We start from the raw sequence: 52,756 nt of genomic DNA, 5'->3' as shown, positions 1-52,756 counted from the left end.
CCCTGAGCCGGGACGCCCTGAGCCGGGACGCCCTGAGCCGGGACGCCCTGAGCCGGGACGCCCTGAGCCGGGACGCCTTGAACCGGGACGCCCTGAGGCGGGACGCCTTGAACCGGGACGCCCTGAGGCGGTACCCCCTGCATCGGCGCGGCCCCCTGCCCGGGAACCCCCTGCCCCGGCGCGACCTGTTGCGCCGTACCCCCCTGATCCGGCCCGACACCCTGAGCCGTACCCCCCTCCCCAGGAACCGCCCCCCGGTCCGCCTCGGCCGGAGGCAGCGCGAACACCGCCCGCGGCCCCGCCTCCTGCGCGGCCGCCCGCTCCCCCGCAGCCGCCAGCGCCCGCCGCCGGCGCCCGGTCGGCTCCCCCTGCTCCCCGGCACCGCCGTCACCGGAGCCGGAAGGCAACGCCAGCGCACCCTGCTCAGCCGCCTGCACCCCACCCGGCGGCACCGGCACCCCGCCCGGAGGCACCGCGGCCCCCAGCCCGGCCCCCACCGCGGCCGTCCCCGCCGCATGCTCCGCGGCCGTCACGACCGCGCCCTCCGCCACGTCGTCGCCTCCGGCGGCAGGCCGCCCCCGACGCCGCCCCGACCCCTCGCCGCCGCTCTCGACGGGAACGCCCTCCTCCTCGGCGGCGGGCCCACGCCGACGCCGGCGCCCGGAGGGCGGAACGGCCCCCTCACCGTCGTCCCCCTCAAGGAACGCGTCCACAGAGCTGCGCCGCGCCCGCCGCTGCCCGGCCTCCTCGGCGACCGGCGCCTCGACGGGGGCGACCTCGACCGGGGCGGCCCCGGCGGGAACGACCCCCGCCCCACCCCCGAGCGGCACCTCAAGGACGTACGCGCTCCCGCTCATCCCCGGCACCTCGACGGTCTGGAGCACCCCGCCGTGCGCCCGCACGATCCCCCGCACGATCGGCTCGTGAACGGGGTCCCCACCGCCGTAGGGCCCCCGGACCTCGATCCGTACGACCTCCCCGCGCTGGGCGGCGGCGACCACGACCGTGTTGTCCATGTACCCGCCGGCGGAGACGGGCGCGTTGCCGGTCGCGTCGACGCCGGCGACGTCCGCGACGAGGTGCGCCAGCGCCGTAGCGAGGAGACGCGCGTCGACCTCGGCCTCGATCGGCGGCGCGTGGACGGCGAACTGCACGCGGCCGGGACCGATCAGCTCGACCGCGCCGTCGACGCCGGCCGCGACGACCGCGTCCAGCATCACCTTCGTACGGCTGACCTGCGCTTCCCCCGTGTCGAGGAGCTGGTAGCCGAGGACGTTGTCGATGAGGGTCGTGATGCGGGAGTACCCGGCGGAGAGGTGGTGCAGGACCTGGTTCGCCTCGGGCCACAGCTGTCCGGCGTCGTCGGCGGCCAGGGTCGCGAGTTCGCGGCGCAGCTCGTCGAGGGGGCCGCGCAGGGAGCGGCCGAGGAGGGTGAGGAGCTGGTCGTGCCGGCCCGCGAGGGCCTCGTACCGGTCCTTCTCGCGCTCGCCGAGCGCCGCGTACCGGTCCTCGCTCGCCGCGGTCTCCTCCGCGTGCTGCTCGGTGAGCTCCTCGATCTGCGCGACGTGCTGCTGGCGCAGGGCGGTCAGATCAGAGGCGTGCTCCTCCGCGAGCCGCTCCAGCTCCTCGGCGTGCGCCTCCTCGACGGCCTCCTTCTCCTTCGCGAGCGCGTCGTACGGCCGCCGGTCGGTGAACGTCATCACCGCGCCGACCAGCTGGTCGCCGTCCCGTACCGGCGCGGTCGTCAGGTCCACCGACACCTTGTCGCCGTTCTTCGCGAACAGCACCTGGCCGCGGACCCGGTGCTTGCGGCCCGAGCGCAGGGTGTCCGCGAGCGGCGACTCGTCGTACGGGAAGGGGGTGCCGTCCGGACGCGAGTGCAGGACGAGGCTGTGCAGCTCCTTGCCGCCCAGGTCGTTCGCGCGGTAGCCCAGTATCTGTGCGGCGGCCGGGTTGACCAGCACGATCCGCCCGTCCGTGTCCGTCCCCACGACGCCCTCCGACGCCGCCCGCAGGATCATCTCCGTCTGCCGCTGCGAGCGGGCCAGCTCCGCTTCCGTGTCGACGGTGCCGGACAGGTCGCGTACGACCAGCATCAGCAGTTCGTCCGGCGCGTAGCCGTATCCGTCGTACGCCTGCTGGCCGTTCTCCAGGTTCGCGCTCGTGACCTCGACCGGGAACTCGACGCCGTCCGTACGGCGGGCGATCATGCGCGCCGGCTTGGTCCGGCCCCGGGGATCGATGTGATCGGGCCTGCGCATCGACCCGGGGATCAGCTTGGAGTCGAACTCGGGCAGCAGATCGAGCAGCCCCCGCCCCACGAGCGCGGTCCCCGGTGACTCGAACGCCTCCAACGCGATCGTGTTCGCGTTGACGACCGTCCCGTTCGCGTTGACCAGCACCAACGCGTCCGGCAAGGCGTCCAGTATCGCCGCGAGGCGAGCAGCGCCTCGGGATGGCCTGCTGCTCACGAGACGCTTCCTCCCTGTCACCGCACCTTGCCTACCGCTCGGGCCATCTTGCCAACGGCTCCGCGGGGTGTCACGCGAGGGAGTCTAAAGGCAGGGGGTCCCCCTGCGACGCCGTATGAGAGGCACCTCGCATCTGGCGCGTGCCCTGGGGAACGGGGGTGCGAACGGGGTTCGCGGGAACTGCGCGGGACCTTTACGGGGGTGGGGGTTTTGTCGGGGCGGGGTGTTCGGCGTGTACGGGGGTGAGGTGCTCGGCGTGGATGGGGGCGACGGGGTCGTGGCGGACGTGCTCGGCGTTTGACGCGCGCGGCGTTGATGTGGCGGACGTGCTCGGCGTTGACGCGGAGGAGCGTCGCCATGCGCTCCCGGGGCCCTCCGCCTCCCCGCCGCCAACCCCTTTGCCCTGGCCCCCGGCCGCCTAGTACGGTGGACACCGATTGGTGACACAGCACTCACCTGTGTCATCATCTGCACGCACCACTCGCACCCACGCGGGCGGTTGTGCTGGAGGCGTCGCCTAGTCCGGTCTATGGCGCCGCACTGCTAATGCGGTTTGGGACTTAAATCCCATCGAGGGTTCAAATCCCTCCGCCTCCGCAGCACCCGAAGCCCCGGTCCCCGCGACCGGGGCTTCGTCGTTCCCTCTCCGGCGCGTTTCCCCAGCTCACAAGGGGTACGCCTATCGGATTTCACATGACGCCGCCGGTCATGTAATGTTCTTCCTGTCGCCGGGAGCGGCCGGAAGGCCAGGAACGGAAGACACGAGAAACAACAAAACAAGCACTCGTAGCTTAACGGATAGAGCATCTGACTACGGATCAGAAGGTTGCAGGTTCGAATCCTGCCGAGTGCACATGATCGAAGGGCCCCGGATTGTTCCGGGGCCCTTCGCTTTTAACTCAGCGCCTTGCCGGCCTCCTGGAGGGTGGGCCGGTCTTTCGGATCGTGGCTGAGCATGGCGTCGATCAGTTCGCCGAGTTCGCCGGGCGCCTTCACGGGGCGGCGGTTGCCGTTCGCTACGGCTTCTCTCTGTACGGGGCGTGGCGCGTCGTCCGGGTATTCGACCGCTCGCCAGCCGGTGGCGGAGATCAGCAGTGAGGCGCCGAGGGCGTAGACGTCTGCTTCCGGGGTGGCTTCGGCTTGGCCCGTGGTGAGGACGCTGCGGGAGATCTCCGGGGCTTCGTAGTGGACGAGGCAGCCGCGGTAGGGGAAGTCGTACTGCGCGGGGATGTTGCCGCCCTGGGCGAGGGCGAGGTCGATGAGGTGGACGCGGTCGGGGCCGGTGATGAAGTGGGCGGGTTGTACGTCGCCGTGGGCCCAGCCCTTCGCGTGGAGGTCGGCCAGGGCGTCGATGCAGCTCGGTGTGATGCTGATGTGGGGGTCGAGGGGCGGGGTGTGTCGGCGGCGGGGTTCCCACAGCACGTACAGGTCCGGTCCCGCCCGCCAGGGCTGGATGTTCCACGTCCCGTACTCCCATTCGCCGTACGTGACGTCGTCACGGCCGAGGCTGTGCAGTACGGCGCCTTCGCGGGCGGGAGCGAGCGCGGTCCAGGGTTGGGCGGGCCAGTCGGGGGTGGCCTCGATGGGGTGGCCGAGTTTCACGGCGTAGTGACCCCCGGGTGACTCCACTTCCCAGACTGTGGACCCCCGGCGATTGACGACCAGGCGCTGACTCGTGGGGGTGAGCGCGTCGAGTACCACGGTCGGCAGGTCGGTGGGTGGGCCGGGCAACGTGTCCTCTCCTCCTGGGTTTCCGGACGAGCGCGGGCGACCTTGAGGTGAGGTCAGCCACGCTCGCCGGTGTTCTGCTTCTATGCCTGACCGTACGGCCGGCCGCAATCCGAGTCACAGTTCGCCAGGCTCTCGCCGTTCATGGTCCACAGGTCGTCGAGGACCATGAACCCGGCCGCCTTCATGGCGTGCGCCGAGGCGGCGACGCGTTCGGGGTCGCGGGCTCCGCCGCCGGGCTTCGGGTTGTGGTGCAGGAAGCGGCCCGCGTACTCCTCGCAGAGGTCGGCGTACTCCTTGGTGTGCAGGATGAGCGCGTGCAGGCCGAGGTCCACGTCGTCGGACGGGACCGTGGGAACCGTGGCGGCGGCCGCCGTGACCGCGAAGGCCACCGCCTGGTCCGCGATCCGCTCGGCCCGCTCGGGCGACTGGCCGTTGTGGACAGCCACGAAGTGGGCGAGGCTCTCGAAGAGTTCCTCACCGGCTACCGCTCGTCCGGTCTTCTGGTCGTTCGTCGTTGCCGTCATGGGGAAACTCCTTGTGGGTGGCGGGACATGAACTGTTCGCCTGTGCCGGTCGCCGGGTCTTGAGGCGTGGGCGACGGGGCGCGGGGTTTGGAGGCCGCTCCGAACGGGGTTGGGGGACCAGGAGTTGGCACCTGTTCGGAGCGGCCGGTCCTGCGGGCCGACAAGGATCAGGACGTCCATGTGCCGGCCGATGGCGAGCGTCACAGAGCGCTTCGGCTGTTGCCGTTCCGGATGGCCAGGCGTGCGCTCAGTTCTTCCCGCGCGCTCAGTGCCACCACGTTGTCCGGCATCGCGTCCCATTCCGTGCCGCCGGTGAGCGGCCGTATCTGGACTCGGCCGCCGACCTTGTCCATGACGACGCCGATGCGCCCGCTGGCACTGTCCTTCGCCAGTTCGCCGATAGCCGGATTGGTCTGCTGGTTGCTCGCCATGCATAGGAGCATCCAGCGGTTCACCGGGACGTCGGAACTACCGGCAAACCCCACTTCGGGACGTCCCGCGTCGGATAGAACGTCCCTAGTGCCGTCCCCGAGTGTTGGGAGAGATTGGGATGCCGAACGAGAGGCTACGTGCTGCCATGGCGGCCGGCGGCTGGACGTGCAGCGCCCTTGCGAACAAGGTCGAAGTCGATCCCAAGTCCGTCGAACGTTGGGTCAACCTGGGGCGTACGCCGCGCCGGGCTACGGCCTTGGTGGCAGCGGAAACGCTAGGAGAAGACGTGCATGCTCTATGGCCTGCGCTCCGGCAGGCACGCCCTGCCCGCGCCGTCAGCCCCGAACTCGTGACCCTCTACGACCAGCGGGCGGACGTCCCCGTCTCCACGTTCGTGGACATGCTCACCCAAGCCCGCGAGCACATCGACGTGCTGGTGTACGCCGCTCTCTTCCTCCACGAGGCGTACCCGCGACTCAACGACCTGCTCCGCGAACGTGCCGCCGACGGATGCACCGTCCGCATCGCGATCGGCGACCCGGGCAGCGTGAACGTCCAACAACGCGGCACGGAAGAGAAGTTCGGCCACGGCATCGAGTCCCGCTGCCGACTTGCCCTCATGCACTACCGTCCCCTGGCCGACGTACCCGGCATCGAGGTCCGGACCCACACCACCACGCTCTACAACTCCATCTACCGCGCCGACGACCAGGCATTGATCAACGCTCACGTCTGGGGCGTCAACGCCTACGGCGCTCCTGTGTGGCATCTTCGCCGTAACGGGAAAGGCGGCCTGTTCGACACCTACGCCGGCAGCTTCGACGCGGTGTGGGGGACCGCCACGCCGACAACCGGAGGGTGACCATGGCACGGACCGAGTACTACGACGATCCCGCGGCCCCTGAGCCCAACAGCCTGGTGGTCGCCGCGTCCGCCGTGATCACCGACGACGAAGGCCGCATCCTCCTCCAGCGCCGCCGGGACAACGACCTCTGGGCCCTCCCGGGCGGCGGCATGGAAATGACCGACTCCCTCCCCGGAACGGCCGTCCGCGAGGTGAAGGAGGAAACGGGCCTGGACGTGGAGATCACCGGGCTCGTTGGCACGTACACCGACCCTCGCCACGTCATCGCCTACTCGGACGGCGAGGTACGCCGGCAGTTCAACGTCTGCTTCACCGCCCGCGTGGTCGGCGGGCGGCTCGCGATCTCGGACGAGTCCACGGAACTCCGGTTCGTCCCGTCAGAGGAGATCACCCACCTGCCGATGCACCACACACAACAACTCCGGCTCCACCACTTCCTGGAACACTGCGAGCGGCCCTATCTCGGCTGACCTCTATGAGTGCAAAGCGGCGACGGTGCTGCCGTGGGTCAGCGGATTGCTTCGTCCACGAGCAGGTAGAGGAACCCGACGAGAGAACCGGTGCTGACGGTACGGCCCTCCAGATCGGCTGGAATTTTGTCGAGTCTCAGATGAGGCCACAGCGTCAAGCATCAACCGAGACCGGACAATGCCTGGTGGGGCTCACCTGTTACAGGTTTCTCTACCTCATCAAGGCGGCTCGCTCCGCTCCCCGCGCGCGGCCCGGCCCCCGGCCGGGCCTGCGCTCCTGTCTCCGCCCCACTCCAGCCCGGCCGGCGCCCGTGCCGCGCGCACAGGAATCAGCCGCTTGTCGCCTGAGGGGGTACGTCGTAGCTAGGGCGGTCAGGCCGCAACACGCGATCGGGCACATGCCGTTGCGGCTACCTGTCATTATTGCTCCATGAGTGACAGGACGTCAGACTTGTGTCTCACCGTGACCCTCGGTCCGGGAGCTATCACCGACGAAACGGCCATCAGCAGCCTTCGCAACGAGCTTCTTGAAGTTCGCGGTCTTCTCAGGGTGCACCCCGCAAACGCCGCGGCTGAGCACTCCGGTCCGGGAACGCCAAAATCACCCATGACTCTCGGCCTTGTCGGCCTGACGCTCACCGCTGCCCCTTTCGCCCTTAGGCAGGTTACAACCGTCATCAAGGCGTGGCTGGAGAGGCAAAAATCAAGAACACTCATTCTCGAAGTCGACGGAGAACGTCTTGAAATGACCGCACTCACGAACAAGGATCAAGAGGCGGCTCTGGAGTTCTTCATTCAACGTCATAGCACCTCCGCCTCAAACTCCACGCAGGAAAGCAACCAGCCTGGAGCATAAATGAAGAAGAAGGCACTCCTCATATCATGCGGCACATACACTGATTCGAACCTTCACCCCCTCCCATCATCCATACCCGACAGCGCCAGATTTGCCGATCTCTTGGAAAGGCCGAACCTGGGCGGGTTTGACGTACGCATCGTCAATGATGGCACTCTAGTAACAGTACAACGAGAAATCCATGAACTCCTTCACCTAGCCGCAACTGATGACCTGATCCTAATCTATCTTTCAAGTCATGGCTTGAAGGACATGTTCGGCCGCTTCTATTTGGCCTTGCCGGATACCGACCTATCTGCCCTACCTGCAACCTCACTGTCTGGAAGATATATTCGAGAGCAGATCAACGATACGCAAGCAAGAAGACTCGTAATTATCCTAGACAGTTGCTTTTCTGGCGCCTTTGGCCGCGAACTCATGGCTAAGTCGATTTCCCTCTCCGAGGGTACTCCCGATGAGTTCACAGATGAGTTCCTTGAGGGTACCGGGCACGCCATACTGGCTGCGAGTTCGCCCATTCAATACGCTTTGGAGGATGGCAGCAATAACAGCCCTACTTCGGTTTTCACGCGCGCAATATGCGACGGCATCGCGACTGGCGCTGCAGACGTAGATGCAGACGGCTGGATTTCTCTCAGCGACCTATTTGAGTACTCGTCAAAAGAAGTAAGTGCGCGATATCCGCTACAAACGCCACAGATGAGCTGTTTCGGTATCGATCGAGACCTAAAGCTCATGCGCGCCCCCTCTCAACCGACAACATACGCGGATTTCGATGCAGACATCGAGGAAGCATCCAAGAGTATTCATCCGGAACTTCGGATTGCTGCCGCAACTGTCCTCGGAAAGATCACCCACAGTCAGAATCGGGAACGCGCCGCATCCGCCCTTAGGAAGTTGAGAAAACTTAGAAACGACTTCCATCCAGAAGTCAGAGAGGCAATTGAACTACATATTTCTGTTGCGCCGAAGAGGCCGAGGCGCAGGCTTCCAATACAAACGCCAGAGAACAAGCAAGTCCACAGCTCTGCATGGGTGGAGGTATCAGCTCAAGGTCTCTCAAAGGCATCACAGGTGGTTCCCTACTTCATCGACACATCTGACGTTCACCCGATACTCTCCAACGTTCATTTTCAATCAGGCGATCAATATTTGAGAATGTGGGCATCGGACCGGTACCGAGTAGACCTTTGGCGCCTTCCGATCGAATCTAAAGGAGAAAAATTCGACATATCCATCCTGGGCTCGGACGTTTACTCACTCAAAGCTTTCACCGGGGCCGGCAAGGTGCGAATGGAAGTTGGGGAAGTATTCTCAGAATTTGAGTGCCGAGAAAAAATGCTAGCAATGAATTCGACTAAGCCCAAGGAGCTGCCTGCCTACTTGAGTCTGATACCAATAGATTCCTCCGGCGTCGCCCACATCGCCCGCGCACCGCTCTTGGATGCAGTGGAAAAAGCCACTACCGCAACTAAGACACGAAATACTCCCGTGGTTTTGAACCTGGGGAAATCGTCTGCAGGAAGGGCCGAGATCAGCTTCTCCGGCGACGATGCAGTCTCGGAATCTGTCCCCATGGAAATGATTGGCGATCCGATCAGAATCGCCTTCACCCCGCGTTTTCTAATAGCCGCCCTTGGGTCATTTTCAACTAAGACAGTGAAAATGGCCGTGACGCACCCGAATAAGCCGGCGATTTTTACTGCGGATGATGAGCCGGAGCACATGCATCTACTAATGCCCGTGCGACTAGATAGAGGAACCGAGATTCATGGTGAAAGCGGCCCAGCCTGAGGAGGAGGCAACCGGGGCGTTTCACCTGCAGTGGCCCGGACAGCCCTCGAATAGTCGCAGCTTCCCAGGCTGAGGGCTCAGGCATGTCAGCACGTGCCAGCCGTCGTGGCTTGCTCTCGGTGACGGCACTTTCAACGTGTTGAAGGCCGGTGGGGGTGCAACGAGGCATACGCGCGCCTGGGCGGTCGACGCACCCGCCATCGTGGCTGACTGTCGTCGGCTAAGCCTCGTGCCACAACCGTGCCAGATGCAGGGGTCAGCCACGGTTAACACCGGTGCCACGCGGTCGAGTAGCCGCCCACTTCCTCGGCCAGCGAAGCCGCAGCTCAGCCCACAGATCACCCAGCCGCTCTCCTAAAGCGGTGGTCAGTGGCAGACCCGTGAGGTTCGACGTAGTGACCGGTGTGCGCCCGATCGCCTCATGCCATCGGCCATGCTCCCTGCTCTAGATCTTCGGAAAGGGCCGAGCTGACCGTGGCGATAACCGCAGGCGGGCGTCGGCGCGGCCCTGTACGGTCGCGACTATGAAGAAGTGGGTGGTCCCCGAGAACTCGAACAAGCGCGTCCAACGTGCGAGCCGGACGATCGGTAAGGGGACGGGCACGCTCGAGGAGATTCAGGAGGCGCGGGAAGTCCTGAGCAACTACCGTCTCGCCCACGCATTTCCTCTGAACGCGGTGACCGTCACCGTGCGGCAGCGAGCGCTCGAAGTGAACACGAACGCCGTCGTGGCCGAGCGCCGGAAGCGCCTGCCCACGATCCTGGACAAACTGAAGCGCCACCCCAGGATGAGCGTGACCACCATGCAGGACTTGGGGGGCTGCCGGGTGGTCTTCGACACCGTCGCCGAGGTGGACGAGTTGGTCAGCGTCCTACGGGACTTGCCACGGAGCAAGAACCGCGTCAAGAAGGTCTACGACTACCTACGTGATGACCCGGGGCCACGCGACTCTGGCTACCGGGGTGTTCACCTGGTGTACGAGTACGGAGCCTCGAAAAAGGAATACCAGGGCCTGCGGATCGAGCTGCAGGTGCGCACGCGGCTCCAGCACGCCTGGGCGACCGCCGTCGAGACCATGGATCTGTTCTCGGGCAGCGAGCTGAAGTACGGGAAGGGCGACCCGGACGTGCTCAGATTCTTCGTCCTAGTCGGCTCGCTCATGGCGTATGAGGAAGACACCACCCCGGTGCCCGGCGCCGAGGGGACGCGGGAGGAGTTGGCGGCCGAGTTGGCACGCCTGGAAGCGAACGTCGGCGTTCTGGAGCGGCTACAGGGCTACGCGGCGATCGTGGGCGAGCACTCCAAGACGGACCGCCGGAACACCTTGACCCTTGAGCTCTGGCGGACCGAGGGGCAGCTCACAGTGACGGTTCACGAGACGCTGGCCGCCGCAGAGGCCCGGATCACCGAGCTGGAAGCATTGGACGACGAGGACCTGGACGCGGTGCTCATCAACATCGCCCGGATCAGCCAGTTGCGCGACGCGTACCCGAACTACTTCGCAGACACCGGCCGTTTCACCGATTTCGTCGTGGCGTGCCTAAGAGAAGTGGGCGAGCAAGCGCCGCAAGAAGTGAGCCGGAGTCGTGGGATGAGTGTCTAACTGCGTGACAACGCCGACGCACAACGGCGGATGAGTGCGAACGTCAGCGGACCATCAGCACAGGTGAGAGCCGCACCAGCCCAAGGCCGGACGCCCACCCAAGTTGCTTCGGGACGAAGAGGTCATCGCTCAAGGTCTCCCTATCACGCTTCTATCGACATAACTTGCTCTGGTCGACGACATGGCAGCGGGGCGGAGGCCGGTAAGGGTGTAGCGAGGCACACGCGTGCGTGATCGGCCAACGTGCCCGTCGCTGTGGCTGACTTTCGTTGGCTGAGGTTCAGACGGCTACATCGGTGGTGTCTGTCATCTGTTATGTACTGCTCAATGCTGCATGCTGGCAGACGGGCAGCCGTGTTGCGGTACAGCAGCCAAGTACAGCAACCACAGCAACCGACTATGGCCAACAGCCACCCTGACGGACCGAACAGCAACCCGTATGACCCTCATTGACCGATCTCTGTAGAGCTACGGATCAGAAGGTTGCAGGTTCGAATCTTGCCGAATGCACACAAGCAAGGGGCCCGGATGAAGATCCGCGGACGGGCGGGCGACTTTTCCACCGGCGTGGACTACGTGTTGACCGTTTCCGCCTCGTCGAACTAGTACGGCAACGCTGCTTGCCGTGACTGCTGACCGGGTCAGGGCTTGACCTCGGCTCTTTGTGCTACCAGCAGTCTTAACCGGCCATTCCCGTACCTATGATTTCGGCCATGAGCATCAAGGGCGGGGAATCCTCACACCAGGACTCGGAGCGCGGCACGGCCGTCGAGTTCGTGTACGAGCCGACGGTCGCGGACTTCGAGGAGGCGGTTCGCGGGCGGGCCCTCCGGTCACCGGCGGGCCGGGTCCAGGCGGTCATGCCGCTGCTGCTGGCGGTGGCCACCGTCGTCGTCTTCTCGGCCCTCCGCGATTCCCCGCTGCCGCTGTGGATCATCTCGTTGGTGCTTGTCGTGGCGATCTCGGTCTGGGGCACCCTGCGAGGGCTGCATACCACGGCCCGCCGGCTGTTCAGCATCGTCGGGCCGTACGGGCAGTGCCGCATGGTGGCGGACGACCGCGGAGCGGTCAGCACCGGCGAGCGTGTGTCCTTCACCGTCGAGTGGACCGTCTTCCGGGAGTACCTGGAGACACCCGGACTCTTCGTCCTCCTGGGCGGCGACCGCGCGGCCGGCGTCGCGGTACTGCCCAAGCGGGGCGCCCAGGATCCCGCGGACGTGGACCGGCTCCGGGGGATCCTGGACCGGAACCTGAAGCGGTTGTAGGTGACTGCTGCGACACCGGCCGGATCGTTGCCGCTACGGCTAATCTGCGGGCCATGGACACTTCCGGACCGCCCGACGGGCCCCTCTCCGACCACGAGATCGGCCAGTTCTTTGAGTTGATGCGGCGGTACTGCGTGTACGAACTCGACCAGTGGGAGAACCTGTTCACGGAGACGGACTACGGGCCCGTGTACGTCAGTCTCGCGCGGGCTCTCCCGCCGGGGGCGCCTCATGAGGCGTACCGGGAGTTCTGATCAGGCGTACGTCCAGCGCCATGCGTTCGAGCTGTATGTGCAGGTGATCCGCCTGCCGCTCGCGTTCGTCGTCGTCTCGCCGTGGTCGGCCTTGCGACAGAACTGGCCCGCCGAGTAGCAGTTGCCGGAGTTGGAGACGGTCGAGCAGGTGCCGGGGTCGTCCTGGGGGGTGTCGTCGGTGAGGCCCGCGGACTTGTCTTCGGCGGTCGTTGTTTCGGTGACCGTGACCGTGGGGGCCGGTTCCGGGGTGGCCGTTTCGGTGATGGTGGGGCCGGGTGCCGGGGTCGTCGTCACCGTCGCGGTGACCGTCGCCGCGGGCTTCGTCTTCGCCTCGACCGACTGCTTGGTGTCGTTCGCCGGGGCCGCTATCAGCGCGCCGGCGAGGAACAGGCCCGCGCCGCCGAGCCAGACGCGCTTGCGGCGGCGGAGGGGGCGGGTGTCCGGTGGGCGGGGTGCGGGTGGCATGGGTGTGGTGTACGGGCTGGTCATCTCGTCCCCCTTGGGTGGTTCAGGTGGGGTGACCGTAGTGCCCGAGATGAGGGTGTGTGGAGAATTCGTGAGAGAAGTGATGAGTCTGTGACTGTGGGGTAGTGTGCCGCACCTTGATGGCCTGTGCGGCGGGAGTGGACGTGGAGCTGGTGCGGTTCGAGGGTGCGGGGAGCAGTGTTGTGGTGCGGGTGACGGGGTGGGAGGGCGAGTGGTTCGACGGGGAGATCGTCGTGCGGAGTGGGTTTGTCGAGGGGCGGGTGCGGGTCGGGGGGAGTCGGGAGGATCTTGAGGAGTGGGGGGCTCTGCTCGATGTGCTGGAGGACGAGGAGGCGTACGAGGACGAGGACGGGGAGGTGTTTGTGGGGGACTGGCCTCGGGAAGGGCGTACCGCTTATGTGAGGGTCGCCGCCGAGGATCCGTTGGTGGTGGAGGTGCGGGACGCGCCGGGGACGGGGATCTGTGTACGCGTTCCGTTCGCGATGGAGGAGGGGTGGGTTGCCGAGGCGAGGGCACGGTGGGAGGCGTTGTCAGTGGGGGGATCTACGCTCGGGTGAATGGGGCAGACGTGGAAGTGCGCGGGGCTGAGGTGGAGCGCGGGGAGTGGGCCTGTGCTGCGGTGGGAGGGGGGTGCCGGGAGTGCGTTGGGGTGGGGGAAGGGCGTTGGGTTCGGGGTGGTTGAGGGGAGTGGGAGGGGGTGTCTGGGGGCTCGGGGGAACCCGTGTGCGGGGCGGCAGATGGTTGCCGCACGGAGTACCGGTGGGCGGTGCGAGGAGTGTGGGCGGCTGGATCGGGTGGGGTCCGTGGCCGCGGACGGGCGGGCCGATGATCCGCGGACCTATCGGGTGTATCTCGCCTGGTTCGGGGGTGGGTTGCTCAAGGTGGGGATCACTGGCGAGGGGCGGGGGTCGGATCGGCTGCTGGAGCAGGGGGCCGTTTGTTTCACGTGGCTCGGGGAAGGGCCGCTGATGGCCGCGCGGCGGGCCGAGGAGGTGTTGCGGGTCGCGCTCGGGGTGGGGGACCGGGTGTCGTACGGGCAGAAGCGGGCGGTACGGGGCGAGGCGGCGCGTTCTGTCGAGGCCGGCGTCGGTGAGCTGGGCGTACTGCACCGGCGTGCGCTTCGACTTCCCGGCTGGCCCGAGACGCTCGTGCCCCAGCCCTTCCAACCCGTCGATCACACCGAGGCGTTCGGTCTCGTGGACGCGCCTCCCGCCGTCGGCGAGGTCACCGAACTGGTCGCCGGTGGTGCCGTCGCCGGGGAGTTGGTGGCGGCGGCGGGGCCTGACCTGCACATCCGTACGGCCGCGCAGGGGATCGTCGTACTGGATACGAGGCTGATGACGGGGTGGGAGCTGACGTCGGCCGGCGCGGGCGCGGGGGAGTTCCCGGTACGCCCGTTCCCGAAGGAACCGGTGGAGGAGCAGGTGGGGCTGTTCTGAGCGTGCGTTCGGGGGTGGGGTGGGGTGGGGTGCCGCTTGGGCGAGGTCGTACCGAGCGCCCTCGCAACCCCCTCGTACCGAGCGCCCTCGCAACCCCCTCGTACCGAGCGCCCCCGCAACCCCCTCGTACCGAGCGCCTCTGCACACCCCCGTACCGGGCTCCCCCGCCCCACCCCCAACCCCCCAGTTCACCCCCTCACCCCCTACAGCCCCCGTAAAGCTTCCCCAAGGGATCTCGCCAGCGGAACCCATGACTCCGCCCATAAAATCACTCCCCAGATAGCAACAGAACCCCCCAATCCCCCCACCCCCATCCCACCCCCTGAGAACTCCCTGTGTGTTTCTCAGTCAATTCACAGGGAAGCGAAAGCCCCCTCTCAGAGGACCTCGACATGGTGGTCAGCATGACCACGACCTCGCCCCAGGGGCGTACCGAACTGCTGAGGCCGGACGGGAGCCCCGTTCGAGTGCTTGTGGTGGACGACGAGATGTCGATCACCGAGTTGTTGTCCATGGCGCTGCGCTATGAGGGCTGGCAGATCCGGAGTGCCGGGGACGGCACCGGCGCGATACAGACCGCGCGGGAGTTCCGCCCGGACGCGGTCGTGCTGGACATGATGCTGCCGGACATGGACGGGCTGACTGTCCTGGGGCGGCTGCGGAGGGAACTGCCGGACGTCCCGGTGCTGTTCCTCACCGCCAAGGACGCCGTAGAGGACCGCATCGCGGGCCTCACCGCGGGCGGCGACGACTACGTCACGAAGCCGTTCAGCCTGGAGGAGGTCGTGGCGCGGCTGCGCGGACTGATCCGGCGTTCGGGCGCGGCGGACCGCCGCTCGGACTCCGTACTGGTCGTCGGCGACCTCACCCTCGACGAGGACAGCCACGAAGTCTCAAGGGCCGGCGACAACATCCACCTCACGGCGACCGAGTTCGAGCTGCTCAGATTCCTGATGAGGAACCCCCGCCGCGTGCTCAGCAAGGCACAGATCCTGGACCGCGTGTGGTCGTACGACTTCGGCGGCCAGGCGAACGTGGTCGAGCTGTACATCTCGTACCTGCGCCGGAAGATCGACGCGGGCCGCGAGCCGATGATCCACACCCGGCGAGGCGCCGGTTACCTGATCAAGCCCGCCCAGTCATGAGCGGACGACGGCGGCCGCGTCCACAAAGGAGACGCACGCTGCGGGCCAGGCTCGTCGTCGCATCGGTCGCGCTGATCGCCGTGGTGTGCGCGGTGATCGGTACGGTGACGACGCTGGCGCTGCGCCAGCACCTGTACGACCAACTGGACCGGCAGTTGATGGAGGTCTCGGTGCGGGCGTCGGGAGGTCCCAACGGCCGTCCCCCCGGTGCCGACGGCCGCGACTCAGGTCCTCAGCAGCAGTCCAAGGTCGTCAACCTGACGGAGTTCGTGACCAGGGGCCCGCAGCCCGGCGGCTCCACCCTGATCGCGAAGGTCGTGAACGGCTCGGTCTCGTCGGGCGCGGTCGGCGAGAAGACGGGCAGCACCTTCGAGATGAAGGCGCAGTCGCTCACCGAGGCCCAGATGAAGGCCGTCAACGCCACGTCCCAGGACCAGAAACCGCACTCCGTGGACATCCCCGGCCTGGGCAGCTACCGCGTCAAGTACACGACCGGCGTCAACGGCGATTTCTACGTCGCGATCCCCACCAGCGACCCCGACAACACGATCAGCACCCTCATCCTGGTCGAACTCAGCGTCACAGCGGCCGGGTTGATCGCGGCCGGCATCGCCGGATACGTCCTCGTCGGCGTGGCCACCCGCCCCCTGCGCAAGGTCGCCGCCACCGCCACCCGAGTCTCCGAACTCCCGTTGCACACAGGCGAGGTGAACCTCAGCGAACGGGTCCCGGAGTCCGAGACCGACCCCCACACGGAGGTCGGCCAGGTCGGCGCCGCCCTCAACCGCATGCTGGACCACATCCACGGCGCCCTGCACGCGAGACAGCAGAGCGAGATGCGCGTACGGCAGTTCGTCGCCGACGCGAGCCACGAACTCCGCACCCCCCTCGCCTCGATCCGCGGCTACGCCGAACTCACGCGCAGGGGACGGGAAGAGGTCGGCCCGGACACCCGGCACGCGCTGGGCCGTATCGAGTCCGAGGCGGGCCGGATGACGTTCCTGGTCGAGGACCTCCTCCTGCTGGCCCGCCTGGACGCCGGCCGACCCCTCCAGTTCGAGCAGACGGACCTCGTACCGCTGGTCATCGACACGGTGAGCGACGCGCGCGCGGCGGGCCGGGACCACGTATGGCGGCTGGAGCTGCCGGAGGAACCGGCGCTGGTCAGTGCCGATGCGGCGAGGCTGCAACAGGTGCTGGTCAACCTGCTCGCCAACGCGAGAACGCATACCCCTCCGGGTACGACGGTCACCGCGCGCGTTCAAAGAAGGGGCCCCTGGCTCTGTGTGGACGTCCAGGACAACGGCCAGGGCATCCCGGCGGACCTGCTCCCGCACGTCTTCGAGCGGTTCGCGCGGGGCGACTCGGCGCGTTCGCGGGCCACGGGGTCGACGGGGCTGGGGCTGGCGATCGTCCAGGCCGTGGCGAGCGCGCACGGCGGTGCGGTGACGGTCGACAGCGTCCCCGGACAGACCGTGTTCACCGTGCATCTGCCCGCGCTCGTCCCGCAGCCGTCGCCCGAAACGAACTGGCAACTCGACTCACAGGGTCAGCACAGTGCCAGCACATGGGTGCAACAGGGCGTCTGAGCAAAGTCGTTGTCATGCGAACCGACTCTTCTCCCGGCACGCTGCCGGCACGGGAGCACCTCCCGGCCGGCGCTGCCGGAACGCCTGTCCTGGACGTCGTGATCCCCGTGTACAACGAGGAGAAGGACCTCGGCCCCTGCGTCGAGCGCCTGCACGACCACCTCGCCAGGACCTTCCCCTACCCCTTCCGGATCACGATCGCGGACAACGCGTCGATCGACACCACCCCGGTGGTCGCGAAGAACCTGGAGGCGTCACTCCCCGGAGTGAGGTCCTTCCGGCTGGAGCAGAAGGGCCGCGGCCGGGCGCTGCGGACCGTCTGGTCGGCCTCCGACGCGCCGGTCCTCGCCTACATGGACGTGGATCTGTCCACCGATCTCAACGCCCTGCTCCCGCTGGTGGCCCCGCTGATCTCGGGCCACTCCGACCTGGCGATCGGCTCCCGGCTGGCCCGCAGTTCGCGCGTAGTCCGGGGCGCCAAGCGGGAGTTCATCAGCCGCACGTACAACATGATCCTGCGGGGCTCGCTCCAGGCGCGCTTCTCGGACGCGCAGTGCGGGTTCAAGGCGATCCGGCGCGATGTGGCGCAGGTGCTGCTTCCGCTCGTCGAAGACACCGGTTGGTTCTTCGACACTGAGATGCTGGTCCTCGCGGAGCGGGCGGGACTGAGGATCCACGAGGTCCCGGTCGACTGGGTCGACGACCCCGACTCCACGGTGCACATCGTCAAGACGGCGACCGATGACCTGAAGGGGGTATGGCGCGTTGGGAAGGCCCTGGCCACCGGTTCGCTTCCCCTGGACCGGCTGACCAGGCCGTTCGGCGACGATCCCCGCGACCGCGAGATCATGGACGTACCCAAGGGACTGGCCCGGCAGCTCGTCGGCTTCTGTGTGGTCGGCGGTCTGTCGACGCTCTTCTACCTGCTGCTGTACAGCGGTTTCCGTACGTTCAGCGGCTCGCAGGTCGCCAACGCGCTGGCCCTGCTGGTGTCGGCGGTCGCGAACACGGCCGCCAACCGCCGGCTGACCTTCGGGGTACGGGGTTCCGGCAGCGCGGTGAAGCACCAGGCGCAGGGCCTCGTCGTCTTCGGCATCGGCCTCGCGCTGACCAGCGGGTCGCTGGCCGCGCTGAACGCGGCGACGTCAAGTCCCTCGCACGCTACGGAACTTGGGGTGCTGATCGCGGCGAACCTGGCGGCGACCGTGCTGCGGTTCCTGCTCTTCCGGGCCTGGGTGTTCCCGGACAAGCGTTCGGAGACGGACGACTGGCAGGACGCGACGATGCGTCTCTCGCCGGTCCGCCCGTACGACAACGACCCGCGGGAGAACCGGCGATGACGACCCTTCAGGACGAACGTACGTGGGTCGCTCCCCCGGCCCCCGAGGCCAACCCCCCGCGTTTCAGCAGACTTTGGCGAGGCCGCCCCGAGGACGCCCCCTGGGTCCGCCCGGCCTTCTTCGGCCTCCTCCTCGCGACCTTCCTCCTCTACCTCTACAACCTCAACTCCTCCGGCTACGCGAACTCCTTCTACTCAGCGGCGGTTCAGGCCGGCTCCCAGTCCTGGAAAGCCTTCTTCTTCGGCTCCCTCGACGCGGCCAACGCCATCACCGTCGACAAGCCCCCGGCCGCCCTGTGGCCGATGGCCCTCTCCGTACGGATCTTCGGCCTCAACTCCTGGGCGATCCTCGTCCCCGAGGTGCTGATGGGGGTCGGTACGGTCGCGGTGGTGTACGCGGCGGTACGGCGCCGTTTCTCCCCGGCCGCCGGTCTGATCGCCGGTGCCACGATGGCGCTGACCCCGGTCGCCGCGCTGATGTTCCGCTTCAACAACCCGGACGCGATGCTCGCGCTGCTCATGGCGGTGGCCTGCTACCTCGTCGTCCGTGCCCTGGAGGACGGCCGGACCAAGTGGCTCCTGTGGGCGGGCGCCGCGATCGGGTTCGCGTTCCTCGCGAAGACGCTCCAGGCGTTCCTGATCCTGCCCGCGCTGGCCGCTGTGTACGGGGTCTGCGCGCCGGTCTCCCTCAAGAAGCGGCTTGGTCAACTCGCCGCCGCCACCGGGGCGTTGGTCGTCTCCGGCGGCTGGTGGGTCGCGATCGTCGAACTCTGGCCCGCGTCCTCGCGGCCGTACATCGGCGGATCCCAGAACAACTCCTTCCTCGAACTCACCTTCGGCTACAACGGACTTGGCCGTCTGAACGGCGAGGAGACCGGGTCCGTCGGCGGGGGCGGCGGAGGCGGTGGCACCGGGCAGTGGGGTGAGACCGGCTGGGACCGGATGTTCAACTCCGAGATCGGCGGCCAGATCTCGTGGCTGCTGCCCGCCGCGCTGATCCTGCTGGTGGGTGGGCTGGTCGCCACGCGCAAGCTCAAGAGGACGTCCGTCACGCGGAGTTCGTTCCTCGTGTGGGGCGGGTCGCTGCTGATGACCACCGTCGTCTTCAGCTACATGGCGGGGATCTTCCACCAGTACTACACGGTGGCGCTGGCGCCTTACATCGCGGCGGTCGTCGGGATGGGTGCCGGGCTGTTGTGGGAGAAGCGGGCCGAGCTCTGGGCGTCCATCACCCTTGCGGGCGCGGTCGTTTCGGCGGCTGCCTGGGGGTACGTGCTGCTCAACAGGACGCCGGACTACCTGCCTTGGCTGAAGTGGCTGGTGCTGGTCGGTGGGCTGGTCGGGGCGCTCGGACTCATCTTCGCCGGGCGCATCAACCGCCAACTCGCCCTGGCCGCCGCCTCGGTGAGCCTGGTCGCGGCGCTGGCCGGGCCTACGGCCTACACGATCAGCACGCTTCAGGAAGGGCACACCGGGTCGATCGTGACGGCGGGGCCCGCGGGGGCGTCGATGATGGGTGGCCGGGGTGGTCCCGGTGGTGGTGGCGGTATGCGGGGTGGCATGGGCGGCGGGATGCCCGGCCAGAACCAGCAGGGCGGTAATGCGCAGGGCGGTATGGGCCAGGGGCAGGGCCAGGGCCAGCAGGGCAATGGCACCGGCGGCTTCCCGGGCGGCACCGGCGGCAACTCCCAGGGTGGCAACGGGAGTTCGCAGGGCGGCCAGAGTCAGGGCGGCCAGAGTCAGGGCGGTCAGTCCCAGCAAGGTCAGGGGCAGCAAGGCCAGGGGCAGGGCTTCCCCGGCGGCTCCACCACCGAAGGCGGACGCGGCGGCATGGGTGGCGGCGGCGGTGCCGGTGGCCTCCTCAACGGCGCGAGCGTCACCTCCGAGGCGAAGAAGCTCCTCGACACGGACAGCGACAAGTACACCTGGGTCGCGGCGGCCATCGGCGCGCAGAACGCGGCGAGTTATCAGCTGGCGACCGGCGACCCCGTGATGGCGATCGGCGGCTTCAACGGCACCGACCCGTCCCCGACGCTGGCCCAGTTCAAGGAGTACGTGGCGGACGGGAAGATCCACTACTTCATCTCCAGCGGAAGCGGCGGCGGAGGCGGCGGCATGATGGGCGGCTCCTCCACGGGTACGTCGTCCCAGATCACCACCTGGGTCGAGGCCAACTTCAAGAAGGTGACGGTGGGTTCGGCCACCTTCTACGACCTCACGCAGAAGGCGAGCAGCTAGGGCATACGACGGACGGTTCGCTGAGGGCGGGCGGTGACCTCCAGGGGTCGCCGCCCTCTTCTCGACCCTCTCTTGTACGCCGTACAGGAACCTTCTACGCTGTACAACATGGCCACCGACCTGACTCAGACACCGCCCTCCGCCGTGCAGGGTCACCCCCAGCGCTGGCTGATCCTCGGCGTCATCGCCCTCGCGCAGCTCACCGTCCTGCTCGACAACACCGTCCTGAACGTCGCGATCCCGTCCCTCAAGAAGGAGTTGGGCGCGAGCACCTCGGACATCCAGTGGATGATCAACGCGTACTCGCTCGTGCAGGCGGGGTTGCTGCTGACGGCGGGCAGCGCGGCGGACCGGTACGGCCGCAAGAAGATGCTGGCGACCGGGCTCGTCCTGTTCGGCGTGGGCTCCCTGGCCGCGGCCCTGGCCTCGTCCACCGGCCAACTCATCGCCGCGCGCGCCGGGATGGGCGTAGGCGGCGCCCTCCTCGTCACGACCACCCTCGCGGTCGCGATGCAGATCTTCCCGCCCGACGAGCAGCCGAAGGCGATCGGGATCTGGGCGGCGGTGAACTCCCTCGGGTTCGCGGCCGGGCCCCTGATCGGCGGGTTCATGCTGGGCCACTTCTGGTGGGGCGCGATCTTCCTCATCAACTTGCCGGTCGCCGCAGGGGCATTGGCGGCCGTGGTGGCTCTCGTCCCCGAGTCCAAGAACCCCCAGGGCGACCGGCCCGACCTGCTCGGTTCCGCGCTCTCCACCGTCGGGATGTCGTCCCTCGTCTTCACGATCATCTCCGGGCCCGAGCACGGGTGGCTGTCGGCGCGGGTGCTGGGCAGCGGGGTCGTCGCCGTCGTCGTCCTCGGGGTGTTCGCGTGGTGGGAGAGCCGGGTTCCGTACCCCATGCTCGACATGTCCTTCTTCCGTAACCGCCGGTTCACGGGGGCGGTCGCCGGGGCCGTCCTCGTCATGTTCGGGATGGGCGGGGCGCTGTTCCTCCTCACCCAGCACCTCCAACTGGTCCTCGGCTACGGCCCGTTGGAGGCCGGGTTCCGTACGGCTCCGCTCGCCGTCGCCGTCGTCCTGCTCAACTTCACCGGCGCCGCCGCGAAGATCACGGCGAAGCTGGGAGGGCCGGTGACGATCCTGCTGGGCATGGCCGTGATGGCGGGCGGGCTCGTATCCATCGGGGTGCTGGGGGAGCGGGGGTACGCCGGGACGCTGCTGGGGCTGGTCATGATCGGCGCGGGCACGGCGACGGCCAGCCCCGCGATGGCTCACGCGATCATGAGTTCCATACCGCCGGCCAAGGCGGGGGTGGGGGCCGGGCTCAACGGCATGTCGGCGGAGTTCGGGATGGGACTGGGGGTCGCGGTACTGGGGGCGGTGCTGACGTCTTCGGCGAGTCTGGAACAGGGGCTGCGGGAAGGGCAGTTGGTAGGGGCGGTGGCTGTGGTGGCGGGGGGTGTGGTGGCCGGGGTGCTGCTGCGCCGGGCCGACTTCTCAAAAGGTATTTAGCGCCTTATTCCCCTTATGGGGCCTGTGCTATTGTGCGGCACCGCAATTCGCGAAGGTGAATGGCGCGGAATGTTCTGAGGGAAAGGGCGAAATGTCGACTGTGCGCAGGTATGTAACGGTGGGGGCTGGAGCGATTGCCCTCGTGGTCGCGCTTCCAATGGCTGCATCTGCGGATGCGAATGGCGGTCGAATAGCCGGGGCTTCATGTGTCTCGGACAAATACGGACCGGTCGGGGATATCCTGGCCAAGAGTATGGAGAAGGATATAGACAAGGCCCTTCAGGGCCGCGAAAGTGTGGCGTCGGTTGCGCTCTACGACCGCAAGCACGGCATATCTTGCACGTATGACGAGAACAGGCAGCAAGACGCGGCGAGCGTGATCAAGACCGCGATCCTGGGCGCGCTGCTGTTCCAGAACAAGGGCCCTCTGACCGGCGACGACGACACCCTCGCCAGGAAGATGATCACCGCGTCGGACAATGCCTCGGCCACGACTCTCTGGCGGAAGCTTTCGGATCTCACGAATCCGTCCGCGCCGAACCCGGTCAAGATTCAGGCATTCCTCGACCGGGTGGGAATGAAGAACACCGTCCTCGACAAGGAAGGTTTCTGGGGTCTCAGCCAGGTCACCGCGGCGGATCAGCTCAAACTCCTGACGGTGTTCACGACCAACGGTGATGCGGAAGGGCCGGTGCTCACCGGAGAAGCGCGCGCCTACGCACTGAGCCTCATGAATCAGGTCCAGGCCGATCAGCGCTGGGGAACTCCGGCCGGAGCTCCCAAGAACGCTGTCGTCCATGTCAAGAACGGCTGGCTGCAACGCTCCAACAATCCTGACGTGGACCCCTACGACAGGCTCGACTGGAAGGTGAACAGCATGGCCGCGTTCACCGGTGCCGACTACGACTACGGGCTTGTCGTCCTCACCGAGAACAACAGGGTCCCCGCCGGCCGTCCGGCGCAAGAGGGGTGGACCTACGGCATCAACACCATCGAAGGCGTGGCTCGCGCGGTCCATCACGGCCTGTACCCGCAGGAGTCGCCTTCCCAGGGCGTCCAGCCCTCCCGGCAGAGCCTGGTCAATCAGCTCAAGTTGCAGCCCGCCCAGCCCAGGTGAGGTGGGCCCTCAACACCACCGCTGCATGAGATAGAGCCCCGCGCCCCTTTAGAGTGTTGCAATGGGCGCAAAACGGGAGGTGGGCCTGTGACCAGGCAAAGCGTATGGCTGGCCGACAAGGAACGCCGCCGCAGGTCCACCCAGCCCACCGGACTCGACCGCCCCCGCATCACCACCGCCACCGTCCGCCTCCTCGACGCCGAGGGCCTCGACAAGTTCTCCATGCGCCGCCTGGCCGCCGAACTGAACGTCACCGCGATGTCGGTCTACTGGTACGTCGAGACGAAGGACGAACTCCTCGAACTCGCCCTCGACGAGGTCTACGGCGAAGTCCCCCTCCCCCCGGCGACGGCCGACTGGCGGACGGACGTCCGCCAACTGGCCACCTGGTACCGCACGTTGCTGGTCCGCCACCCCTGGGCCTCCCCCCTCGGCGGCCGCTACCTCAACATCGGCCCCCACTCCCTCACCTTCGCCCGAGCCGTCCAACAAGCCGTCCGCAAAACGAACTTGCCCCCCGAGGACATCACCGGCGTCATCGCCGCCGTCTTCCAGTTCGTCTACGGCTTCGGCACGATGGAAGCCCACTTCTTCGCCCAGACCGCCGCCTCCGGCCTCTCCCCTGACGCCTACTACCGCGAATCCCTGGACCTCTTCAACGCGAGCACGGAGATGTCCCAAATGGCCGAGGAAACGAAGGACTTGGTCGAGGCGAGGGGCGCGTCCACGATCGTCGAGATGCACAACAGGGACTTCGACTTCGCGCTGGATCTGCTGCTGGCGGGGGTCCAGGCGATGATGGACCGCCGCTGAACTCGAAGGAAAAGTTGCCAAGTTCGCTGAGATTTGCTTCAACTCGGCGATCTCAGTGCTACGGTGCTCCTCAACGAGAAAAAAGTGGCCCCCTCAGGGCTCGGAGTGTTAGCGCACTCCGCTGAAGGGGCCCGACGACAACTCTGACTAAGGAACCTGTCGCCATGCGCCAGTCTATCGCGCACGCCTTCTTGGCGTACCTCTGCACCCTCATCGCCCTCCTCCTCCCCGCCACGGGCACCCGCCGCAAGTGCTGCGCACCCCCGGCCCCGGAGCCCGTGATCCCCGAAAGCCCCTGGTCACGCCCCTGGACGTCACCGTCCAAGGCGGAGGCCGCCGAGATCTTCCGCCGCCAGGCAGAAGCATGGGCGGAGTCGGAGGAAGCAGAACGCCAACGAGAACGCCGAAGGGCAGCGGCGTTCGCGGCGGCGGGCCTGGAGTACCCGTACACGTACGAGGGCGCCCCGTTCGGCGCGGAGGCGTTTGCGGACGTTATGAGGAAGACCGCGTAGCGGTCATTTCCTCAGGGGCGCGGGGAACTGCGCGAGTAACCACATACGACCGGAACTCGCGCACTCCCAGAACCCCCCACCCCTTTAGGCGCCCGGCGTCCCCAACCTTGCCGGAAATCCCCCCGTAGCCACCGGCCCCCACTTCTCCGGAGTGACCCGGATAATCGACTTCCCCTGCCGAACCATCGCCTCCCGGTACTCATCCCAATCCGGATGCTCACCAGAGATGTTCCGGAAGTACTCCACCAACGGCTCCACGGAATCCGGCGAGTCGACAACCTCCGCCACCCCATCGATCTGCACCCACGCCCCGTTCCACTCATCACTCAGCACCACGACACTCACCCGCTCATCCCGCTTCGCGTTCCGCGTCTTGGCCCGCTCCGGATACGTGGACATCACGATCCGCCCGGAGTCATCGACCCCACAGGTCAACGGCGAAGCCTGCGGCCCCCCATCCGCCCGCCGAGTGATCAACAGAGCCCGATGCCGGGGCCGTACGAAGTCGAGGAGTTCTTCGAGGGAGACGCGGGTGTTCGTAGCGATAGCCATGGAACCCACCCTAGGAGCACAGGCATCACCCGGTGGGCAAAGACTCCCCCTGAACGGCCTGCACATCCAGCTCGACCCGCAACGTGGTCCCGATCGCGGCGATCCCAGCAGCCACCACCTGGTTGTAGTTCATGGCGAAGTCCTCCCGCCGCAACTCAGCGGTGGCCCGGAACGCGGCCCGGGTCCCACCCCACGGATCGCCCCCGGTCCCGAGGTAGGAGAGTTCGAGATCGACGTCCCGCACAACCCCTCGCATGCTCAACTCACCATGTACGGTCCACCGATCGACCCCGGCGACACTCAACCCCGAGGAGCGGTACGTGATTTCGGGGTACGACTCGACATCGAGGAAGTCCCCGGACCGCAGATGCCCGTCCCGCATCGCGTTCCCGGTATCGATGGACGCGGCCTGAATCACCGCCTCCACACGGGACTTGGTCACATCATCAGGCGCGACCTCGATGGAAGCGCTGAACTCCGTGAACCGCCCCCGCACACTGGAGATCCCGAGATGCTGGGCGACGGCCCCGACACTGGAGTGCACGGGATCGACGGTCCAGGGCCCGGGCGGCGGCAACTCCTCGCCGCCTTGCCGCGCGAGCACGACGTTCCCGACGTCCGCACGCCCACTGGCGGTCACCAACGCCGTGGAAGCCGCAGGCGCGTACCCCACGGCAGTGATGATGACGGTGTGCGCCCCCGGCGACAGAAAGGCCGAGTCCCGCACCACACCCTCGTCGTCCGCCTCGGCCCGCACCACCTGCGTACCGGTCATGTCGGTCACGGTCACGACGGCGTGGGACACGGCCCACCCGTCCTTCGTCCGGATCCTCGCGCTCAACGCCATGTCGCAACTCCTCTTGAAAGTCTGCAAGTCTGCCGAAAAAGGGCCCGCGGTGGGGAATGGCTACCCCACCACAGGCCCCTGCTCACGGCCGGTTCACTCGCCCGGGTGGCCGAGTTCGATGTCGTGCCCGTCGACCCCGTGCCCGGCGACGGTCAGCCCGGCGGCGACCGGCGGATACCCGGTCGCGATGACCGTGTACTCGCCACTGTCGAGATCGGAGAAGGCGTACGCACCGTCGGAGCCGGTGGTGGAGGTCCCGAGGACGTTCCCGGCGGCGTCGACCAACGTCACACGCGCGTCGGCGAGGGGACCGTGGGGCGCGCGTACGACGCCCTGGAGGTGCGCGCCGGCGTCGAGGACGACCTCCGCGCGGGTCACCCCGGTGACCCCGATCTCGACGGGCAGCGCACGCGGCCGGAACCCGCTCGCGTTGACGGCGACGGTCACCGCACCCGGCACCAACTCCCCGAAGGAGAACTCGCCGTGCTCCCCGGTCGTCCCGGTGGCGAGCAGATCGCCGCGTACGTCGGTGACGACGACCATCGCGTCCTTGACGCCGTCCCCGCCCTCGGCGGCCCGGACGACCCCGGCGAGCCCGCTGGTGCCGCTGAGCAGGATGTCGTACGCGACCGGCTCGCCGTTCACGACGATCGTGGACGCCTGGGGCTGGAAGCCGTCGGCGGAGGCGATGAGGACGTACGAGCCGGAGCCGGGCGCGTCGACACCGTAGGAACCGTCCGACTGGGCCACCGCGCGGCCGAGTTGGCGACCGGCGAGGGAGATGAGGGTGACGGCGGCGGAGGGGAGGGGGGCGTTCTCGGCGCCTCGGATGTAGCCGTGGATGGAGGTGCCGGGGGTTGAACCAGCTTCGGTGCCTGCTGAGTTGGTGGCGGCGACGGCAACGGGCTGTGTCTGCACGGCAGTTGCTCCGACCAGCGCCGGGACCTTCTCCTCGGCCTCTGCCCAGGAGGGAACGGGTGCCTTAACAGCCGCCTGCACAGCGGCACTCGGGACCACCGGAGCCTCGTCCGCACCAGCAGCCTGCGCAATGGCCCCCGTCGTCCGCAACGGCACCTCCTTGATGAACAGCGTCACGAAGAACGCGAGGAACGCGATCGGAGCGACGTACAGGAAGATGTCCGCGATCCCGTGCCCGTACGCGCTCTCCAGCCACGTACGCACCGGCCCCGGAAGGGAGTTCATGTCCGGCAGCGCGCTGGAGCCGGTCGCCTTCGCGGCGGCCATCTGGGACTGCGGGTCGAGGGAGGTGATCGTGTCCTTGGCGTAGTGCGTGATCCGCGTCGACATGACCGAGCCGAGCGCGGCGACGCCGACGGCTCCGCCGAGGGAGCGGAAGAAGGTCACCGTCGAGCTGGCGGCGCCGAGTTCGTGCGGGGCGACCTGGTTCTGGGTGGAGAGGACCAGGTTCTGCATCATCATGCCGACGCCGAGGCCCATGACGGCCATGAAGAGGCCGATCTTCCAGTAGTCGGTGTCGTAGCGCATCGTGCCGATGAGCCCGAGCCCGGCGGTCAGCAGCGCGCCGCCGGAGACCAGCCACGCCTTCCACTTGCCGGTCTTGGTGATGACCTGCCCGGAGACGGTCGAGGCGACGAACAGGCCCGCGATCATCGGGATGGTCATCACCCCGGACATCGTGGGGGACTTGTCGCGGGCGAGCTGGAAGTACTGGCTGAAGAAGACCGTGCCGGAGAACATCGCGATGCCGACGAACAGCGAGGCGATCGACGCGAGCGTGATGGTCCGGTTCCTGAACAGGTGCAGCGGGATGATCGGTTCGCTGGCCTTGCTCTCGACGAACACGAAGACCGCGGCGAGCACGAGCGAACCGCCGACCATCGTGTACGTCTGCCACGACAGCCAGTCGTACTTGTCGTCCGCGAACGTCACCCAGATGAGCAGCAGGCTGACCGCGGCGGTGATGAAGAACGCGCCCGTCCAGTCGACCTTCACCTGGCGCTTGTTCTCGGGCAGGTGCAGCGTCTTCTGAATAACGGCCAGCGCGATCAACGCGAACGGCACACCGACGTACAGGCACCAACGCCAGCCCAGCCAGCTGGTGTCGGTGATGACACCACCGATCAGCGGACCGCCGACGGTCGCTACGGCGAACGTCGCGCCGAGGTAACCGGAGTACCGGCCCCGCTCACGCGGCGAGATCATCGCGGCCATGATGATCTGGGCGAGCGCGGTCAACCCACCAGCTCCGAGGCCCTGGATGACGCGCGCGCCGATCAACATCCCGGAGTTCTGGGAGAGTCCGGCAACAACGGACCCAACAATGTAGATAACCAGGGCTATCTGAACGAGCGCCTTCTTGCTGACCAGGTCAGCGAGCTTGCCCCACAGGGGAGTTGAGGCGGTCATCGCGAGCAGCGCGGCGGTCACGACCCACGTGTACGCGGACTGGCCACCCCCGAGATCCTTGATGATCTTCGGCAGCGCGTTGGTGACGATCGTCGACGACAGGATCGCCGCGAACATGCCGAGCAGCAGCCCGGACAGGGCTTCCATGATCTGCCGGTGGGACATGGGCGCGTGTGCGTGGGGTGCCGGGGACTGGGCCCCGTGCTTGCCGTGGGCCCGCACACCGGGCGGTGTGGTTGTAGCCATGGGGTTCCTTGTCTTAGGTGGTCGCGGGTGTACGGGTGGATCGCTGGTGTGTGGAGGCGGGCGGGGGCGGCGCGGGGCTCCGCGGCTCACGGGCTTCATGCCGTACGGCGCCCTGCTGGCGTCCCGGTCGGCAGTCGAACTCCGCGCGCAGCCGCGTCAGCAGCCGCGTCAACTGGTCGACGTCCTTCGCGGACCAGCTGTCCAGCCGCTCGGCGAGCAACTCCACGCTCCGCTGCGAGAGTTCGGCGAGCTTGTCGCGGCCGGCCGGGGTGAGCCGAAGAATGCGGGACCGCTTGTCGGCGGGGTCGGCGGCGCGCTCGATCCAGCCCCGGTCCACGAGGTGGGCGACGTGCCGGCTGCTGACGGACATGTCCACGGACAGCAGCTCCGCGAGATGCGTCATCCGCATCTCGCCGTACCGCCCGAGCAGTCCCAGCACCGCGGTCGACCCCGCGGGGCAGTCCGGCGGCAGAATCCGCTCCAGCTCCCGCTTCACGGCCCCGAAGGCACTGAGCTGACGAGCCAGCTCCTCGAACTGTGCCTGCCCGGCCATCCCACCCTCCCTCATTCGTTGCCTTCAGCAACCATAAGAGCAGTTGGTTGCTGCAGGCAAACAAAAAGACCGTTAGGCCGACAAAAACTTGGCAAAGGCAAGTATTGCGGGAGTAAACATGCAGGTGGGGCGGCGCTCCGTGCTAGCGGAGCGCCGCCCTCAGGCGGCGATGTCTGTGCGCCAGCCTTCCACTTCGGCCCAGACGAGCAGCCGTACGGGCTGGTGGCGAAGAAGGGTGCGCAGCGCCTTCGCATCCGCGAGGTCCAGCTTGGTTCCGGGAAGCTCCAGCTGGATGTCGCCGCCGATGGCCTGGACGTAGGCGGACAGCTCGGCGAGGTAGCGGACGAGTTCGCGCAGGTCGTTGTCCGCCTTCGCCGGGGCCGTACCGGAGACACCGTGGATCCGGCGGAAATCGAAGCCGACGGTACCGCTCTCCAGGTCGATGACCCGCTGGAGCGCCACCCCCATGCGCAGGGCGACGTCCTCGCGGGTGGCGCGCGAGCGTTCGCGCAGCTCGACGAGGCGCGCTCCGCGTTCCTCGGCGGCGAGCCGTTCCGCTCCGCGCTCGATGCTCTCGCGAGCTGCCGGGTCGTCCGGGAAGAACTCGTCCAGGAAGTCGTCGAAGCTGTCGTAGGTACCAGACTCGTCGATCATGTGCGGCCCTCCTGCATCTTCCGCGACCGGGATCGTCTCGTCGTACCAGCCGGACCAGTTTCCCGCCTTGTTCCCGGCGGCGAGGATGACGGCCCTGCGTACGGGGTCGAAGACGAACAGCATGCGGACGGACACCCGCTGGCCGGAGCGGGGCCGCAGCTCCTTCATCGCGTACTTCGAGCCCTTGACCAGGTCCGCTGTCGGACGGGCGAGGGCAGGACCACGCTCGGTGAGGCGTTTGACGGCCTCGCTGATGTGCTTCAGGGTCTCCGGGTCGCTGCGGCGGAGCTCGTGCAGCCATGCGCGGACCTCGGGGACGATCGTGAGCTGGTAGTTGCTCGGGTTCTGCGGTGCCAAGCGGCTTCCCCCTGCTTGATCCTTTGCTGGACGCTACCGCTGCTGGGACGGAAATATCGGGGAAACCGGATACGAGCCCTGTCCCGACCTTCGGCAGAGCCCCGGCTTGGGCCTTCACCCCCCACTTCGCTAACCTCTCGACGCATGGCCGACAACCAGAACCCGCAGGGCAATTACGACCCCGCCGGCAGCACCCAGATGTTCCGCGCGTTCGTCGACGAGGGCGCCCCCCAGGCGTCGTCCCCGGCGGCCACCCCCACCACCGCCTCCGGCCCCCGCGTCGGCCTCATCGCCGTCGTCGTGGCAGCGATCGTGGTCGTGGCGGCGGTGGCGTGGCTCGCCTTCAAGTAGCGACCGGGAGCAACCTCGCCCACCAGGCCCGCACCCCCGGCGAATGAACGGGGGTGCGGGGGGTCGACCAATGGACAGCTACGGAAAGTTGGTGCGGGACCGGATCCCGCAGATCATCCGTGCGGACGGCACTGAGCCCGTCACCTACACCGCGGACCCGGACGAGTACCGTCACCGGCTGCGGGACAAACTCCGTGAGGAGGTCGCGGAGTTCCTGGAGGCCGATGGTGCCGGGGCCCTGGAGGAGCTCGCGGACGTGCTGGAAGTCGTCCATGCGCTCGCGGCGGACCTGGGGGTCGGTGTGGACCGGCTGGAGGAGGTCCGACGGGCCAAGGCGGATGAGCGGGGCGGCTTCGCGGACCGGATCGTCTGGACCGGCAACCGCTGACCGCACCCGCCCTCTGAGATCATCCGCCCATGCTCCAACTCCCCGACGCCCTCGGCCACCTCGCCTACGACGTCACCGGCGACGGCCCGCCGGTCGCGCTCGTGCACGCCGGTGTCGCCGATCACCGCATGTGGGACGCGGTCACCCCCACCCTCGCGGAACGCCACACGGTCATCCGCTACGACCTTCGCGGCTTCGGCGAGTCCGCGCCCCCGGCCGGCCCCTTCCGCGAAGTGGACGACCTGGCACGCCTGTTGGACCACCTCGGACACGACCGTGTACGCCTCGTGGGCGCGTCCTGGGGAGGCCGGGTGGCCCTGGACTTCACGCTGGCGTATCCGGCCCGCGTACAGGCGCTGGCGATGCTGACGGCGCCCTGGCCGGGGTACGACTGGTCGGCGGAGATGATCGCGTACGACGAGGCGGAAACGGCCGCGCTGGACGCGGGCGACCTGGACGAGGCCGTACGGATCAACTTGGACATGTGGCTGAGGGGCCCCGCCCGGAGTTGGGGTGAGGTCGGGGAGGGGCTGGCGGAGCAACTCCGGGGGCCCATGCGTACGTTGCTGGCGCAGCAGGGGGTCGTGGGGCAGCACTCTCAGGGCCCCGCGAGCGGCGACCTCGCCGGCATCTCCATACCCACCCTGGTGGGCCTCGGCAAGCTGGACGTCCCCGACTTCCAGGACATCGCGCACAGGTACGCGGCCGAGATTCCCGGAGCGGAACTGGTGGAGTTCGCGAGCGCCGCGCACCTCATCGCGATGGATGCGCCGGGGGAGGTCGGGGCGGTGCTGGGGGAGTTCCTGAAGGGTTAGGACTGTCGCTCTCTCCATCGCCGCCGCCTGGCCGACGAGCCTGTGCGGCTGATGGACCGGGGTATCCGGATGCTGGAAGCCTCGCTCGCGGCCACTGCCGCACGGCAACCGGCTCCGTCTGGAACGGCAGCTCGACGCCATTGCCCTGGCCCGCCGGTGGCTGCTGTGGGAACTGACCAGCGCGCCGGTCAACAGGCTGCCTGGAGCAGGCGGTGTTCCGCCGATCGCCGAGGCTGATGTCCTAGCCAGGAATGCCAAGGTCCTTCAGGTAAGTGAGGCGGGCGTTTATCGCCGCTGAGAAGTGCCGCCAGTCGAGGCTTTCCACCAGCTCGATGGGCTTGGGGTTCTCGGCCGAGGATGTGACGTAGCACACGGCGTCGTAGAGCTGCTCGGCCATGAGGCGCTCGCAGAAGATCCCGAACCGGTCTTGGTACGAGGTGTCGTGCCAGATCTTGTCGGAGGGCAGGGCGCCCTTCGCGGTCCTGACCGGCCTCCGGGAGCCTTCGCCGTCCTGCATGATGAAGAAGTAGCCGAGCCAGGGCTTCTCCTTCGGGTACAGCTCGGCGAGGGCTGCGCGGCGGAGGTCCACCGCGCTGCCTAGTGCTTCCTCTACCCGGTTGTTGTAGTTGTTGCCGTACGACGGCCCTCCGAGCGCCTTCAACTCGAAGGCCGCGACGAGTACGCCCTGGTGAACGACTACGAGGTCCCACTGTTTCTGCGGCCGGTAGTAGCCGGGCAGCTCCAGGCCCTGGGACTTGCTGACGCGGATGCTCTCGGGCGGGAAGCCGGCATCCAGGAAGAACTTTGCCAAGAGGGTCGCGATCACGTCGAAGTGCTTGCCACCGCGTACCGATCCGGCTGTGCCGGCGCCAACCGCGGCTTTGATCGCGGACTGCTCGTTCTGAAGCTGTTTCGCACCCCAGTAGGCCGCGATGGCGTCTTCGAAGTCTTGGCGGGTGACCGTCAAGATCCGTCCTTCCTAGTCAGGCAGCTCGGCGAGTCCGTAGACGCGAAGCGCGGCCTCCGTGGCGGCCTTCACGTCGCGCTTGTCGAAAGCCTCCGCAAGGGCGACCCGGTCGCTCTCGCTGATCGCTGCGGGGTCGGGCACGCGGATCTTGCGGAGGTACTGCGCCTGGAACCGGAGGGTCCCCCCTCGCATCTTGACCGCGTACGCCTCCACGAACGCTTCCGCGACTTTGGAGAGCAGCAGACCACCGAGTACGCGCATGTCCCAGACGTCCGAGACGATGAAGTACAGGTTGTGGTGAGGGTACAGGCCGCCTTCGTCGAGGACCGGATGGATCGTCAGTTTCATGTCCGGAAGCAGCAGCTTGGGGCGCTCGGTCAGACGGTGGTCGACCTTGTCGATCGTCTTGTACCAGCGTTGGGGCTGTTTGACCGCGATGTAGCGCTTACGGAGGGCGGCACCGTGCTCTTCGAAGTACTTGGCGAGCCGGGGGTGCGCGGTGAGGTCCGCGAGTTCGCCCTCGGTGGTCCAAGGATTGACCAGGTAGGTCCCGTGCCAGTGCAGAGTGCCGCTGGTGGTGTCACGGACCGTGGCCATCGGCAACAGCCGGTCACGTTCGACGAGGGTGTCGTCGTCAGTGAGGAAGACCTTGTCGGCGCCGGTGGCGATGCCGATGCCGACGCGGGTGCCGGTCTTGTCGTCCTCCAGCAGCCGGAAACGTTCGGTCAGCTCCTCCAGGACTGCCAGCCTGGCCGGTGACGCGGCCGGCCACGAGTCCTCGTCCGGGAACCAGTGCGGCATACGCGCGGCCTGGAAGGCCGGGGTGGTCATCGACTCCGATGTGCCCTTCGAGTACCAGTTGGCGAAGTCGTGGGCCTGGGAACTTCCGAACGCGCGGGTGGTGTCCGCCGCAACTGCCTTACCTTGGGAACGGTTCGAGATGATCGTGATCGCCGGATAGGCCGAAACTTGATCATCGAAGGCGTCCACGTCGTGCATGACGAGTGCCAGATCCATGCTGAAGCGCCGCTTCACCAGCTGCCGGAGCCGACTACCGTACTGGTTCCGCATCCAGCGGTCCGCGCAGATGAAGCCCAGCCGGCCTCCAGGCTTGAGGCTTCGCAGCGCGATCTCGTAGAAGCCGACGTAAATGTCTGCTCGGCCGCCCATCGTGGTACAGGCGCTGCGATAGGCGGCCATCCGATGGTCAGGGACGTCTTCAAGGCGAATGTACGGAGGGTTGCCCACCACGTAGTCGGCACGGTGATCGGCGTCGGACCGCAGGAGGTAGTCGCCTTCTTCGACCCATGCTGCTGCCACTCGCCGGGCTTCCTCGGCCTGCCATCCCTCGTCCACCAGCTGCTTTTCGATGACCGCACGGCTTTGTCGCACGTTGCGCTCCAGCAGGTCCAGAGCACGAACCGCCGCGAGCGCGTCTGTGATCGGTCGATTGTGCGCACGGCAGGAGGCACTGATCCGCGATGCCACAGCCACCAGGAACGCGCCCGAGCCGCAGGCCGGCTCGACGAGCTTCGCATCGCAGAGGTCCTTGTCGGCCGTGTAGCCGAGGAGGTCGAGGATCAGGTCGACCACCCAGCGTCGCGTGAAGACCTCGCCGTGCTCCACGACCTCTGCGGGAAGAGCGGGGAGACCGTGCAGATCGGTGTCAGGGAACAGAGGAGTGGCCACGTCTTGACCCTACTAGGGAGGATCTCGGCCACGAGAGTTATCCACAGGTCGGCCCGCATACGTCGCCGCTACCCCTCTGGACGATCCTCCTCACCGCCACCAGCGTCATCAGCCTCGTAGCCGCGACAACCACCCGTTAGAACTTCGAGGGGGGTCACGGCTGGTCGCTCTCACCATCGTTGCCGCCCGGCAGGACCGTCAGGTCGGTACGGTCACGCTGCCGCGCGTACGGGTCGGGAACCCTGGACGGGATGCCCTGCACGGCCTTGTCCCTGTGCGGCACCGTTGCCGTTGAACACGAAGTCGGCGCGGAGGCGCCAGGCTCCGGCGCGTCCTTCATCACCGGCCAGTCGTTGCACGTGGACGGGGGCTGGATTCTCCACTGACCCCACCTGGCACTACGAGAGGAAGTAGATCACCATGCAGCACCGAGTCCGAGCCGTCCTTCTCACCCCGACCGGCACCATGCTGCTGATGCGGCGCATCCGCCCCGGCGTGGAGCCGTACGCGGTGATCGTCGGTGGCAAGGTCGAACCGACCGATGCGAGCCCTGAGGAGGCGCTCCTCCGTGAGGTCCGTGAGGAGATCGCCGGAGAAGCCACGGTCGTCCGCCTGCTTCACACGCTGGAGACCGCCGACGAGCGGCAGGACTTCTACCTCGCCACGATCGAGAAGTGGAACTTCGAGGACCGCATCGGACCCGAGTTCAGCCAGGAAGGCCGAGGCGAGTACCTCCTCCAGGAGATCCCGCTCACCACCGAGGCGATCGACGGCGCCAACCTCATGCCGCCGGAGATCACCACTGTCCTGCACGAGGCCGTCGAGAAGGGCGAACTCCTTGCCCAGAGGTGAGACGGCCCTGCCAGGCATCCCAGCACCCACCACCGCCCCCGACTACTGGGACAAGTACCGTCCAGGTCGATCGGGCTCGCCGTTTCTGGCCCCACCTCACGGAGTTGACGTTCGTGGAGGTGGAGGCGTGCGCGTATCTGGCCGACGGGACACGGCAGTTCGACGCGATCTACTCGACGTGGGGTGCGGTGTGGTTCACCGACCCCGACGAGCTGTTCCCCCTCGTACGGCAACGCCTCGCGCCCGGCGGCACGTTCGCGTTCTCGCACCGGGAGCCGGTCGCCGGTCAGTACGGCGCGCAGCGGATAGGTGGGAGGTGGCTGGAGGGCAGGGAGGGTGAACTGACCGTGCGTCGTTGGCAGTACAGCGCCGAACAGTGGTCGGACATCCTGAAACGGCACGGGTTCACTGACGTGAGGGCGAGGGTGTGGCCGAACAGGGAGGTGGGAGCCTTGGGGACGCTGATCGTCACCGCCCGGCTGTCCTGACCTCACCGCAGGAGCAGTACCCCGGGTGCCTGGGTCTCGAAGATCGCCACCAGCCAGTCGTACACGGTGTCGCCCCGCCCCTCCCGCGCCGCCGTGAGGTCCGCGCTGACGGAGGGGCGGTTCGTGGGGTGGCAGCGGGCGAGGCGGAGTTCCAGTTGGCGGGCCGTCTCCGGGTATCCCAAGTGCTCGCGGGATACGTCGTGTTGGTGCCACTCGATGACGTAGTCGCCGTCGTCGGGCGTACCGAAGCCGCCGCGCAGGCAGTCGACGAGGGCGTCGAGGTTGCGGCCGAAGTATCCGCCGGGTCCGTTGACGGCTTCGCCGAGGTGGTGCCAGAAGTCGTCGAGGGTGTGGATCCGGGTGCCGTCGAGGACGTAGGTGTGGGTCACTTGACGGAGTCGACGAAGGTGTTCCAGGAGGCGGCGGTGAAGAGGAGGGCGCCGAGGGAGGGGTCTTTGCTGTCGCGGACGGGGACGAGGGAGGGGAGGTTGGGGGCGAATTCGAGGCACTCGCCGCCGGTGGAGTTGCTGTAACTGCTCTTGCGCCAGTCGGCCGTGTTCAGCAGGTCGGCGGAGACTTCGAGGCAGTCGCCGCCGGTGGAGTTGCTGTAACTGCTCTTGCGCCACGAGGCGTTGGTCAGGTCGACGGATCGCACGGTACTTCCTCCAACAGCCGCAAGATGAACGCGCGTGACTCGGCAGGCGTCTGCGCCAGGTCGCACACGGCATCATATGCACGGAGGAGGTACTCGGCCTTGCTCGTTTCTTCGACCAGGTCGCCGTCCAGGTCGTTTTCCGTGTAGGCGACGATCCTCCCGTCCAGGAGCCGCAGGAACATCACGTCGGTGGTGTTCAAGCCGTGCAACCCCGTACCGAACGGCAGCACTCGGATGGTGACGTTCGGGAGGTCGGACGCTTCCACCAGCCGCTCCAACTGTTCGCGCCACGCGGCCGGATCACGCAGCGAATTCCGGAGCGACGCCTCGGAGAGGACCGCACGGAAAACGGGCGGGTCCTCTCCTTCCAGGATGGACTGGCGGCCTATGCGGGCTTCGACCTGCTGCTCCAATTCCTCGCCCACGAAGCCACCCGCCGCGAGCGCCTCCCGCGCGTACGTCTCCGTCTGAAGCAACCCCGGCAGCCGGGTGAGGCAGAACTTCGACAAGGCAACCGCCTTCGCCTCGTACTCCATGTACGGCCGGTACTGCGGCCTGAACTGCTTCTTGTCCGCCGCCGCCAACTCCCACAACGTCAAGATGAACGGCGTCGTCCCATAGAACGTGTCCAGCCCCATCGCAACCTGCGGACTTCCGATCGTCGCCCCGCTCTCCAACCTGCTCAACAGCGACTGATCCCACCCCAGTTGTCGGGCCAGCTCCCTGAAGCTCAGCCCCCTCCCCTCCCGCAACTCCTTGATGACCTCCCGGAACCGTTCCCTCGGCTCCTGGCTCATCCCCGTGATCGGCAGCCTCCGTGGCATCCGTCCCCTCCATCCCGCGTGGTGCATGAACGCGCTCCGTGGTGCACCAAACCTGATTCGCCCCGTACGACCACCGTCCGTAGGCCATCCTCGTACTACCCAGGAATACGCAGAGTATTACAACTGCCGCATTCCGTACAGAACTTGGGCGAAAGGACAGAAACCGATGGAACCCGGAACCCTCCTCTACGACCCCACCCTCGACAAGTTCGGCGAATACCAGGCCCACCTCGGCAAGTACGCCATGCTCCGCCCCGTCGGCGGCGGCACCGAGTGGCAGGCCGACCCCGCCACCCTGCGCCCGGCGACGGACAAGGAGCGCATGAGCGCCGGCGTGAAGGCCGCGAACCACCTCACCCGCAACGACCCCGCGAAGAACCCCCCGTTGGAGCCGGCGATCGACCTCAGCGCACCCCCGCGCCCGTACCCCAACTGCGCGACCTGCGACGAACTCGCCACCCTCCGCAGGACGGCCCACAAGAGCGGCGACTACAGGCGCGGCCACGGACGCGAACGTCCTCCTGCGCCGCCACCACGCCCAGGCCCACCCCAAGGCCCCCACGGAGTGACGTACCGCCCGCACCCCAGCCAGATCACCCAGGTCCCCCCGAGCTACGCCACACCCCCACCCAAACTCCCCCGCTACACCCCGACGTTGTGGACGATCGTCCTCACCGCGACGAACGTCATCGTCCTCGTCGCCGCGACCGTCACCCGCGTCTGAAACACAGCAAGGCCGCCGAAGGAACCCCTCGGCGGCCAACTGCCCTGCAAAAAACCGTCAGTCGGAGATGAGCCCGTCCCGAAGCTGCGCCAACGTCCGCGTGAGCAGCCGGGAGACGTGCATCTGCGAGATCCCGACCTCTTCCCCGATCTGCGACTGCGTCATGTTCGCGAAGAAGCGAAGCATGATGATCCGCCGCTCACGGGGCGGCAGTTTGGCCAGCAGCGGCTTGAGGGACTCCCGGTACTCGACCCCTTCGAGGGCCGTGTCCTCGTACCCGAGCCGATCCGCCAACGACCCTTCGCCACCGTCGTCTTCGGGCGCAGGCGAGTCCAAGGACGAAGCCGTGTACGCGTTCCCGACGGCGAGGCCATCGACGACGTCCTCCTCCGACACCCCCAGAACCGCGGCGAGTTCGGGCACGGTCGGCGACCGGTCGAGCCGCTGGGACAGCTCGTCGCTGGCCTTGGTGAGAGCGAGACGCAGCTCCTGAAGCCGCCGAGGCACGCGGACGGACCAGGACGTGTCCCGGAAGAACCGCTTGATCTCGCCGACGACGGTGGGCATCGCGAAGGTCGGAAACTCGACCCCACGCTCACAGTCGAACCGGTCGATCGCCTTGATCAGCCCGATCGTGCCGACCTGGACGATGTCCTCCATCGGCTCGTTGCGCGACCGGAACCGCGCCGCCGCGTACCGAACGAGCGGCAGGTTCAGCTCGATCAGCGTGTCACGGACGTACGCCCGCTCAGGGCTGTCCTCGTCGAGCGCGGCGAGCCGCAGGAACAGGGAGCGGGACAGGGTCCGGGTGTCGATCGCCTCCGTGGGGGCGGGAAGCGCCGGAGCCGGTCCGGCGGTGAGTGCCGGGACGTCGGCCGTGACGTCGTCGAGCGGGTCCGGCTCGGCGGGCACGGCGGGCGCGGACGCGCTCTTCGCGAGCGTGAGCACCTTCGAGCTGCCCTGGTCTGCGGACATGCCACCCCCTTTGGGTCGCGGGACGGTCGTGGCCGGCACTCCGGGCGGAACGTCGGCCTTCACCTGAATACCGGAGCCGAAGCCTCGGCAAACGCGCTTCCGGCAGAATGTCACATGTCGGCAACACGCTGTAGTGACATGTCGACATGTGACTAACGAAACAGCCCTGCACAGACGGTGTATGACGAGGTCTCAGCCCGATTCGGCCCCAAAAGGGCCGGAGGGCCGATTCGCCCGCGACGGTGACGTATCGATCCTGCTTACGATTCCCCGAACGCCGGGTGCCTACGCCTCGATCCGGTTCGCGGACCGCAGCCGCTGGAAGGACCGGGCGAGCAGCCGGGAGACGTGCATCTGCGAGACCCCCAGCTCGGCGCTGATCTGCGACTGGGTCAGATTGCTGTAGTAACGCAGCAACAGGATCCGCTGCTCCCGCTCCGGCAGCTGCACGAGCAGGTGGCGGACGAGATCGCGGTGCTCGACGCCGTCCAGCGCGGGATCCTCGTACCCGATCCGATCCAGCAGCCCCGGCAGCCCGTCGCCCTCCTGGGCGGCCTCCAGGGAGGTCGCGTGGTACGAGCGGCCGGCCTCGATGCAGGACAGGACCTCGTCCTCCCCGATCCTGAGCCGCTCGGCGATCTCGGCGGTCGTGGGGGTGCGGCCGTACGCGGTCGTCAGATCCTCCGTCGCGCCGTTCACCTGCACCCACAGCTCGTGCAGGCGGCGGGGTACGTGGACGGTGCGGACGTTGTCGCGGAAGTACCGCTTGATCTCGCCGACGACCGTCGGCATCGCGAAGGTCGGGAACTGGACGCCCCGGTCGGGGTCGAAGCGGTCGATCGCGTTGATCAGACCGATCGTCCCGACCTGGACGACGTCCTCCATCGGCTCGTTGCGGGAGCGAAAGCGCGCGGCGGCGTAGCGCACGAGCGGGAGATTCGCCTCGATGAGCGCCGTACGCACCCGGCGGTGCTCCGGCGTACCCGGCGGCAGCTCCTTGAGCTGGCCGAAGAGGACGGTCGTCAGGGCCCGGGTGTCCGCGCCCCGGCGCTGCTTCTCGGAGAGCTCCGGAACCGTTTCCTCAACTGCCTCGGGCGCGGTCTCCTGGGGTGGCGCAGTACTGGCCGACACGGTCAACGCCACCTCATCATCCGTCGTTCATCCGTCAAAAGCGGTCATAGCATCACAAGACATCACCACTGTGTGCAAGCACCGCATTACGCCGTGTTGAGGGATGAACAACGCTTTTCGGAAGGCGCAGTCGGAAGGCGCAGTCAGAAGGTGTAGTCGGCGACGACCCACGTCGCGAACTCGCGCCACAGCGCCACGCCCGCCTGGTGCGCGGGGTGCTCGATGTACCGCTTCAGCGCGTCCGCGTCCGCGAACGACGAGTTGATCGCGAAGTCGTACGCGATCGGCCGGTCGGAGAGGTTCCAGCCGAGTTCCCAGAACTCGACGTCCTCGATCTGCCCGGGCAGCGCCCGGAACGCGGCCTCCCCGGCCACCACGCGCTCGTCCTCGCGCGTCACACCGTCGTTGAGCTTGAACAGGACCAGATGCCGGATCACGGGGTCTCCCACCGGGACAGGGCGGCTACTTGGCCCCGTCGGCGAGCCACGTGAAGAAGTCCCCGATGGCCTTCGCCGCGTTGGATATGCCCTCGAACCCTAGCTGGACGTAGTCCGCCGCCCTGGCCGGGTCCGTGATGATCACGTACAGCACGAACACCACGAGCACGTAGACGGCGATCTTCTTGGCTTGCACCGCCACCGCGCCTCCCCTGCGACTTGGATCCCCCTGGCTGCCGGGCGTGAGTGTAGCTTTCGCGCCGAGCATTTCATCGTATTGACCGTACGGGCGGGGGAATTGACCAAGTTCTCAACAGGTCCGACACGTGCGAAGAGCGCCGCCGTGACGGCGCTTCTCAGACGTGTGGGGCTGCGGCGTCGTCCCAAGGGTTCACCAGCGTGACGATCTGCGCGTCGGCGGTGGCGATTGGCCGGCCGAGCCTCTCCCGGGCCAGGACGATGTCCGCCCTGCGCTTGCCGTCCGGCAGCCGGCGTACGCCGGACCACAGCTCCGCAGCAGCCACCGCGGCCGCCGAGCGCGGCGCATCCTGCCGGGCGGGCAGCTCCAGCTCCTCCCCGCCGAGCCCGGCGAATCGCTCGCGGATGCGCATGCAGGCCGCGCGGCACGGCCGGTCGTCGGAGGCCGAGGTGCGTGCGATTCTCAGCGAGCAGCTCGCGCCCGACAGCTCCTCCCGCCCACTGGGATCCCGCAGCCGCGCGTGGGTCGTCCGGGAGACGCCGCTACTCCGCCGCCCCGTACAACCGGTCCCCCGCGTCCCCCAACCCCGGCACGATGTAGCCCTGTTCGTTCAGGTGGTCGTCGACCGCCGCGGTCACGACCGTGACCGGCGTGCCCGCCAGTTCGCGTTCCATGACCTCGACGCCCTCGGGGGCCGCGAGGAGGACGACCGCGGTGACGTCGTCCGCGCCCCGGCGGATCAGTTCGCGGATCGCCGCCACCAGCGTGCCGCCCGTGGCCAGCATGGGGTCGAGGACGTAGACCTGGCGGCCGGAGAGGTCCTCCGGCATGCGGGTGGCGTAGGTGGACGCCTCCAGGGTCTCCTCGTTGCGGATCATGCCGAGGAAGCCGACCTCCGCCGTGGGCAGGAGGCGGACCATGCCGTCGAGCATGCCGAGGCCCGCACGGAGGATGGGGACGACGAGGGGGCGGGGGTGGGAGAGCTTCACGCCGGTCGTTTCCGTGACCGGGGTGACGATGTCGACCTGTTCCGTACGTACGTCCCGGGTCGCCTCGTAGGCGAGGAGGGTGACCAGTTCGTCGGCGAGGCGGCGGAAGGTCGCGGAGTCCGTGCGCTGGTCGCGCAGCGTGGTGAGCTTGTGAGCGACCAGGGGGTGGTCGACGACGTGGAGACGCATACGTCCAGATTAACCGGGCCCCACCCGCCGGTCGCTCTGGCGTCGGACCCCCGAACAGGTGGACAGTGGGGATGACCGACTTGAACCGGGGTGGTGTGAACTGTGCCGGAAAGCGAAGAAGAGCCTACGGAGAGCCCGGCGGACCGGCGTCGGCGCCGGGCCCGCTTCCTGCGGGAGCTGGCGGAGGCGCGGGAGCTGCGGGACCGGGTCCAGCCGAGGAGGGCGAAGGCGGCACGCCTGCGGCACGCGATGCGCATGCGGACGTTCCGCTGGTGACACCCCCGCGCCCCCTTCGTACCCCTCTTCACCCCCGCCTTCGTCCCCCTGAGGTAAAGATCACCGCTGGGTCGGCGCTCTCAAGGCCCGCCCGTGCTCTGCCAGATGGCAAAGCCGCGTACGATCCGCTGGTGGCGGGAGCGAGTGCGCTGGTGGGGTCGTGGGGATCCGCGATCAAAATGCCGGACACAGGGTGTCGAAGACGTCCCCTGGAGCGCTTGTTTCTGCCACGATTCCGAGTGGGTGGGGCCCGGAGCCCACGCTCTTGACCCACCCGAAGACCTCCGCCGGGGGGACCCCCAACCGGCACACCTTTGACCATCTGGGAGAGTCACGGTGTACTTCGCCGCACTGCTCGCGCGCACCGAAGACGGGTGGGAAGCGAGCGACACAGAGCTCGACGACGTGGAGACCCTGTCGGATCTCGCCGACCTGGCCCGCGAGTCGTCCGTGGACGACGACACGGTCCTCGTACTCATCGAGCAGGAGGACGCCTGGTTCAGCGTCGTCCGCGTGGACGGCGAGGACGATCCCCGCGTCTACGTCTCGGACGCCGCGGTGGCCGCCCGCAGTTCGTACGGCGAACTCCTGCTCGCCGACCTGCTCGCCAAGGATTCCGACGACGACCTGGACGCCCTCGACCTGGACGGCACCGAGGACGGCGAGGAGAACGCGGACGACGACGAGGAGGATCCGTCCGCCGAGGCCGTCCCGCACGGCCCCGTCGGCGACCCCCGCCTCCTCGACGACCTCGGCATCTCCGAGAAGCAGCTCCAGTCCTACGACAGCGACGCGCTCGGCGAGATCGCCGACGCGCTGGGCGCGACGGAGATGCTGGAAGCCGTCCGCTGACCCCCGACCCCGTACGCGACCCCTGGCAGCCCGCGATGCGGCTCGCCCTCGCCGAGGCGGGGCGGGCCGGCCGGGACGTCCCCGTCGGCGCCGTGGTCCTCGGCCCGGACGGTACGACGGTGCTGGCCGCGGCGCACAACGAGCGTGAGGCGACCGGCGATCCGACCGCGCACGCGGAGGTGCTGGCGCTGCGCCGGGCGGCGTCGGCGCTGGGTGAGTGGCGGCTCGTCGACTGCACGCTGGTCGTCACCCTGGAGCCGTGCGTGATGTGTGCCGGCGCGCTGGTGCAGTCCCGGGTCGACCGGGTGGTGTACGGCGCCCGGGACGACAAGGCGGGTGCGGTGGGGTCGGTCTGGGACGTCGTCCGGGACCGGCGTCTCAATCACCGTCCCGAGGTGATCGGCGAGGTGCTCGCGGAGGCGTGCTCGACCCTGCTGACCAGCTTCTTCCGGGGCCGGTGATACCGATTTCCGAGCAGCGGACCCTGTGCTGTAAGGTCTCTCTCGGTAGCGTGTCCGAGCGGCCGAAGGAGCTCGCCTCGAAAGCGAGTGTGGCGCAAGTCACCGAGGGTTCAAATCCCTCCGCTACCGCAGATTGACGAAGGGTCCGGCTCGATGAGCCGGACCCTTCGTGCATCTCCGTCTCAGTTGGGCCGTTTGGGTTCGGCCCCTGGCTGGGCCGATGTCGGTGCGTGTTGAGCGCGCCATGTTGTGATCAGGCGTGCCTTAATACCCGCGCCCGCTCAACAGCCCTTCTTCGTCTCCCCGGTTGCCGCCTTCGGGGCGTTCAGTGCGGTGAGGGCCTTGGTCGCGTCGGCCGGTGTGGCCAGGGACTTGAAGGCGTTGCCGATGATGAGGTCCACGGAGGCGTCCTTGCGGGCCGCGTCCATCCGGCGCTGGGCGCCGGGGAGTTGGACCCCGAGGACGGGCAGCGAGGTTCCGGACGCGGTGGGCAGGCCCACCAACACCCCGGTCCCGGCGACCTTCTTGTCGAACTGGGCGGGCGCGTTCCCGACCTGCCCCACCTTGAACCCACGCTTCTTCAGCTCGTCGGCGGTGGTCTTCGCGAGCCCGCTGCGGGTGGTGGCGTTGAAGACGTTCACGGTGATCTGCGCGGGCTTCGGGAGGACGACGGCCGGCCCGGCACTGGCGGTCGCCTTCTTCGGCGCGCACTCGCCGGAGGCGGCCGCAGCGGTCCCGCCCCCACCGGTGAAGACGTCCACGAGCTGCATGGTTCCCCACCCCGCAACCCCGAGAACGGCCCCGCACGCGACGACGACCACAACGAGCCGTCCACGCCGCCGAGACCGCCGCATACGCGGGTACTTGTCGCCTGTGATGCGGTACTTGCCGCCCATGCCGGGGGGAGTCAGCATGCTCATGGGCGCAGCGTAGTGCTCCAGCGCGCCCGTGACTAATAAACGATCATCCGACATCGCCCGGTCGCACGGATTGCACCCGAAAGGGTCAACCCGGCCACCCGGCGGGCCGCGTCACTCCAGTTCGAGGACGCGCGCGTGCAGCACCTGACGCTGCTGCAACGCGGCCCGCACCGCCCGGTGCAGCCCGTCCTCCAGATACAGATCGCCCTGCCACTTCACGACATGCGCGAAGAGGTCGCCGTAGAACGTCGAGTCCTCGGCGAGCAGAGTCTCCAGATCGAGCTGCTGCTTCGTGGTCACGAGCTGATCGAGGCGGACCGGACGAGGTGCGACGTCCGCCCACTGCCGGGTGCTCTCCCGGCCGTGGTCGGGGTACGGCCGGCCGTTTCCGATGCGCTTGAAGATCACACGGAAAGCCTACCGGCCCAGACCTTCCGGGCGCAGCCACGGCGGCGGAGTGCGACGCTGCAAATAACGTCAGGTACCGAGGCAAACCGGGAACGAGGGACAGGCGATGAGTACGCAGCCACAGTCGCCGGACGCGAACGGGCCGACCCCGGCCGAGGTGACGGAGATCGCCGAGGGGTACGCCTTCACGGGCCCCGCGCTCGATCTGGGCGCCCTCCTCTGGGAGAACACGCCCCACCCCGGTGCCCCCGTCCGCATCCCCCTGCCCGTCCTCAACCGCCACGGCCTGGTCGCCGGCGCGACGGGCACCGGCAAGACGAAGACCCTCCAGCTCATCGCCGAACAGCTCTCCGCACAGGGCGTCCCGGTCTTCCTCGCGGACGTGAAGGGCGACCTCTCGGGCATCTCGGCCCCGGGGGAGCCCGGCGAGAGGGTGCGGGCCAGGGCGGTGGAGGTCGGCCAGAACTGGACCCCCGCCGGCTTCCCCGCGGACTTCTACGCCCTCGGCGGCATCGGCCACGGCATCCCCGTACGCGCCACGATCACCAGCTTCGGCCCGGTCCTGCTCTCCAAGGTGCTCCAGCTGAACCCCACCCAGGAGCAGTCCCTCGGCCTGATCTTCCACTACGCCGACAGCAAGGGCCTCGAACTCCTCGATCTCAAGGACCTCCGCGCGGTGGTCGCCTTCCTCGCCTCGGCCGAGGGCAAGGCGGAACTCACGACGATCGGCGGCCTCTCCACGGCGACCGCGGGCGTGATCCTGCGTTCCCTGACCGCCTTCGAGGCCCAGGGCATGTCCGACTTCTTCGGCGAACCCGAATTCGACACGGCCGATTTCCTACGGCTGTCCCCCGACGGCCGGGGAATCGTCTCCGTCCTGGAACTCCCCGCGATCCAGGACAAACCCCAGCTTTTCTCCACTTTCCTGATGTGGCTGCTGGCCGACCTCTTCCACGACCTCCCGGAGATCGGCGACGCGGACAAACCCGAACTCGTCTTCTTCTTCGACGAGGCCCACCTCCTCTTCAACGGCGCCTCGAAAGCGTTCCTCGACTCCATCACCCAGACCGTCCGCCTCATCCGCTCCAAGGGAGTCGGCGTCTTCTTCGTCACCCAGACCCCCAAGGACGTCCCCGCCGACGTCCTCGCCCAGCTCGGCAACCGCGTCCAGCACGCTCTGCGCGCCTTCACCCCGGACGACCAGAAAGCGCTGAAAGCGACCGTCAAGACGTTCCCGAATTCCGCGTACGACCTTGAGGAACTCCTGACGTCCCTGGGAACGGGCGAGGCGGTCGTCACCGTCCTCAGCGAGAAGGGGGCACCGACGCCGGTCGCGGCGACCCGATTGCGGGCGCCGGAATCACTGATGGGCCCGATCGACACGGCGGCCCTGGACCAGGCGGTCACGTCGTCCCCGCTCCACGAACGTTATGCACAGGCTGTGGACAGGGAATCGGCGTACGAGAAACTCCAGCGCCGCCCGGCGCCGACACCGGAGCCTCAGCCTCGGGAGGAGAAGTCGATGGCGGAACAAGTCGTAGGGAGCAGCATGTTCAAATCCCTGGCCCGCTCGATCGGCACGCAATTGGGCCGGGAGATCACGCGTTCCCTCTTCGGTACGGCTCGTAGAAGGCGTTGAGAAAGGGTGACGGGTTCTTCCACCCGCCACCCTTCTTATTCAGCGATTCTGCTCAGCCTGCGACTGGGGCAGCTGCTCGTTCTCCGTCCGCTTCTCCTGGACCGGCGCCGCACGCCGGGCTTCCGCGCGCAGCAGAGCACGCAAAACCGCGTAAGGATCTGTGGGCATGACGTGTTTCCTCGTTCTGCGTGAAGGGTGAGGGGGTTTCTCGAACACGCCCTCATCAGCACCGCAGAACCACACACCGCACGGAGGAGACACCGAAGGGAATCACCGGGAATTCACGCGGCTTGTGGACCGTCCCGACGTCAACCCTGGGAGCCGACGCCGGCCGCACCGCCTTCACGGCCCGCTCGGCAGGCGCCGCGCTCGGCCTCAGGCCGCTGTCGACGACGTCGTACTCGACGCTCTCCACGGCCATCGCCACACACGGCACCGCACAGGCTTCCCCCGGCACCAGCAACGCGAGCACCACAACCAACGTCCGCAGCCAGAGCCGCGAGCGCGAAAGAAGCCGTGCACCACTCACACAACGGGGATGCCCAAGGCGCGCGGGGGACGAGTCATAAGGCGGGGGAATTCAACCCGTTCGGGTGAGTGATAGGAACTCAGGACCCCTTGGCGGCCCGCTTTTTCTCCTGCTTATATGCCCGAACCTTGGCCAAAGAGTCCTCGCCCGTAATATCCGCGACGGAACGGAAAACCTTGGCCTCCCCATAACTCCCCGCAGCCTCCCGCCACCCCTTGGGCCGAACTCCGAGCTGCTTTCCCAGCAGGGCCAGAAAAATCTGGGCCTTCTGTTTCCCGAACCCCGGCAACCCCTCCAGCCGCTTCAACAACTCACCCCCACTCCCGACACCTTCCCAAACAGCCTCCGCCTTCCCGTCGTAGTGCTCGACGAGGTACTGGCAGAGCTGCTGCACACGCTTGGCCATCGACCCCGGATACCGATGCACCGCAGGCTTCTCGGACAGCAGCGCGGCGAACCGCTCGGGATCCGTCCCGGCGATCTCCCGCGCGTCGAGATCGTCCACACCCAGCCGGTCCGCGATGGTCCGGGGCCCCTTGAAGGCCCACTCCATCGGCACCTGCTGATCCAGCAGCATGCCCACCAGCGCCGCGAGAGCCGACCGCCCGAGGAGCTCGTCGGCCTCCGGGTCCTGTGCGAGATGCAGGGTCACGTCCATGCCCCGATGATCCCGCCGAACCGCTCACCCCGCGCGCCAGTACCCCAGCGCGTGCACCCGCTCCTTGGCGACCCCGAGGTCCTTGCGGACGTACGAGGCGAGCGCGCGGGTCGTCCGCGTGTCGCAGGCGATCCACACGTACGGCGCCGGCGTCGCCGCGAGGACCTCCGGCAGCTCGCCCTTGACCCGCTCGACCAACTCCCCGCGCGGCACCCGCCGTACGCCGTGCCGGAACGGCAACTCCGCCTCCCCGCCCTCGAACCAGACCGTCGACTCCACCGACCCCATCGAGTCGAGCAGGGAGTTGATCGCGGGCAGGGAAGCGGGATCGCCGATCGCGAGGACATGCGTGGGGACGGGTACGGGGCTCTCGAAGCCGGTGCCCTGCACGGTCGCCTCGATCGTGTCGCCCGCCTTCGCCCCGCGCGCCCAGTCGCTCGCGGCACCTTCGTGCAACGCGAACTCCAGGGTGAACGCCCCGCCCGCGGGGTCGGGATCGACCAGCGTGTACGCCCGCTGGTGAGGGCGCCCGGCGTTGCGGAACCACAGGCGCACCCACATCGTCGGGTGCACGGCGTTCGCGGCGAGCAGCCCGCCGTCCGTGACCCGTATACGCCGGTACTCCGCGCTGACCTGCTCGTTGTCCGTCACCGTGAGGGTGAAGTCCTTCGCCCGCATCAGCTTGAGGACCGCGCCTTCCCAGCCCCGCCCCTGCGCCATACCGCCTTCACCCCTCACGTACACTTCCGTCACATCTGACTTAGGCAAGGCTAACCTAAAACTCAGGGGCTGCACAGAATGACCACCGAGACGTACCGCGACGCATGGGGCGTCCCCCACCTCCGCGCCACCACGGCCACCGCGCTGGCCCACGCCCAGGGGCTGATCACCGCCCGGGACCGGGCCTGGCAGCTGGAGGTGGAGCGGCACAGGGCGCAGGGGACGTCCGCGGCGTTCCTGGGGGCGGAGGCGTTGTCGTGGGACGTGTTCGCGCGGCGGGTGCGGCTGGAGGACACGGCGCGAAGATGCTTCGAGCGGCTGGAGGGGGTGGATCCGGAGACGGCGGGGTGGGTGCGGGCTTATGTGGAGGGGGTCAATGAGGGGTTGGGGGTCGGCGGGGGTGCGAGAGCGGATGGTGTGGGAGCGGGCGTCGGTCCCGGATCTCCCCTCCCCGCCCCCGAGTTCGAGCGGGTCGGTCTCCTCCCCGGGGCCTGGGCGCCCTGGACGCCCCTCGCCGTCTGGCTCTCCGTGCACATCCTGTTCGCCGGGTTCCCGGCGAAGCTGTGGCGGGAGGAGGCGGCGCGGCAACTCGGGGACGACGCGCTGCCGCTGTTCGCGACCGACGGGCCGGCCACGTCCGGGAGCAACGGGTGGCTGCTGGACGGGAGCCGGACGGTCAGCGGGGGCGCGCTGATCGCGGGGGATCCGCACCGGTTCATCGAGGAGCCCGGCATCTACCAGCAAGTCCGCCTCGCCTGCGAGGAGTTCGACGTCGTCGGCCTGGCCGTCCCCGGCGTACCCGGCATCGCGCACTTCGGGCACACCGGGACCGTCGCGTGGGCGATCACGAACGCGATGGCCGACTACCAGGACCTGTACAGGGAGCGGCTGCGGCGGACCGGCGCCGGGGTGGAGGCGCTGGACCCGGACGGGGTGTGGCGAAGGGTCCACCGGCATACGGAAGTCGTCGAGGTCGCGGGCGAAACCCCCGTGGAGATCGAGGTGTTGGAGACACCCCGGGGCCCGGTCGTCGCCGGCGGTCCCGAAGGGCTGGACGACGCGACCCCGTTGGCGCTGAGCCTGCGGTATCCGCCGCGTGTCACGGGGGAGTTGGGGTTCGGCACACTCCTCAAGCTGCTGCGGGCCCGCGACGTGGACGACGTGGACGCGGCCCTCGACACCTGGTGCGAACCGGTGAACGTCGTCCAGGCCGCCGACACCGCCGGAGGCACCCTGCACCGGGTCGCGGGCCGGGTCCCCGTCCGCGCGGAGGCCAACCGTGTCCGCCTGGTCCCGGCCTGGGAACCCGGCCACGAGTGGACGGGCTGGCACGAGATGCCCCGCGCCGAACTCACCGACGGCATCGCGGTGATGGCCAACCAGCGCGGCCCGGCAAGGGAGTTGGGCGTCGAGTTCGCCCCCGCCCACCGCGCCGACCGCATCAGGGAACTCCTCCAGGAGCGCGAGAAGTGGACGCCGGAGGAGATCGGCGTGATCCACCTGGACACGCAACTCGCCTCAGCAGGACCCCTGTTGGGGAGGGTGGCGGCACTGAAGGACCTCGCCCCGGAAGCGGCGACCCTCAGGGACCGCCTCCTGCGCTGGAACCGCCGCATGGACGCGTCCAGCACGGACGCCGCCGCGTACGCCGCCCTCCGCACCGAGGTCGTCCGCGCCCTCGCCGCCCACCCCGCGTTCGCCGGCCTCACGACCCCGCCCGCCTACCCCGACGTCCTCCTCCCCTGGCTCGCCCTCACCCCCCGGATCGGCTTCGCCCTCGAACACCTGCTGCGCGCCGAGGAGTTGGCCGGGCCTCTGGCGGAAATCGACCGCGACACCGTCGTACGGGAAGCCCTGGAGGCCGTCGCCGGCCGCCCCGCGCGGACGTGGGGCGACACCCACCGCCTCACCCCCTGGCGCGCGCTGCCCGACGACACGTACGAACCGCCCCCGCTCTCCGGCGACCACGACTGCGTGCTGTGCACCTCCGCGGTCCCCGGTGTCACGGACCGCGCGGCGCGGGGGCCGGTGGCGCGGTACGTCTGGGACCTCGCCGACCGGCGCCGCAGCCGCTGGATCGTCCCGCACGGCGACCAACTCCCCTTGTGGCTCAAGGGAGATCTCGCCCCCGTGGAGACCGACTGGAACCGTCTGCACAAGGAGCAGCGCTGATGTACGTCCATGAACAGCCCGTCCCCGGCTTCGGCACGGTCCGGATCCGCCCCCTCGACCCCGAGGCGGACGCCCGCACGATCCACCCCTGGGTCACGGACCAACGCGCCGGGTTCTGGGGCATGAACGGCCTCACCGAACCCCAAGTCACCGAGATCTACGCCCACATGGCGACCCTGGACACCCACCACGCCTTCCTCGCCGAACTGGAGGGGACCGCGGTGGCCCTCTTCCAGCTCTACGACCCGGCGGCCGACCGGGTCGGCGAGTGCTACGACGTCCAGCCGGGCGACGCGGGCGTCCACGTCCTGCTGGCCCCCGGAGCGCGGCGACCCGGCTGGTCGGCGGCCCTGTTGGGGACGTACGCGGCGTACGTGTTCGGGACCCTCGGCCGGCGGCGGGTCGTCGTCGACCCCGACCCCCGCAACGAGAAGGCCGTCGCCCGCTTCCTCCGCCAGGGCTTCGTACCCGGCCCGGTCGTCACGCTCCCCGAAGTGGACCTCCCGGACGTGCACCTGCCCGCGAAACAGGCCCAACTGGCGTTCCTGACCCGGGAGGTAGCGTTCCCCGGGTGACCCCGGACGAGCTGATCTCCCACTACTCCCTGGAGCCGATCCCCCGCGAGGGCGGCCTCTTCCACCGCACCTGGACCGGCCCCCCGGCCCCGGACGGCCGCCCCACCGGCACGGCGATCGTCGCCCTCCTGCGCGCCGACGAGTACTCCGCCCTGCACCGCCTCCCCCACGACGAGACCTGGCACCACTACCTCGGCGCCCCCCTGGAGATGCTCCTCCTCGCGCCGGACGGCTCGTCGCGTACGGCGGTGCTGGGGCCGGACGTCCTCGACGGGCAGGCCGTCCAGCTCACCGTGCCCGCGCGCACCTGGATGGGCGCACGGCCGCTCGGCGGGTGGACGCTCTTCGGCTGCACGATGGCGCCGGGATTCACCTATGAGGAGTACGAGCACGGGGAACTCGGCCCGCTCACGGAGCGTTACCCATCTCAAGCGGAGCGTATTGCTGGGTTGTGCAGGAGGTAAGGGGGGATTGCCGGTGGGGCAAGAGATGAGCGGGGGCGGGGCCGGAGCCGTACGTAAAGGGAGGTATGGACTCAGGGGGCCGTTCGGAGGCGGAGTGAACGACGTGGGTGAGATACGCCAGTCTGCGGTACGGCGGGCGGAGGTACGGCGGGCGGTGGTGCTGCTCGGCACCCTGCTGGTCCTGCTGCTGTTCGGATCGGCCGGTACGGCCTCGGCGCACGCGGCGCTGGCCGGCACCGACCCGGCCGACGGGAGCGTCGTGGCGACCGTCCCCGGCGAGGTCACCCTCAGATTCACCGAGTCCGTGGGGCTCCTGGACGACTCGATCCGCGTCCTCAACCCCGAGAACAAGCGGGTGAAGACCGGCAAGGCGAGCCATGTGCCCGGCCGTTCGGACGCCGTGCGCGTCACGATGCCGGCCGACGCGGGCACCGGCACGTTCACCGTCGCCTGGCGCGTCGTCTCCGCCGACAGCCACCCCGTCTCCGGCGCCTTCACGTTCTCCATCGGCAAGCCGTCCCCGACGCTGGCGCCCCTCTCGGCTGGCCCTGTGGAGAACCCCACCACCAACAGCGTCTACACACTGACCCGTTACGTCGCGTACGTCGCCGCCGCGCTGCTCATCGGGACGGCCGTCTTCATCGCCGTCTGCCGGCCGCCGGACACGCGCGCGCTGCGGCGGCCGCTGCGGGTGGGGGGCTGGACCCTCGCCGGGGCGACCGTCCTCCTCTTCTTCCTGCGCGGGCCCTACGAGACCGGGGCCGGGCTCGTGGAGGTCTTCGACCCGTCCTCGCTGTCCCGGACCCTCACCTCGCGTCCCGGGCTCGCGCTGCTGGCCCGGCTGCTGCTCCTCGGCGTCCTCGCGCTGCTCATGTGGCAGAAGTGGTGGTCCAAGAAGGCCACGCTCTCCGCGGGCGCCGTCACCATCGTCGGCCTCGCGCTGACCTGGGCCGCCGCCGAGCACGCGTCCGCGGGCATCCAGGTGCCGGTCGCGATGACCTCCACGGTGCTTCATCTCCTGTCCATGGCCGTATGGTTGGGGGGTCTCACCTCCCTGTTCTCCGTGCTGAACCGGAGTTCTGTTCCGGTGCCCGCGCGGGTGATCATTGCCTTCTCCCGAACCGCCGCGACCTGTGTGGTCGTCCTTGTGGTGACGGGTGTCTACCAGTCCTGGCGAGGGCTCGGCTCGCTCTCCGCGCTCACCGAGTCCTCCTACGGACGGATCCTGCTCGCGAAGCTGGCGGCTGTCGTGGTGCTGCTGGCGGTCGGGGCGTGGTCACGGGGGGCCGTGAGGCGGTTGCAGGCAGCCGAGAGCGACAGTGACACGAGGGGAAGCGCGGTGAGCAGTGCGGTGAC

Annotated in this window: 58 protein-coding genes and 3 tRNA genes (1 of these 61 cut by a window edge); 34 read left to right on the top strand and 27 right to left on the bottom strand. The window is 68.1% G+C overall.

Annotation, left to right across the window (positions count from 1 at the left end):
- The coding region (locus tag ACLZOT_RS37885) for a PAS domain-containing protein (RefSeq protein WP_416973687.1) at positions 1–2,471 on the bottom strand (2,471 nt) is incomplete at its 3' end.
- A gap of 506 nt (positions 2,472–2,977) precedes the next feature.
- Between ACLZOT_RS37885 and ACLZOT_RS37880 the strand changes: the two genes are divergently transcribed.
- Both ACLZOT_RS37880 and ACLZOT_RS37875 read left to right on the top strand, forming a co-directional pair.
- Positions 2,978–3,068, top strand: a tRNA-Ser gene (locus ACLZOT_RS37880).
- 183 nt (positions 3,069–3,251) lie between these two features.
- Positions 3,252–3,324, top strand: a tRNA-Arg gene (locus ACLZOT_RS37875).
- A gap of 41 nt (positions 3,325–3,365) precedes the next feature.
- Here the strand turns inward: ACLZOT_RS37875 and ACLZOT_RS37870 are convergent.
- The 3 genes from ACLZOT_RS37870 to ACLZOT_RS37860 form a co-directional block, all read right to left on the bottom strand.
- A complete protein-coding gene (locus tag ACLZOT_RS37870) occupies positions 3,366–4,202 on the bottom strand; it encodes a protein kinase domain-containing protein (protein ID WP_416973686.1) in 837 nt (278 codons plus the stop codon).
- An 80-nt stretch (positions 4,203–4,282) separates the two neighbouring features.
- The gene (locus ACLZOT_RS37865; protein WP_416973685.1) at positions 4,283–4,726 is read right to left on the bottom strand and encodes a hypothetical protein; all 444 of its coding nucleotides are present in this window, start codon (positions 4,724–4,726) and stop codon (positions 4,283–4,285) included.
- Positions 4,727–4,926: 200 nt separating this feature from the next.
- A complete protein-coding gene (locus ACLZOT_RS37860; protein ID WP_416973684.1) occupies positions 4,927–5,157 on the bottom strand; it encodes a hypothetical protein in 231 nt (76 codons plus the stop codon).
- A 119-nt stretch (positions 5,158–5,276) separates the two neighbouring features.
- Here ACLZOT_RS37860 and ACLZOT_RS37855 point away from each other — a divergent pair, with 119 nt between their 5' ends.
- From ACLZOT_RS37855 to ACLZOT_RS37825, 7 genes are all read left to right on the top strand, one after another.
- Complete coding sequence (locus ACLZOT_RS37855) at positions 5,277–6,020, top strand: XRE family transcriptional regulator (protein WP_416973683.1); 744 nt, start codon at positions 5,277–5,279, stop codon at positions 6,018–6,020.
- Between the two features lie 2 nt (positions 6,021–6,022).
- Complete coding sequence (locus ACLZOT_RS37850; RefSeq protein ID WP_416973682.1) at positions 6,023–6,493, top strand: NUDIX domain-containing protein; 471 nt, start codon at positions 6,023–6,025, stop codon at positions 6,491–6,493.
- A gap of 430 nt (positions 6,494–6,923) precedes the next feature.
- On the top strand, positions 6,924–7,349 hold the full coding sequence (locus ACLZOT_RS37845) for a hypothetical protein (RefSeq protein WP_416973681.1): 426 nt from the start codon (positions 6,924–6,926) through the stop codon (positions 7,347–7,349).
- Complete coding sequence (locus ACLZOT_RS37840; protein WP_416973680.1) at positions 7,350–9,143, top strand: caspase family protein; 1,794 nt, start codon at positions 7,350–7,352, stop codon at positions 9,141–9,143.
- A gap of 524 nt (positions 9,144–9,667) precedes the next feature.
- Complete coding sequence (locus ACLZOT_RS37835) at positions 9,668–10,747, top strand: RelA/SpoT domain-containing protein (RefSeq protein WP_416973679.1); 1,080 nt, start codon at positions 9,668–9,670, stop codon at positions 10,745–10,747.
- A gap of 713 nt (positions 10,748–11,460) precedes the next feature.
- A complete protein-coding gene (locus ACLZOT_RS37830) occupies positions 11,461–12,012 on the top strand; it encodes a YcxB family protein (RefSeq protein WP_416973678.1) in 552 nt (183 codons plus the stop codon).
- A gap of 53 nt (positions 12,013–12,065) precedes the next feature.
- On the top strand, positions 12,066–12,266 hold the full coding sequence (locus tag ACLZOT_RS37825; protein ID WP_416973677.1) for a hypothetical protein: 201 nt from the start codon (positions 12,066–12,068) through the stop codon (positions 12,264–12,266).
- Here the strand turns inward: ACLZOT_RS37825 and ACLZOT_RS37820 are convergent, their stop codons facing one another.
- On the bottom strand, positions 12,267–12,755 hold the full coding sequence (locus ACLZOT_RS37820) for a hypothetical protein (RefSeq protein WP_416973676.1): 489 nt from the start codon (positions 12,753–12,755) through the stop codon (positions 12,267–12,269).
- A 101-nt stretch (positions 12,756–12,856) separates the two neighbouring features.
- Between ACLZOT_RS37820 and ACLZOT_RS37815 the strand changes: the two genes are divergently transcribed.
- The 10 genes from ACLZOT_RS37815 (at position 12,857) to ACLZOT_RS37770 (ending at position 24,456) form a co-directional block, all read left to right on the top strand.
- Positions 12,857–13,309, top strand: a complete 453-nt coding sequence (locus tag ACLZOT_RS37815) for a DUF5959 family protein (protein WP_416973675.1) — start codon at positions 12,857–12,859, stop codon at positions 13,307–13,309.
- Positions 13,310–14,191, top strand: coding sequence for a DUF2797 domain-containing protein (locus ACLZOT_RS37810; protein ID WP_416973674.1), 882 nt, complete (start codon positions 13,310–13,312; stop codon positions 14,189–14,191).
- A gap of 404 nt (positions 14,192–14,595) precedes the next feature.
- Complete coding sequence (locus ACLZOT_RS37805; RefSeq protein WP_416973673.1) at positions 14,596–15,336, top strand: response regulator transcription factor; 741 nt, start codon at positions 14,596–14,598, stop codon at positions 15,334–15,336.
- Positions 15,333–16,925, top strand: a complete 1,593-nt coding sequence (locus tag ACLZOT_RS37800; RefSeq protein ID WP_416973672.1) for an ATP-binding protein — start codon at positions 15,333–15,335, stop codon at positions 16,923–16,925. The genes ACLZOT_RS37805 and ACLZOT_RS37800 overlap by 4 nt, the downstream gene beginning before the upstream one ends.
- Before the next feature lie 14 nt (positions 16,926–16,939).
- The gene (locus ACLZOT_RS37795; protein WP_416973671.1) at positions 16,940–18,265 is read left to right on the top strand and encodes a glycosyltransferase; all 1,326 of its coding nucleotides are present in this window, start codon (positions 16,940–16,942) and stop codon (positions 18,263–18,265) included.
- Positions 18,262–20,502: a glycosyltransferase family 39 protein gene (locus ACLZOT_RS37790; protein ID WP_416973670.1), complete on the top strand. Its 2,241-nt coding sequence runs from the start codon at positions 18,262–18,264 to the stop codon at positions 20,500–20,502. The genes ACLZOT_RS37795 and ACLZOT_RS37790 overlap by 4 nt, the downstream gene beginning before the upstream one ends.
- Before the next feature lie 108 nt (positions 20,503–20,610).
- A complete protein-coding gene (locus tag ACLZOT_RS37785; RefSeq protein ID WP_416973669.1) occupies positions 20,611–22,014 on the top strand; it encodes an MFS transporter in 1,404 nt (467 codons plus the stop codon).
- Between the two features lie 253 nt (positions 22,015–22,267).
- Positions 22,268–23,131, top strand: a complete 864-nt coding sequence (locus ACLZOT_RS37780) for a serine hydrolase (protein ID WP_416973668.1) — start codon at positions 22,268–22,270, stop codon at positions 23,129–23,131.
- Positions 23,132–23,218: 87 nt separating this feature from the next.
- Positions 23,219–23,944, top strand: coding sequence for a TetR/AcrR family transcriptional regulator (locus tag ACLZOT_RS37775; protein WP_416973667.1), 726 nt, complete (start codon positions 23,219–23,221; stop codon positions 23,942–23,944).
- 164 nt (positions 23,945–24,108) lie between these two features.
- Complete coding sequence (locus ACLZOT_RS37770; protein ID WP_416973666.1) at positions 24,109–24,456, top strand: hypothetical protein; 348 nt, start codon at positions 24,109–24,111, stop codon at positions 24,454–24,456.
- 84 nt (positions 24,457–24,540) lie between these two features.
- Here ACLZOT_RS37770 and ACLZOT_RS37765 read toward each other — a convergent pair whose 3' ends face one another.
- The 5 genes from ACLZOT_RS37765 to ACLZOT_RS37745 form a co-directional block, all read right to left on the bottom strand.
- Positions 24,541–25,008 (bottom strand): PPOX class F420-dependent oxidoreductase, encoded by a 468-nt coding sequence (locus ACLZOT_RS37765; RefSeq protein ID WP_416973665.1) that lies wholly within the window; start codon positions 25,006–25,008, stop codon positions 24,541–24,543.
- A 25-nt stretch (positions 25,009–25,033) separates the two neighbouring features.
- Complete coding sequence (locus ACLZOT_RS37760; RefSeq protein WP_416973664.1) at positions 25,034–25,855, bottom strand: YceI family protein; 822 nt, start codon at positions 25,853–25,855, stop codon at positions 25,034–25,036.
- Positions 25,856–25,948: 93 nt separating this feature from the next.
- On the bottom strand, positions 25,949–28,489 hold the full coding sequence (locus ACLZOT_RS37755; protein WP_416973663.1) for an MFS transporter: 2,541 nt from the start codon (positions 28,487–28,489) through the stop codon (positions 25,949–25,951).
- Positions 28,490–28,502: 13 nt separating this feature from the next.
- A complete protein-coding gene (locus ACLZOT_RS37750; protein ID WP_416973662.1) occupies positions 28,503–29,042 on the bottom strand; it encodes a MarR family winged helix-turn-helix transcriptional regulator in 540 nt (179 codons plus the stop codon).
- A 159-nt stretch (positions 29,043–29,201) separates the two neighbouring features.
- Positions 29,202–30,053, bottom strand: a complete 852-nt coding sequence (locus tag ACLZOT_RS37745; RefSeq protein ID WP_416973661.1) for a type II toxin-antitoxin system RelE/ParE family toxin — start codon at positions 30,051–30,053, stop codon at positions 29,202–29,204.
- 144 nt (positions 30,054–30,197) lie between these two features.
- On the opposite strand from ACLZOT_RS37745, the gene ACLZOT_RS37740 reads away from it, so the two are divergent.
- The 3 genes from ACLZOT_RS37740 to ACLZOT_RS37730 all read left to right on the top strand — a co-directional run bounded on the left by ACLZOT_RS37740 (position 30,198) and on the right by ACLZOT_RS37730 (position 31,607).
- A complete protein-coding gene (locus tag ACLZOT_RS37740; protein ID WP_416973660.1) occupies positions 30,198–30,404 on the top strand; it encodes a hypothetical protein in 207 nt (68 codons plus the stop codon).
- A 70-nt stretch (positions 30,405–30,474) separates the two neighbouring features.
- Entirely contained in the window at positions 30,475–30,792 is a 318-nt protein-coding gene (locus tag ACLZOT_RS37735) for a nucleoside triphosphate pyrophosphohydrolase (protein WP_416973659.1), read from the top strand.
- 29 nt (positions 30,793–30,821) lie between these two features.
- Positions 30,822–31,607, top strand: a complete 786-nt coding sequence (locus ACLZOT_RS37730) for an alpha/beta fold hydrolase (RefSeq protein WP_416973658.1) — start codon at positions 30,822–30,824, stop codon at positions 31,605–31,607.
- A gap of 241 nt (positions 31,608–31,848) precedes the next feature.
- On the opposite strand, the gene ACLZOT_RS37725 is transcribed toward ACLZOT_RS37730, so the two are convergent.
- From ACLZOT_RS37725 to ACLZOT_RS37715, 3 genes are all read right to left on the bottom strand, one after another.
- Complete coding sequence (locus tag ACLZOT_RS37725) at positions 31,849–32,574, bottom strand: PaeR7I family type II restriction endonuclease (RefSeq protein ID WP_416973657.1); 726 nt, start codon at positions 32,572–32,574, stop codon at positions 31,849–31,851.
- A 12-nt stretch (positions 32,575–32,586) separates the two neighbouring features.
- The gene (locus ACLZOT_RS37720; RefSeq protein ID WP_416973656.1) at positions 32,587–34,263 is read right to left on the bottom strand and encodes an Eco57I restriction-modification methylase domain-containing protein; all 1,677 of its coding nucleotides are present in this window, start codon (positions 34,261–34,263) and stop codon (positions 32,587–32,589) included.
- A 154-nt stretch (positions 34,264–34,417) separates the two neighbouring features.
- Complete coding sequence (locus ACLZOT_RS37715; RefSeq protein ID WP_416973655.1) at positions 34,418–34,546, bottom strand: hypothetical protein; 129 nt, start codon at positions 34,544–34,546, stop codon at positions 34,418–34,420.
- Between the two features lie 137 nt (positions 34,547–34,683).
- On the opposite strand from ACLZOT_RS37715, the gene ACLZOT_RS37710 reads away from it, so the two are divergent.
- On the top strand, positions 34,684–35,115 hold the full coding sequence (locus ACLZOT_RS37710) for an NUDIX domain-containing protein (RefSeq protein WP_416973654.1): 432 nt from the start codon (positions 34,684–34,686) through the stop codon (positions 35,113–35,115).
- Positions 35,116–35,219: 104 nt separating this feature from the next.
- Positions 35,220–35,603, top strand: coding sequence for a hypothetical protein (locus ACLZOT_RS37705; protein WP_416973653.1), 384 nt, complete (start codon positions 35,220–35,222; stop codon positions 35,601–35,603).
- Between the two features lie 2 nt (positions 35,604–35,605).
- Here ACLZOT_RS37705 and ACLZOT_RS37700 read toward each other — a convergent pair whose 3' ends face one another.
- The 3 genes from ACLZOT_RS37700 to ACLZOT_RS37690 are packed head-to-tail and all read right to left on the bottom strand — an operon-like array spanning position 35,606 to position 37,082.
- Positions 35,606–35,992, bottom strand: coding sequence for a barstar family protein (locus tag ACLZOT_RS37700; RefSeq protein ID WP_416973652.1), 387 nt, complete (start codon positions 35,990–35,992; stop codon positions 35,606–35,608).
- The gene (locus ACLZOT_RS37695; RefSeq protein ID WP_416973651.1) at positions 35,989–36,258 is read right to left on the bottom strand and encodes a DUF397 domain-containing protein; all 270 of its coding nucleotides are present in this window, start codon (positions 36,256–36,258) and stop codon (positions 35,989–35,991) included. Before ACLZOT_RS37695 ends, ACLZOT_RS37700 begins: the two co-directional genes overlap by 4 nt.
- On the bottom strand, positions 36,240–37,082 hold the full coding sequence (locus tag ACLZOT_RS37690; protein ID WP_416973650.1) for a helix-turn-helix domain-containing protein: 843 nt from the start codon (positions 37,080–37,082) through the stop codon (positions 36,240–36,242). The genes ACLZOT_RS37695 and ACLZOT_RS37690 overlap by 19 nt, the downstream gene beginning before the upstream one ends.
- 166 nt (positions 37,083–37,248) lie before the next feature.
- Here ACLZOT_RS37690 and ACLZOT_RS37685 point away from each other — a divergent pair, with 166 nt between their 5' ends.
- On the top strand, positions 37,249–37,806 hold the full coding sequence (locus ACLZOT_RS37685; RefSeq protein WP_416973649.1) for a hypothetical protein: 558 nt from the start codon (positions 37,249–37,251) through the stop codon (positions 37,804–37,806).
- Between the two features lie 57 nt (positions 37,807–37,863).
- Here the strand turns inward: ACLZOT_RS37685 and ACLZOT_RS37680 are convergent, their stop codons facing one another.
- The 6 genes from ACLZOT_RS37680 to upp form a co-directional block, all read right to left on the bottom strand.
- The gene (locus ACLZOT_RS37680) at positions 37,864–38,781 is read right to left on the bottom strand and encodes an RNA polymerase sigma factor SigF (RefSeq protein ID WP_109363962.1); all 918 of its coding nucleotides are present in this window, start codon (positions 38,779–38,781) and stop codon (positions 37,864–37,866) included.
- 285 nt (positions 38,782–39,066) lie between these two features.
- A complete protein-coding gene (locus ACLZOT_RS37675; protein WP_416973648.1) occupies positions 39,067–39,924 on the bottom strand; it encodes an RNA polymerase sigma factor SigF in 858 nt (285 codons plus the stop codon).
- Between the two features lie 131 nt (positions 39,925–40,055).
- Positions 40,056–40,349 (bottom strand): Dabb family protein, encoded by a 294-nt coding sequence (locus ACLZOT_RS37670; protein WP_416973647.1) that lies wholly within the window; start codon positions 40,347–40,349, stop codon positions 40,056–40,058.
- Between the two features lie 25 nt (positions 40,350–40,374).
- Positions 40,375–40,551, bottom strand: coding sequence for a hypothetical protein (locus ACLZOT_RS37665; RefSeq protein WP_010352277.1), 177 nt, complete (start codon positions 40,549–40,551; stop codon positions 40,375–40,377).
- 154 nt (positions 40,552–40,705) lie between these two features.
- Positions 40,706–40,960, bottom strand: coding sequence for a hypothetical protein (locus tag ACLZOT_RS37660; RefSeq protein WP_416973646.1), 255 nt, complete (start codon positions 40,958–40,960; stop codon positions 40,706–40,708).
- 130 nt (positions 40,961–41,090) lie between these two features.
- Positions 41,091–41,726, bottom strand: a complete 636-nt coding sequence (gene upp / locus ACLZOT_RS37655) for a uracil phosphoribosyltransferase (protein WP_416973645.1) — start codon at positions 41,724–41,726, stop codon at positions 41,091–41,093.
- Positions 41,727–41,828: 102 nt separating this feature from the next.
- On the opposite strand from upp, the gene ACLZOT_RS37650 reads away from it, so the two are divergent.
- The 4 genes from ACLZOT_RS37650 (at position 41,829) to ACLZOT_RS37635 (ending at position 43,444) form a co-directional block, all read left to right on the top strand.
- Positions 41,829–42,002 (top strand): hypothetical protein, encoded by a 174-nt coding sequence (locus ACLZOT_RS37650; RefSeq protein WP_416973644.1) that lies wholly within the window; start codon positions 41,829–41,831, stop codon positions 42,000–42,002.
- Positions 42,003–42,338: 336 nt separating this feature from the next.
- A complete protein-coding gene (locus ACLZOT_RS37645) occupies positions 42,339–42,854 on the top strand; it encodes a hypothetical protein (protein ID WP_416973643.1) in 516 nt (171 codons plus the stop codon).
- 35 nt (positions 42,855–42,889) lie between these two features.
- Positions 42,890–43,315, top strand: coding sequence for a tRNA adenosine(34) deaminase TadA (gene tadA, locus ACLZOT_RS37640; protein ID WP_416973642.1), 426 nt, complete (start codon positions 42,890–42,892; stop codon positions 43,313–43,315).
- A 44-nt stretch (positions 43,316–43,359) separates the two neighbouring features.
- Positions 43,360–43,444: transfer RNA gene (locus tag ACLZOT_RS37635), tRNA-Ser, on the top strand.
- A gap of 152 nt (positions 43,445–43,596) precedes the next feature.
- Here the strand turns inward: ACLZOT_RS37635 and ACLZOT_RS37630 are convergent.
- Together ACLZOT_RS37630 and ACLZOT_RS37625 are read right to left on the bottom strand one after the other, a co-directional pair.
- On the bottom strand, positions 43,597–44,211 hold the full coding sequence (locus ACLZOT_RS37630) for a LytR C-terminal domain-containing protein (RefSeq protein ID WP_416973695.1): 615 nt from the start codon (positions 44,209–44,211) through the stop codon (positions 43,597–43,599).
- Positions 44,212–44,346: 135 nt separating this feature from the next.
- Positions 44,347–44,643: a type II toxin-antitoxin system VapB family antitoxin gene (locus ACLZOT_RS37625; RefSeq protein WP_010352268.1), complete on the bottom strand. Its 297-nt coding sequence runs from the start codon at positions 44,641–44,643 to the stop codon at positions 44,347–44,349.
- A 106-nt stretch (positions 44,644–44,749) separates the two neighbouring features.
- Between ACLZOT_RS37625 and ACLZOT_RS37620 the strand changes: the two genes are divergently transcribed.
- Positions 44,750–46,282: a helicase HerA-like domain-containing protein gene (locus ACLZOT_RS37620; protein WP_416973641.1), complete on the top strand. Its 1,533-nt coding sequence runs from the start codon at positions 44,750–44,752 to the stop codon at positions 46,280–46,282.
- A gap of 223 nt (positions 46,283–46,505) precedes the next feature.
- Here ACLZOT_RS37620 and ACLZOT_RS37615 read toward each other — a convergent pair whose 3' ends face one another.
- The 3 genes from ACLZOT_RS37615 to ACLZOT_RS37605 all read right to left on the bottom strand — a co-directional run bounded on the left by ACLZOT_RS37615 (position 46,506) and on the right by ACLZOT_RS37605 (position 48,189).
- Complete coding sequence (locus ACLZOT_RS37615; RefSeq protein WP_416973640.1) at positions 46,506–46,754, bottom strand: hypothetical protein; 249 nt, start codon at positions 46,752–46,754, stop codon at positions 46,506–46,508.
- Positions 46,755–46,890: 136 nt separating this feature from the next.
- The gene (locus ACLZOT_RS37610; protein ID WP_416973639.1) at positions 46,891–47,469 is read right to left on the bottom strand and encodes an HhH-GPD-type base excision DNA repair protein; all 579 of its coding nucleotides are present in this window, start codon (positions 47,467–47,469) and stop codon (positions 46,891–46,893) included.
- A 24-nt stretch (positions 47,470–47,493) separates the two neighbouring features.
- Positions 47,494–48,189 carry a siderophore-interacting protein gene (locus ACLZOT_RS37605; protein ID WP_416973638.1) on the bottom strand — a complete coding sequence of 232 codons (696 nt, stop codon included), beginning with the start codon at positions 48,187–48,189 and terminating at the stop codon, positions 47,494–47,496.
- 78 nt (positions 48,190–48,267) lie between these two features.
- On the opposite strand from ACLZOT_RS37605, the gene ACLZOT_RS37600 reads away from it, so the two are divergent.
- The 4 genes from ACLZOT_RS37600 to ACLZOT_RS37585 form a co-directional block, all read left to right on the top strand.
- Positions 48,268–50,361: a penicillin acylase family protein gene (locus ACLZOT_RS37600; RefSeq protein WP_416973637.1), complete on the top strand. Its 2,094-nt coding sequence runs from the start codon at positions 48,268–48,270 to the stop codon at positions 50,359–50,361.
- Positions 50,361–50,936, top strand: a complete 576-nt coding sequence (locus tag ACLZOT_RS37595; RefSeq protein WP_416973636.1) for a GNAT family N-acetyltransferase — start codon at positions 50,361–50,363, stop codon at positions 50,934–50,936. Before ACLZOT_RS37600 ends, ACLZOT_RS37595 begins: the two co-directional genes overlap by 1 nt.
- Entirely contained in the window at positions 50,933–51,400 is a 468-nt protein-coding gene (locus tag ACLZOT_RS37590) for a cupin domain-containing protein (RefSeq protein WP_416973635.1), read from the top strand. The genes ACLZOT_RS37595 and ACLZOT_RS37590 overlap by 4 nt, the downstream gene beginning before the upstream one ends.
- A gap of 103 nt (positions 51,401–51,503) precedes the next feature.
- Positions 51,504–52,756: the 5' portion of a copper resistance protein CopC gene (locus ACLZOT_RS37585; protein ID WP_416973634.1), read on the top strand. Its footprint extends 808 nt past the window's final position; only the first 1,253 of its 2,061 coding nucleotides appear in the window; the start codon lies at positions 51,504–51,506; its stop codon lies beyond the right edge, outside the window.

The organism is Streptomyces sp. 4F14 (genome assembly GCF_048159485.1).
Classification (GTDB): Bacteria; Actinomycetota; Actinomycetes; order Streptomycetales; family Streptomycetaceae; genus Streptomyces.
This window is presented reverse-complemented; position numbering and strand designations above follow the sequence as displayed.

What these genes read in the sequence shown, in the direction of transcription:
- ACLZOT_RS37865 (WP_416973685.1), bottom strand. Translation starts at nt 4,726, where the DNA reads ATGACGGCAACGACGAACGACCAGAAGACCGGACGAGCGGTAGCCGGT.
- ACLZOT_RS37860 (WP_416973684.1), bottom strand. Translation starts at nt 5,157, where the DNA reads ATGGCGAGCAACCAGCAGACCAATCCGGCTATCGGCGAACTGGCGAAG.
- ACLZOT_RS37855 (WP_416973683.1), top strand. Translation starts at nt 5,277, where the DNA reads ATGCCGAACGAGAGGCTACGTGCTGCCATGGCGGCCGGCGGCTGGACG.
- ACLZOT_RS37850 (WP_416973682.1), top strand. Translation starts at nt 6,023, where the DNA reads ATGGCACGGACCGAGTACTACGACGATCCCGCGGCCCCTGAGCCCAAC.
- ACLZOT_RS37845 (WP_416973681.1), top strand. Translation starts at nt 6,924, where the DNA reads ATGAGTGACAGGACGTCAGACTTGTGTCTCACCGTGACCCTCGGTCCG.
- ACLZOT_RS37840 (WP_416973680.1), top strand. Translation starts at nt 7,350, where the DNA reads ATGAAGAAGAAGGCACTCCTCATATCATGCGGCACATACACTGATTCG.
- ACLZOT_RS37835 (WP_416973679.1), top strand. Translation starts at nt 9,668, where the DNA reads ATGAAGAAGTGGGTGGTCCCCGAGAACTCGAACAAGCGCGTCCAACGT.
- ACLZOT_RS37830 (WP_416973678.1), top strand. Translation starts at nt 11,461, where the DNA reads ATGAGCATCAAGGGCGGGGAATCCTCACACCAGGACTCGGAGCGCGGC.
- ACLZOT_RS37825 (WP_416973677.1), top strand. Translation starts at nt 12,066, where the DNA reads ATGGACACTTCCGGACCGCCCGACGGGCCCCTCTCCGACCACGAGATC.
- ACLZOT_RS37820 (WP_416973676.1), bottom strand. Translation starts at nt 12,755, where the DNA reads ATGACCAGCCCGTACACCACACCCATGCCACCCGCACCCCGCCCACCG.
- ACLZOT_RS37810 (WP_416973674.1), top strand. Translation starts at nt 13,310, where the DNA reads ATGGGGCAGACGTGGAAGTGCGCGGGGCTGAGGTGGAGCGCGGGGAGT.
- ACLZOT_RS37805 (WP_416973673.1), top strand. Translation starts at nt 14,596, where the DNA reads ATGACCACGACCTCGCCCCAGGGGCGTACCGAACTGCTGAGGCCGGAC.
- ACLZOT_RS37800 (WP_416973672.1), top strand. Translation starts at nt 15,333, where the DNA reads ATGAGCGGACGACGGCGGCCGCGTCCACAAAGGAGACGCACGCTGCGG.
- ACLZOT_RS37795 (WP_416973671.1), top strand. Translation starts at nt 16,940, where the DNA reads ATGCGAACCGACTCTTCTCCCGGCACGCTGCCGGCACGGGAGCACCTC.
- ACLZOT_RS37790 (WP_416973670.1), top strand. Translation starts at nt 18,262, where the DNA reads ATGACGACCCTTCAGGACGAACGTACGTGGGTCGCTCCCCCGGCCCCC.
- ACLZOT_RS37785 (WP_416973669.1), top strand. Translation starts at nt 20,611, where the DNA reads ATGGCCACCGACCTGACTCAGACACCGCCCTCCGCCGTGCAGGGTCAC.
- ACLZOT_RS37780 (WP_416973668.1), top strand. Translation starts at nt 22,268, where the DNA reads ATGGAGAAGGATATAGACAAGGCCCTTCAGGGCCGCGAAAGTGTGGCG.
- ACLZOT_RS37770 (WP_416973666.1), top strand. Translation starts at nt 24,109, where the DNA reads ATGCGCCAGTCTATCGCGCACGCCTTCTTGGCGTACCTCTGCACCCTC.
- ACLZOT_RS37765 (WP_416973665.1), bottom strand. Translation starts at nt 25,008, where the DNA reads ATGGCTATCGCTACGAACACCCGCGTCTCCCTCGAAGAACTCCTCGAC.
- ACLZOT_RS37760 (WP_416973664.1), bottom strand. Translation starts at nt 25,855, where the DNA reads ATGGCGTTGAGCGCGAGGATCCGGACGAAGGACGGGTGGGCCGTGTCC.
- ACLZOT_RS37755 (WP_416973663.1), bottom strand. Translation starts at nt 28,489, where the DNA reads ATGGCTACAACCACACCGCCCGGTGTGCGGGCCCACGGCAAGCACGGG.
- ACLZOT_RS37750 (WP_416973662.1), bottom strand. Translation starts at nt 29,042, where the DNA reads ATGGCCGGGCAGGCACAGTTCGAGGAGCTGGCTCGTCAGCTCAGTGCC.
- ACLZOT_RS37740 (WP_416973660.1), top strand. Translation starts at nt 30,198, where the DNA reads ATGGCCGACAACCAGAACCCGCAGGGCAATTACGACCCCGCCGGCAGC.
- ACLZOT_RS37735 (WP_416973659.1), top strand. Translation starts at nt 30,475, where the DNA reads ATGGACAGCTACGGAAAGTTGGTGCGGGACCGGATCCCGCAGATCATC.
- ACLZOT_RS37730 (WP_416973658.1), top strand. Translation starts at nt 30,822, where the DNA reads ATGCTCCAACTCCCCGACGCCCTCGGCCACCTCGCCTACGACGTCACC.
- ACLZOT_RS37710 (WP_416973654.1), top strand. Translation starts at nt 34,684, where the DNA reads ATGCAGCACCGAGTCCGAGCCGTCCTTCTCACCCCGACCGGCACCATG.
- ACLZOT_RS37690 (WP_416973650.1), bottom strand. Translation starts at nt 37,082, where the DNA reads ATGCCACGGAGGCTGCCGATCACGGGGATGAGCCAGGAGCCGAGGGAA.
- ACLZOT_RS37685 (WP_416973649.1), top strand. Translation starts at nt 37,249, where the DNA reads ATGGAACCCGGAACCCTCCTCTACGACCCCACCCTCGACAAGTTCGGC.
- ACLZOT_RS37680 (WP_109363962.1), bottom strand. Translation starts at nt 38,781, where the DNA reads ATGTCCGCAGACCAGGGCAGCTCGAAGGTGCTCACGCTCGCGAAGAGC.
- ACLZOT_RS37660 (WP_416973646.1), bottom strand. Translation starts at nt 40,960, where the DNA reads ATGCGCATCCGCGAGCGATTCGCCGGGCTCGGCGGGGAGGAGCTGGAG.
- upp (WP_416973645.1), bottom strand. Translation starts at nt 41,726, where the DNA reads ATGCGTCTCCACGTCGTCGACCACCCCCTGGTCGCTCACAAGCTCACC.
- tadA (WP_416973642.1), top strand. Translation starts at nt 42,890, where the DNA reads ATGCGGCTCGCCCTCGCCGAGGCGGGGCGGGCCGGCCGGGACGTCCCC.
- ACLZOT_RS37630 (WP_416973695.1), bottom strand. Translation starts at nt 44,211, where the DNA reads ATGGGCGGCAAGTACCGCATCACAGGCGACAAGTACCCGCGTATGCGG.
- ACLZOT_RS37620 (WP_416973641.1), top strand. Translation starts at nt 44,750, where the DNA reads ATGAGTACGCAGCCACAGTCGCCGGACGCGAACGGGCCGACCCCGGCC.
- ACLZOT_RS37610 (WP_416973639.1), bottom strand. Translation starts at nt 47,469, where the DNA reads ATGGACGTGACCCTGCATCTCGCACAGGACCCGGAGGCCGACGAGCTC.
- ACLZOT_RS37605 (WP_416973638.1), bottom strand. Translation starts at nt 48,189, where the DNA reads ATGGCGCAGGGGCGGGGCTGGGAAGGCGCGGTCCTCAAGCTGATGCGG.
- ACLZOT_RS37600 (WP_416973637.1), top strand. Translation starts at nt 48,268, where the DNA reads ATGACCACCGAGACGTACCGCGACGCATGGGGCGTCCCCCACCTCCGC.
- ACLZOT_RS37595 (WP_416973636.1), top strand. Translation starts at nt 50,361, where the DNA reads ATGTACGTCCATGAACAGCCCGTCCCCGGCTTCGGCACGGTCCGGATC.